This is a genomic window from Salegentibacter mishustinae (genome assembly GCF_002900095.1).
Lineage (GTDB): Bacteria > Bacteroidota > Bacteroidia > Flavobacteriales > Flavobacteriaceae > Salegentibacter > Salegentibacter mishustinae.
In genome coordinates, this window is record NZ_LLKN01000002.1 from 403,700 (window position 1) to 461,370 (window position 57,671).

A 57,671-nucleotide genomic window follows, 5' to 3' on the forward strand; every position below is an offset into this window, starting at 1 on the left:
TGGAAGAGATGGAAGCACTTGCAGGAAGTTATGAAGCTTTATTTAGTCGAAGAGCACGCCTCTATCGCGAAAGGGAACTGAATAAAAAAGAGCTTTCTGAGGCTGATTATAAAGAGCTTATTCTGGATCATTATACTTTTCTAAAAAGACCGGTAATTATCAATAATGATGAAATTTTTATAGGAAATTCTAAGAAAACCGTCGCGGCGGCCAAAGCAGCCGTGCATGGATAACCAACGTATTTTGGCAATTTTCGCAGCCATTGGCGCAAGTGCGATCTACGGACTCAACCACACGATTGCCAAGGGCGTGATGCCTACTTATATTGAACCTTTTGGATTTATCTTTTTAAGAGTTTTTGGCGCAGCTGTACTATTTTGGGGAATTAGCTGGTTAGGGCCCAAAGAAAAGATCGCTACTTCTGACTGGCCAAGAATTTTAGGCTGTGCCGTTTTTGGAATGGCAATTAATATGTTGTTTTTCTTTAAAGGCCTAAGCCTCTCTACTCCAATTAACAGTTCGGTAATTGTAACGCTGTCACCGGTTATGGTGCTTATCCTGGCTTCTATTCTAATAAAGGAGCGCATAACTTTACTCAAAACCCTTGGAATAATTGTTGGTTTAGCGGGGGCTTTGGTATTGGTGCTTTTTAGTACCGATAGTACCGGCAATGCCCCAAACATTCCTTTAGGAAATATTCTTTTTATAGTAAACGCTTTTAGCTACGGACTTTACCTCATTTTAGTAAAACCACTTACCAAAAAATATCATGCGCTTACTTTAATGAAATGGTTATTTTTTATAGGAGTTCTTATCAATTTCCCGATCACCATTAGTGAATTCACCGAAGTAAACTGGACAAGTTTGCCGTTTGATGCTATTTGGAAGATGGCTTTTGTGGTAGCAGGAACCACTTTTTCTACTTATTTACTTAATATTTATGCTTTAAAACAACTTTCGGCCTCCACTATAAGTGTATTTATTTATCTCCAACCACTAATCGCGATTACGTATGCGATTTTGACCGGTGCCGATGAGCTTAATATGGTAAAAGCAGTAGCGGCAATTTTGGTATTCGTAGGCGTTTATATGGTGACCAAAAAGAAAACCGAAGTTAGGGCGTAGTTTTAATCTTCTAGTTTTTCCGCTAGTTTATATAGGTAATTTTTGTTGGCTTTTATTACTGAAAGTGGCGCCGTAAAAGTGCTAACCCTGCCTATTGTTGGAAAACTTAATTTCCCCTTTGCTATTGAATTTGCAAGGAGTATTTGCAGATAATTATAAGTAAGAATAAATCGCTGTAATAAATTAGTTTCTTTTCTACGGAAACCCAGTTTTTCTGCAGTCCTGTCGTTAAGAATATAACTTGTACCTTCCAGGGTGATTTTTTCCGCCTCTTTTTCGCTGAAGGATTCACTAAGCTTCACCAATCCTAAAATATATTGACTTAAAATAAATCTTATACGTTGCTTTCCCTTCCAATTTCTATCAATCATATAGTAATAGTCAAACAAAGTTCCCCCGTGAATTATTATTCTTCCATCTTTCTCTTTTTCAGTGATAAAAAGTGGAGTGTAGTAGATCAGGTTTCCTTTTTTTCGACCTTGAGGCATATCAATAAAAGGTGCCAGGACTGTAAGAATTACGGGAGCTATAAACAGCGGTAAATAATACCATTCAAAGAATAAAGCGGCTAATACAATAGCTAGAAATACTAAAAAAGCAATCCCGGAAAATTTAAGGATCTCCCGGGTTTGTTCTTTATCTGATTTTATGTAAAAACTATGTTTTTTGATACGGAAATTTAAGTATTTCTAAAGAAGGAAGCATTAAAATCCTATTTTTTCCGGATTTAAATGTTTTGGTTTTTTTCCAAACTTCCGGGTATCTTCTTTGGTTAAAATTTTAAAATCATCGGTATGGCTCAAGCTGTCTAAATTATCGCGCAGCGCTTTTGGAAGTTTTGTGAGTTTTCTTTCTTTTAGATCTATCCAGGCACCCATCATCTCACAGCTAGCAAAATTTTGACCATTTTCATCATAAAAATTATGCAAAAATTCAAAGTACATACCGTCTTCGGCAAGGCCTTTTAATTGCAATGTCACCTTTATAGGTTTACCGGCAAAAACTTCTTTAAAGTAATAGATATGTTCATAAAAGACCACCGGGCCAATATTTTCTCTGGCAAGATCTTCCTGGCCAAAACCGTTTTCCATTAAGAAAGCCATCCTGGTATGGCTCATAAAATTCACATAAGCCGTATTCGCCAAATGTCTATTTGCATCTATATCACTCCAGCGTATTTCAAATTCTTTGGTATACATTTTCTTCCTATTTTTTAATAAAACTAAGCATAAATATTATGCACGCATAATTATTTTAAAATTTTTAAGGGACCAAATTAAGGTTTAACGCGGTCTTTAGAAGCAAATTCTTTCAAAGCCAATTTGTAACAGATTTAATATCTCACAGAATTATCAACAAGATTATTCACTTAGCATAATACTACTTAACTTTGCCCGCTATGCCTATACTCAAAACCGAATATAAAGCTCCCGGGATTTTTAGAAATCCTCACGTATCCAGCATTTATGCTGCAACGTTGCGAAAAGTAGACTTTAGTTTTCACACTACAGATCGTATAGAATTAAGCGATGGTGATTTCTTAGATTTAGAACGTGGTTTTTATTCTCCAAAAAATGATAAAATCATTATCCTGCTTCACGGTCTTGCGGGCAATGCAAACCGACCTTATATGTTGGGAATGGCAAAACAATTTCAGCATAATGGCTGGGATGTGGCTTCTATGAATTTTAGGAGTTGTAGTGGAGAAATGAACCGGCTTTATCGCAGTTATCACGGCGGTGCTACCGAAGATCTACAAGCGGTAATTAAACATTTGCAGCAGGAAAATCAGTATAAAGAAATCGGTTTGATTGGCTTCAGTCTTGGAGGCAATTTACTGCTAAAATATTTAGGCGAGCAAAAAGATATTCCATCAGAAATTAAATCGGCAGTTGCAGTTTCTACGCCCTGTGATCTTGGTGCGTCCCTGGAAGAACTTAACAAAACACATAATTTTCTATATTCAAAACGCTTTTTAAAAAATTTAAAAAAGGAATTGCAGCTTAGGCAAACCCATTTTCCTGAAAAAATTAGCAAAGAAGAAATCACACAATGTAATTCGCTACTGGCCATAGACGAACTATACACCAGCAAAGCACACGGGTTTAAAAACGCTTCAGATTATTATAAAAAATGCAGCTGTATAGGTTTTCTACCAAACATCACTATTCCTACACTTCTGTTAAATGCGAAAAATGATTCTTTTCTTTCCCCAAATTCTTACCCAACAGAAATAGCAAAAAATTCGGAATTTCTTCATTTAGAAACTCCTAAACACGGTGGGCACGTAGGTTATATTCAGCATAATAAAGCCTATTACCACGAAGAAAGAGCCCTAAAATTTATCACGCAGGTTAAACCAACATAAGCCCGTGGCAAAAGGCAATTTTCAAAATCAATAACTTCAGAATCTGCAAAATACCCTTTTCCCGGCTTTGCCCTGCTATAGAATTGATTATCTTTGCACAAGCTTAAAAATCACTCATGATTCAGTCAATGACAGGTTTTGGGAAAAGCATAACGCAGCTCCCATCCAAAAAAGTAACCGTTGAAATCAAGTCGCTAAATAGCAAAAACCTTGATGTAAACGCCCGAATTCCTTCGCAGTATCGCGAAAAAGAACTCCTGCTAAGAAATACAATTTCAAAATCACTTACTCGCGGAAAAGTAGACTTTTCCCTTTATGTAGAGGTAACTGGCGAAGAAACTACGGCTTCTGTAAATCGTGGGGTGGTTAAAAATTATATGCAACAATTAAAAAGTATTGTTGACGGCGATGAGACCGAATTGCTGAAAATGGCGGTAAGAATGCCTGATGCTGTTACCACCGAACGTGAGGAAATAGACGAATCTGAATTTAAAGCGATTGAAGACGCGATGATTGAAGCGCTGGAAGAGATCAATCAATTTAGAAAAGACGAAGGCGAAGCATTAGAAAAAGACCTGAAACTTAGAGTGAATAATATTGAAGCTTTGTTACAGGAAGTTCTAAGAATTGATCCAGAAAGGGTTGTTGCTGTAAAAGAACGTCTAAGAAAAGGAATTGCCGATCTTAAGGAGAATGTAGATGAAAATCGCTTTGAACAGGAATTGGTTTACTACATTGAAAAATTTGACATTACCGAAGAAAAGGTAAGGTTAGAAAACCACCTTGCTTATTTTAACGAAAGCATAAATTCACCGGATTCTAACGGTAGAAAACTGGGTTTTATTTCCCAGGAAATGGGACGTGAAATCAACACGATTGGAAGCAAATCTAACTACGCCCCTATGCAACAATTGGTGGTGCAAATGAAAGATGAGCTTGAAAAGATTAAAGAACAACTTTTAAACGTACTCTAAATGAGCGATGGTAAACTTATCGTCTTCTCGGCACCTTCAGGATCGGGAAAAACCACGATAGTCCAACATTTGTTGAAACATAAAGAGCTAAACCTGGAATTTTCGACCTCGGCTACTTCACGTGCTCCAAGGGGCGAAGAAAAAGACGGACAGCATTATTACTTTTTATCTTTAGAGGACTTTAAAAAGAAGATTAAAAACGATGAATTCCTGGAATGGGAAGAGGTATACCGCGATAATTTTTACGGCACCCTAAAAAGCGAAGTAGAACGCATTTGGGCAGAAGGTAAAAACGTGATTTTTGATATTGATGTTGTTGGCGGATTGGATATAAAAAACATCTATCCAGAGAAAACCCTCGCGGTTTTTGTAAAGCCACCTAGCATCGAAGAATTAAAAATAAGGCTGAAAAAGCGCAAAACCGAAACCGATGATAAAATAAGCATGCGTGTAGCTAAAGCCTCTATTGAATTGGCTACGGCGCCGCAATTTGATTTTATCATAGAAAATCATCATTTAGGCACAGCGCTTAAGGAAGCTTACGATCTTGTTGCAAGTTATGTAGGCGTAAAAAATGAAAATAAGGATGAATAGGAAAGTAGGTTTATTTTTTGGGACCTTCAATCCTATTCATATTGGTCACCTTATAATTGCCAACCACATGGCCGAATTTTCAGATTTAGACGAGGTTTGGCTGGTGGTCACACCCCATAATCCGCATAAAAAGAAAAATACGCTTTTAGAAAATCATCACCGCCTGGAGATGGTTTATAAAGCCTGCGAAGGTTATGAGCATTTAAAGCCTTCTAATGCTGAATTTAGCCTGCCACAACCCAATTATACCAGTACCACCCTGGCACACCTTCAGGAGAAATATCCCACCAATGAGTTTTGCCCAATTATGGGAGAAGACAACCTGAAAACTTTCCATAAATGGAAGAATTACGAGGTGATCTTAGAAAACCATGAAATTTATGTGTATCCTAGAATTTCTGGCGGAAAGGTTGAAAATGAATTTAAAGATCACCCTAAAATTAAACGGATAGCAGCTCCTGTAGTAGAGATTTCTTCTACTTTCATTAGAAAATCGGTAAAGGAAGGGAAATTCATTAAACCCATGTTACCAGATTCGGTTTGGGATTATATTAAACTGATGAATTTCTTTAAATAGTCTTTAAGGCTTAAAAAACAAAAGACTGTTTAAAAATCTCATTTTAGCTGTTCGGGTTAGCTGATTGAACCTACTTTTTTCATTGTGGAACTACAAGCTATAGGACGTCGACTGCCCTCAATGTAACAACCTCAAAAACTTTAAACAGTCTTTAATCTTTATTTCTGCTCCAGGCGTGGAATTCGCAAAACCTGCCCTGGATATATCTTATTAGGATCTTTAAGCATTGGCTTATTAGCCTCAAAGATCATCGTATATTTATTAGCATCACCGTAATGCTCTTTTGCTATTTTACTTAAATTTTCGCCTCGTTCTACGGTATGAAAACTAGCTTCGGGCGCTTCAATTTTTACAGCTAACCTGTCGTCTACCTTCGCGATACCTTCAGAATTACCGATTACAAGCACTATTTTTTCACGAATAGCCTGGGAATCTGCCAGTCCATAAACTGTAGCGGTATTTCCTTCAATATTAATTACAGGATTTTCTACGGTTAAATCAAGACCTTTTATCGTTTCCAGAAGTTTCTCTGCCGCTTTCGCATTCTCCCTTCTTACTATTTCCTTTTTTGCTTCTGTTATTTCTATATGTTCTTCTTCTTTCTCCTTTTCTTTTCCAAAGATTTTCTCTCCGGCATCTTTTATAAATGAAAATATTCCCATAAGTCTGATTACTAAGTTAGTAAAAAGAAAAGTACGAAAGAATATTTGTGTTCCGCATATATGAAAGCCTAAATTTTTGTTAGATTTTCTTACGAACAAGTATAGAAAACAAAAACCGCAAACCACAACTAAATTGTGAGTTTGCGGTTTTCAAACTAAATAACCAACCAAAAAAACTAAGAAAATCCGTCTTTTTTTAAAAGAAGGACTCGTCGTCTATAAGACAACGCTCAAAAACCTTTAGAATTGCCGTAGACATAATTTATATATGTTAAATTTTTATCGGTATTTCTTAGATATTCCGCAAGAAATAGGTTTATAAACCCTGTCTCTTTAGATATACTTAGAAATTTGTTTATTTTTGAATTACAGAAAACCAACCTATGGATAAATCTCCAAAGTTTGCCGTGATTGGCGGAGGTAGCTGGGCTACCGCGATTGTAAAGATGCTGAGTGAAAATGTAGATACCATTTACTGGTATATGCGTAGTAATTATGCCATTGAGCATATTAGAAAACAGGAACACAACCCAAATTACCTTAGCTCGGTTGAGTTTGATATTAACCAGTTAGAACTGAGCAGTGATATCAATAAAACAGTAGCTGCAGCAGACTTTCTTATTTTCGCTATCCCATCGGCATTTGTAAAGCGAGAGTTAGATGCTTTAACGGTTTCCCTGGAAGATAAGATCATATTTTCGGCTATTAAAGGAATTGTTCCTGAAAGCAGCCTCATAGTAGGTGAGCATTTTGAAGAATATCATCACGTGCCGGCCGATAATATCGGGGTGATCACAGGGCCTTGTCACGCTGAAGAAGTAGCCCTGGAAAGGCTTTCTTACCTTACCATTGCCTGTACCGATGAGAAAAAGGCAAAGATCCTGGCCGATAATCTAAGCAGCGAATACATTAAGTGCAAATTAAGCGATGATGTAACCGGAACCGAATATGCAGCAATGCTGAAGAATATCTACGCCATTGCCGCCGGTATAGCGCACGGATTGGGCTATGGAGACAACTTCCAGAGTGTATTGATGAGTAATGCCATAAAAGAGATGAAACGCTTTATCAAGAAAGTACATAGTATGAAGCGTAACATAAACGATTCTGCTTACCTGGGAGATCTTCTTGTAACAGGATATTCCGTATTTAGCCGAAACCGTATGTTCGGGAATATGATTGGGAAAGGCTACACCGTAAAGAGCGCCCAAATGGAAATGAGTATGATTGCAGAAGGTTATTATGCTACCGAAAGTGCTTATAAAATTAATAAAGATAAAGGCGCGAAAACGCCCATAATAAACGCGGTATATGGGATTCTTTATGAAGGGAAAAACCCTAAAAAAGTAATTAAGAAACTGGCAGAAAAGCTTACTTAAGCCTATTATTCGGCTAAAACTCCTTTATTTGGGATAATAGGAATTTCACGTAAAGCTTTTTCGTTTACGCTATTTTTTCTGAATAAATATTTCTTTTCAAACATTTTACCATCAGCAAAAAAAGTAACCTGGAATTGGTTATTAAGGGCGAGCACTTCTTCCTGGATAAATTCAATTTTAGCAAAAGACTTAGAGGGAAGTTTTTCCAGCTTATGGCGTATAACAGAGGTTTCTTTCTTATTATCATAGCCTTTACTTACAATTAAAGCCATCTCAATAGCTTCGTCCCTATCGTTTATAAGATAAGCGTTCCACTCCTCTACTTTAAAAGACTCATTATAGACCTTTACGGCCGCCACATATACGTTTTCTACTTCAGGTATGTCAATATCTTTCTTCACTAATCTTCTATCTTATTTTTAGCCCATCTGTACAATCCCCATAAAATTATTGCAGCTACCCCTAATAAAATCGCACCTAATGCAAATTCAATTATTTTTACAGCTACCAAAATAATAATAACTGCAAGCGCAAGAATACCAATAATAATTAATCCAGTTCTATTCATAATTCACTTGTATTAAGCTCTGGATTTTGCGCCAGAATTTTTTAGTTAAAATGAGGATTTGAACTGCTCAAGAAATCTAATATCGTTTTCATAGAACATTCTAATATCACCAATTTGATAAAGCAACATGGCTATACGTTCTATTCCCATCCCAAAAGCAAAACCCGAATATTCTGTTGGATCTATATCACAGTTTCTAAGCACATTTGGGTCTACCATTCCGCAGCCCATAATCTCTAACCAACCGGTTCCCTTTGTAATTCGGTAATCGGTTTCGGTTTCCAGCCCCCAGTAAATATCTACCTCAGCACTTGGCTCGGTAAATGGAAAATAAGAAGGTCTTAATCTAATTTTAGACTTGCCAAAGAGTTGTTCTGTAAAATAAAGCAGGGTTTGTTTTAGATCGGCAAAACTTACGTTCTTGTCAATATAAAGTCCTTCCACCTGATGAAAAATACAGTGGGAACGTGAAGAAATCGCTTCGTTTCTAAAAACCCTTCCCGGAGAAATTGTTCTAATTGGTGGTTTGTTATTTTCCATATATCGCACCTGTACCGAAGAGGTATGGGTACGCAATAAAATATCTGGATCTGTCTGAATAAAAAAGGTATCCTGCATATCGCGTGCCGGGTGATATTCTGGCAAATTAAGCGCGGTAAAGTTATGCCAGTCATCTTCCATTTCGGGTCCTTCAGAAACATTGAAACCAATGTTAGAAAAGATCTCTATAATCTGGTTTTTAACGATAGAAATAGGATGTCTTGAGCCAATTTCAATAGGTTCTCCCGGTCTTGAAAGATCACCGTAAACTCCCTTTTCTTCCTGTTTGCTTTCCAGGTTTTCTTTCAACTCAGCAACTTTGGCCTCAGAGGCCTTTTTAAGCGAGTTTACCGCCTGGCCAAATTCCTTTTTTTGCTCGTTAGGTACTTCTTTGAAAGAAGCGAAGAAATCGTTTAAAATTCCCTTTTTTCCCAGGTATTTAATTCTGAATGCTTCTACTTCTTTAGCCGATTCGGTTTTAAAAGCTTCTACTTCAGCTATATGTTGCTTAATTTTATCTATCATGAGATCCTTTTCTTTTCAGAAGGGCAAATTTAGTAAAAATGTAGTTTTAGGCAGCACGTGGCGCCTTTAATCTATGTACTCGTTATTGATAAAATAATTTACAATTGCTTCCTTCATTAAAACCGATTGCTCACCGGCCTTAAGCGTAGGTAATTGTTCCAAAATCTTATAATGTGGCCAGCCATCTTCATCAAAATAATCAAATTCATAATAACCGTATGGTTCCAGCAAACGGCAAATAGCAATATGCATTAGATCTATTTTATGATCTTTTTTAAATTTTCTATGAGGCTGCCCCAATTCCTGAACACCAATTACATAAATTATCGCATCCAGATCCATTGATTCTCCATCGGCAAACTGGTTAGAAAGCTTTTTTTGCAAACCATCCCATCTACCTTTCAAATTTTCGTCTCGTGTCATGCCCACAAAGATAATATCTTACTTTTTGAATTAACCCTCTGGAGACACTTAAAATGTTAGTCCACCTTCTATACAAAATCATAGTTTTATTCACTATAAGATATAGGAAGCTTACCACTGGTATTTTACTATATTTGAAACATGAATACAGTAGACATCGTCCTGGCCTTACTTCTGCTTTATGGGCTCGTTAGAGGATTTTTTAGAGGGCTTTTGGCCGAGATCGCTTCCCTGGTGGGCATAGTAGCCGGAATTTACGGCGCTATTCATTTCTCATATATTTTAAGCGATTTCTTTTCTGAAAATATGAATTGGGATTCAGAATATGTAAACCTAATCGCATTTGCCATCACTTTTGTTCTTATTGTTTTTCTAATCTCGCTGGCAGGAAAGATTTTAACTAAAATGGCCGGTTTTGCCGCGCTGGGCATCGTAAATAAATTACTAGGCGCCGGTTTCGGATTATTAAAAATGGCTTTTATAGCCAGTGTAATAATTATGTTTTTTGCAGCTACCAATGAAGAGATAGAACTGGTTAGCAAAGAAAAACTTGAAGACTCTAAACTGTATGCTCCGGTTAGAGTTATTGCGCCAGCAGTGCTTCCTTCAATCTTAAGAGAAGCCAGGGAAAGAGACCTGCTGGATGATGAAAGTGAACTTTTTGAAAATAAAAAAGAGGAAGTCTAAAGTATAGACTTCCTCTTTGCAAAATTAGCTTTTGGCTTAAAGTTCTAAAGCGGAACGTCCAGGCCAAAATATCTTCTAAAGCTATCGGGATTGGTAACTTCTCCTCTACCGGAAACCAGTTTAATGGTAATATCCTTACGTTTTGCTTTTACAGCAAATTCATCCAGAATTTCTAAAACATCATAATCCAGCACTTTGGTCTTCCTAACATCAATCAATACGGTAGAACCATCGGGTATATCGTTCAATTCTCTTAAAATAGCACCTTTGTTCAGGAAAGAAAGCTCCTCTGCAAGGGTAATTTTATAGTTACCATCATTATTTTCATAACCTTCTTTATGCAAGAAGTGAGAGTTTTTATAGCTATTAATTAAAATAACACCTATACCAACTGCCAAACCAAGCCCTATTCCCATTAGAAGGTCTAAAAATACCACCCCAAGAATAGTAACTATAAAAGGAAGAAATTGTCCCTTCCCTAATTTAAACATTTGCTTAAATAAAGCCGGTTTAGCCAACTTATAGCCCACCAGTAGAAGAACTGCGGCAAGTACAGCCAAAGGAATCATATTCAATACGGTTGGAATAGCAATAATGGAGAAAAGAATAAGAAAACCGTGTAAAATGGCAGACATTTTTGTTCTACCTCCAGATTGAGCATTGGTAGAACTTCTTACAATTACCTGGGTAACCGGTAAACCACCAATAAGTCCGGAAATCATATTACCGGCTCCCTGTGCATATAGCTCACGGTTAGTGTTGGTTGTTCTTTTTAACGGGTCTATTTTATCTATAGCTTCAACACTTAATAAAGTTTCCAAACTGGCTACAATAGCAATGGTTACTGCAACAACCCATACTTCAGAATTTGCGATCTCAGCAAAGTTAGGCATAGAGAATTGCCCAAAGAAAGAGGCGGCACTATCTGGCACCGGTACGGTTACCAATTGAAAATCCTGGATCCCAAAAACTGGACCATCTACTACAATATAGTAAACTACCCCCATAGCAACGGCTACTAGAGGTCCCGGAACAATGCTAAATATTTTACTCTTTTTAGTAAGAACTTTTTCCCATAATAGTAAGATTGCCAGGGCAACAAGAGTGATTAATATACTACCGTAATGAAGGTTATCAGCAATTTTACTTAACGCAGAACCAATTCCGCCATCAATGGAAAAAATTTCCAGATCACTGGAAAAGCCTAAAACGTTTGGAATTTGTGAAATTGCAATGGTAATACCTATACCGGCGAGCATACCTTTAATTACCGAAGAAGGGAAATAATACCCAATAATCCCGGCTTTTAAAGCTCCCATTACTATTTGAAGAAGTCCTGCTATTACCACAGCAACCAAAAATATTTCATAGCTGCCAAGTGATTGAATGGCGCTTAAAACAATTACTGCAAGGCCTGCTGCGGGACCACTTACCCCAAGTTGAGAATTTGAAATACTACCTACCACGATACCTCCAACCATACCGGCAATTAAACCGGCAAACAATGGAGCTCCACTGGCAAGTGCAATTCCTAAACACAACGGAATAGCTACAAAAAATACTACAATACTTGCTGGGAAATCTTTATTAAGATGTTTAAACATATAAAACGCTTTATGAAGTTGAGATCAATTATTCAGGAATTAATATACCTGAAGTTGGTTTTAAACGAATTGTATTGATCTCAGTAATCTAATTTTTAAATAATCGAATAGAATTTTTGACACAAAAAGACTTTAATATCAAGGTGTGTTCTCTACAAAAAATTGCAGAAAGCTTATAAAAATTCAGTAAAAGTTAAATTAGATTATGCGCTTTTGGGCGGTGGGCAAATAACATCCAGGAACACTATTGGATAGCTTTCTGTATAAATGTCTTCGGTATGTGTATGTTCCTGTAGATACTGTATACTAATATAATTTGAATGATGTTCCTCCAGATTAAATTCCAGATTGATCTCATTTTTTGAAGAACTTTCTTCTTCATTTACATTAAATGCAAAAGAAACATCTACAGAATTATCAATATAGGCTACAATACTTGGAGTTGCGATAAACGCCATAAATACGAAGGTTAGTATGTAAGCCATTCTTTTCATAACGGCAAAAATACTAAGAAATGCTTCTAACTAAAAAGAAAACTCATACTTTAATGTAAAACTAGCATCAATATTCCTTATAGTCGCTTCAAATAATTATTTTCTATCCATCCCTGTGTCCCGTTAGGAAGCTCTATTTTCACCCATTCCTGGTAATCTTCAAGAACCCTGGTTTTAGTACCCGCGTGAAGACTAAATGCAGCCTCTCCCCGTGGTGATGGCTCATTTTTTACCGGAGCTTCTTCTGCAAAAATTATAGCAAATTGATTATTAAACTGAATTTCCTGTTGCTGAAATGCGAAAAACACTGAAATGCCACCTAAGAGAAAAACAAATATCGCTACTCCAAAAAAGATGCGCTTTTGCAAAGAATTTCGGCTGAAATAATAAAGTAAAAATAAAATCACAAAAGTTATTGACAGGGCGATAGCCAGGTAAGCCCAGGTATTATAGGAAAAAGTAGAAATTAAACTATTAAATTTCTTCTGAAAACCAGTTTCTTCGTTCACCGGAATATCATCAACAGTCGTACTTCGTGCAAATTCTATATTGTTTTGCACATCTTCATCTGTAGGATCTAACTGAAGCGCTTTTTCAAAATAATAAATACTGGAGGCTACATTATTTAGTTTATAATGTGCATTCCCAAGGTTATAATAAATCGCCACCGAAGTCTCCCCGTTCTCAAGAATCTTCTCATATTTGGTTATGGCAGTTTCAAAATCCTCGTTTGCATAGGCATTATTAGCCTCTTCAAAAAGCTCTGGGTTTTGAGCCTGCGCCAAAGTCGATAAAAATAGGAGTAATATAAATACCTGTTTTTTCATATTACAAATCTTTGTCAAGTTTGGAAATTACTTTCACTGCCTTCTCGTAATCTTCGTGCTGTGCAGTATTTGATGCCGGGGTGTAGCGTGCGAATTCACAACTTTTTAATACCTCGATAAATTCGGTTGAAGTTTCATCAGCAACATTTTTTTCTCTTAATATTTCTGAAATCCTTTCCTTACTCATTTCGGCAGTTTGGATATGCAGTTTGGCTTTCAAATAATTATGCATTGCCCTTTCCAGCGATTCATAAAAGCTTTGCTGGTTACCAAGGTTCTTCTTCGCTTCAGAAAGGTATTTTCTTGCCAGTCTATCGGCTTTCTTTCTCCTGTTTCCGGTAACATCAGCTGCTTTTGCATCTCTTCTTTTTCCGAATAGAATAAATAATGGAATTGCTGCAAAAGGTAAAAACAAAGAACCCCAAAAAGTCCAGGATCTAAAAAATGCCTGCTGATCTAAAGGTTTTAAATTGGTATTTGTTTTTATAAATCTGAATTGCTCTGAAGGAAGGTTAACAGATTGCCTGTTATTACCTGCAACAACATTTCCTCCAGTGGCCGGGCCTTCTTCCACTTCTATTACGATTTCTTGCGAAGAAAGGCTTTTATAAGTTTCGCTCTGGGGATCAAAATAAGAGAAATTAAGCGGTTTAATTGGATATTGGCCCTTACGGGTTGGCACAATAGTGTAATTGTCTATAATGCTTCCCTGTTTCCCATTAAGCGTTGTGGTAACGTTCTCTATTCGTTCAGGACTATACATTTCTAAAGAAGATGGCACTTCTAAAGCCGGTAACTCAAATAAATTTAAATTTCCGTTTCCTCTAATTTCCACTTTAGCCTCCAAAGATTCTGAAGCTTTCAGCTTCTCCTTGGTGGTACTCACATCCATACTAAATTTCCCAACCGCACCGGTAAATCCTGCGGGTTTCCCATCGGGCAATGGTTTTACATCTATGGTCCTCGTACCGGCAGCCACTGTTTTATTGATGGTTTTGTAAATTCTGCTTCCAAAAATATCTCTCCTGTCACTAGGCACATCTACTGAAACCGACAAGGTAAGCGGTTCAAGTTCCAGTTCTCCGGTTTTTTGCGGATAAAGCACCGCTTTTTTAAGCACTACATAGCGATAAGGCTCTCCCTGATATTCCCCATTTTCCGGTCTTAATTCTCTTATTTCGATATTCTGACTCCAGAAATCTGAAAATTTAGGACTGTCTACTTCCCTAAAATTACTCACGCTAATTCGCGGACTCACATATAATTTATATACTACCGTAATACCTTCATTTAAATAAGGGGAGGCATCAGAAACCTCTGCCACCAAATGAAGATTATCTGAAGCTATTAATTCTGAATCATCGCCATCGGTAGGTTTTTCTACTGCGGCAGTAACTTCCACATCTACCGGTGTAGTTTTATAGACCTTATCATCTACGGTTATTTCTGCCTGGGCAATGGTTTTTCTGCCTCGTGAATTTGGTTGTAGGTAATATGAATAGGTTTTGGAATACGTACGGTCGCCATTAATCCAACGGTTACTTACCGCCTGGTTAGGGCCGCCCACTACGGTAAATCCATCAAAAGAAGGTGGACGAAAATTATCACCATCCTGGTTCATTTCAAAATCTACCCTTAGACGTTCGTTCACCCCAAGCTTATTCTTGCTTACTTTGGCCTCGAACCTCACCTGGGCCTGCAAACTAAGGCCGGTAAAAAATAAAATGCTAAGTATTAAAAATTTCAACTTCATCTATAAAATTCCTTTCTTTAAGATAAGTATGATTTTGGAAAGAAATGTATCAAAAATTTTACCAATCTTTTTCAGATTTCACTTTGGCACCTTTTTGTTTCTCTGCATTTATTTTATCCTGTACTTTTCTCTCTTCGTTATTCATAGCTTCTAGCAAACTCTGTATTTGCTCTGGAGACAATTGTCCTTGCGTTGGTTGCGGCTGACCCTGTTGTGGTTGTTTTTCCTTTTCTTCCTGGTCACCCTGGCCATCTGGTTGCTCTTTCTCGTCCTGATCGCCTTCCTTTTCTTCCTGATCTTTCTCTTGCTGATCCTGATCTCCTTCATTATCCCCTTCACCACTTTGATCTTGTTGATCCTGGTTCTCTTTATTTTCCTGGTCCTGATTTTGATCCTGATTCTCCTGATCTTTGTTTTCCTGATCCTGGTTTTCATTATCGCCACCATCCTGATTCTCATCTTGCTGTTGTTCTTCCAGCATTTTCTTGGCTAGCGCCAGGTTGTAACGGGTTTCATCATCGGTAGGATTATTCCTTAAAGCATCTTTATAAGCATCTACGGCTTCCTGATACTTTTTTTGCTTCATATAGGCATTCCCAAGATTATGATTGGCCTGGTGCTTTGCCTCTTTTGTATCGGCAACCTCAGCAGCCTGCTTAAAACGTTGTGCGGCTTGCGGCGAGTTTTCTCGGGTGTAATACATATTACCCATATTATATCGCGCAGCACTACTTTCTGGATCTTTGGCAATCGCTTTTCTATAAGCGGCTTCTGCTTCGGGGAAATTATTATCTCCCATCGCTTCTTCAGCTTCTTGCATAAGTTGCAGTGCCTCTTTCTGGGCCTTTTCTCTTTCCTTATCATTTTGTTGCTGAGCACCAACTTGAAATGAAAATAACAAGCCGAAAATCACAAATAAACCAACTCGAAGAATGCCCATGAGGTCTTTAGAGAAAAAGGAATATTTACATTTCGAAGCGAGCCCCGAAGCATTTAAATCTCGATTATCGAGTAATATGTTTGCTGAAAAACCTCTCATGCTATCACTCCTCTGTTTTTCTTTTTTCGTTGAATAAATTAAGCCTTCTTATCCAGCCTGTTTTTCGTTCCAGCATAAATACGTCTAGCAACAGCAATAAAATTGCCAGACCAACAAACCACTGAAACTGCGATTTATAATCGGCAAATTGTTTGGCTTCAAATTCTGTTTTTTCAATGGTAAGTAACTCTTCCTGTACTTTCTCGGTTACCTCTGCGGTTACATTTCCATCAATATACTCGCCATTAGCTTCTTCAGCAATTTCCTGAAGCGTACTTGGGTCTAGTTTGGTAATAACCGTTTCTCCCTGGTTGTCTTTTTTATAATTCTGAATTACCCCATTTCTTTTAATAGGAATTGGCCCTCCTTTGGTTGTTCCTACTCCAATGGTATAAATTCTAATCCCAGCCTCGGCAGCCTGCCTGGCCATATCTTCAATATTCCCACCGTGATCTTCGCCATCACTAATAATAAACATCACCCGATTGGTTTGCTGGTTATCGTCAAAAAAGCCGGTTGCAAGGTCTATGGCATCTCCAATTGCCGTTCCTTGTGAGGAGATCACATCGGTATTTAAGCTTTCCAGGAACATTTCTGCTGAGCCGTAATCTGTGGTAATTGGTAACTGCGGAAAAGCACTGCCGGCATAGGCGATAATCCCTACACGGTCACTTCCTAAATTGCCAATAATTTGCCGAACCAATTGCTTCGATTTTTCCAAACGACTTGGCGCAATATCTTCGGCCTCCATACTTTTAGAAACATCTACAGCAAAAACAATATCTACCCCTTCACGTTTTACAGTTTCTAATTGTGATCCAATTTTAGGATTTACAAGGCCAACTACTAAAGCGGCCAGTGCAAATACGATTAATAGCACTTTTAAAAGTGGTTTAAATGAAGACCTGTTTGGTGATAAGTAACCTAGAAGTTCTGGCTTGGCAAATTTAGAACGAGCGCGCTTTTGCCATATCCTAAAAATAAGATACACAAGAAGTACCACTGGAATAAGCAGTAAAAGCCATAAGTATATTTTCTCTTCTAAGATCATTAAACTTCCTTTCAGATTTAAATAAAACCTTTAAATACAGTATATCTCAAAACCATTTCAAAAAGCAGCAAACCTAGCGCCAATAAAACATAAGGTCTAAATTTTTCGGTATAATTATAATATCTGAATTCTTCAATTTCAGATTTTTCGAGGCTGTCTATTTCTTCATAGATTTCCTCCAGTTTTTCGTTATTGGTAGCCCTAAAATATTTCCCGCCGGTATCTGCAGCAATTTGCTGTAATAGCGCTTCGTCAATTTCTACTTTTTGTACGCCATATTGAAATCTTCCGTTTGGCAAAATTCCTACGGGGGTTAATGCATTACCATTACTTCCCACCCCAATAGTATAGGTTTTAATCCCGAATTCCACTGCGAGTTCGCTGGCAATTTTAGGGTCTATAAACCCTGAATTATTCACCCCGTCGGTCAATAAAATAATTACCTTGCTTTTGGCATCGCTATCTTTTAACCTGTTAACAGAAGTTGCCAAACCTGAACCAATTGCCGTACCATTTTGTAGAACGTCGCTATACTCAATCTCTTCTATGGCTCTTAAGGCAATACTTTTATCGCTGGTAATTGGTGTTTTAGTAAAACTTTCCCCGGCAAATAGCACCAGGCCAATCCTGTCGTTAGGCCGATTTTCAATAAATTCTGCGCCAACTTCTTTTACAGATTCCAGCCGATTAGGTTCAAAATCACGAGCCAGCATACTTGCTGAAACATCTATAGCCATCACAATATCTATCCCTCGAATATTGCTGCTTTGGGTAGTAACATCTACCGTTCTTGGCCTGGCCATAGCAGTAATTAAAAGCGCCAAAGCCAGTAAGCGCAGTACAAAAAGCACGGGTTTTAATTTTGAAAGCAGCGATTGCTTTACTTTAAAACCTTTTACGCTAGACATTTTAAGCTCCGGAGTTTGCTGCTTACGTTTCCAGAAATACCAGGCCGTTGCCGGCAGAAGCAGCAATAACAGCCAGAAAAACTCCGGATTTTCGAATGTATAATTAGCAAACATTAATTAGCCTGATTTTTTAATTGAACCGAACTCTCTATACGTTGAGAAATCTCTTCGGCATATTCATCATCTTCATTAAATACTACCATAATTTGCTGAAAACCGCCGTTTGCACCAAAATTCAGAATTGCATATTCCTTTTTAATTGGCCCGCCGGTTACCGGATTTTCAAGATTAAAAGTTCCAAAAACCTTTATTCCTTCGGTATTATTTATAGTAGAAAAATCTTCCTGTTTCATAATGATATTTCGGGCGCCCTGGGCTTCCAAAGACTCATAAATACCATCCACAGCTTTTTGTAAATCAAAATCACCTTGCGGGTTTACCGGGCCGGTAATTAGTAAAGTATATAAATTCCCTTCCAGGGTTCCGGCATCAAAAGTCTCGCTACCCAACAACATTTCCTGGAGTTCGTCATCACGATCTACCGTTTTTCTTACCAGCACTTCGGGCGTAGTGATGGTCACTTGCGGCGTACCATATTCACTTCTAATCCAGTCGCCTTCCAGCAATTCTTTGGTTTCATTCCCTAAAACAGAATCCTGTACATAGTCAAAACCTTTAGTATTTACCAGTACCGTAATAACTATAATAGCCAGGACCACAATTCCGCCAAGTATGGCAATAATCTTATTTCTTCTTTTTTTCTTTAATTTTTCTTTTCGGTAATTTTCATCCTGCATCAATTCCTCCTCTGTCGGTTCGGGAACCACCTGCCTAATGTCTTTTATGAGATGCTCTACTTTGGTACGATCGCTTTTTGCGGTGATCACATCGGGCCTTGAATTGGCAAATTTGGCCAAATCGGCACGTTTTAATAACTGCTGAAGATTATCTATAGATTTATCCTTCAAACTTAATTCGCCCGCTTGTTTTCTTAATTCTAAATAAGCGATAAGTTCTGAAGTGGTGCTTTCCAGCGCCCGGTCATAAATCTTTCTATCAAGGTATTTTCTAACACTAAAAGTAAGCTGAGAATAATATTCTTTAATCTCTCTATTTGGCAGTAAGGATGAATTATCTAATTGCTTAAGTTCAAGCATAGCCTGCTCGTAAGGCGGCAGTTCCTTTTGCTCTTCTTTCTTTTTCTTCTTTTTTCTGAAGAAATAAAAGGCAATCGCAAGAACAACTAATGCAGCAAGCAGCCACCAAACCCAGTTTGGTACCTCAAAAGGCTTTGGCACATCTACAGCCGGTTTTATAGGATACATTTTCTGGCGAGTAGTATCTACTTTTACATCGGCCACTTCAACTCTAAAAGAATCAGTTAAATATTCCCTATTTTGTATTATAATTTTCTGCTGCGGAATAGTATAAGAACCGGAATCAAATTGGGTAAGCGAGTACTTCTTTAGAAGTTTAAACCGATCTTTAACCGTGGTGGTATCAGCTCCTAAAGACTCCACCATTTCCATAGGATCAAAAGTTTGTCCTTCCGGGAAAACCACCAAATTGGTAGAATCGGTCTCCACTTCAATGCTATAAATAATTTGCTCTCCAATTTTGATCGAAGTAGAATCTATTTCGGCATTTACTTTTGGTTGCTGGGCAAAAGACTGAAAAGATAACAATAGAAAAAGCAGCAAGCTTGCCACTTTAGAAATAGTAATTGTTGTTAAAGACCTATTTTTCATTCCTTTTAACCTCTTCTTTTAAAATAACCCAGTAATTTTTTTACGTAGCTTTCATCAACGCGATTATTGATAACGCCGGCTCCACTTAGGGTGAAACTTTCATTAAAATAAGCGGCACGACCACGATAATATTCAGCGTAATTTTTTCTAACCGATTTTGAACCGGTGTTTACAGTAACAAACTCCCCGGTTTCCTCATCCAACATTTGTACCAATCCTAAATTTGGAATTTCCTCCTCGGCGGGATCAAAAACTCTAATGCCGGTAACATCGTGTTTGTTGCCTGCAATTTTTAAAGTTTGCTGGTAGTCGTCGTCCATAAAGTCTGAAAGCATAAAGACGATCGCCTTTTTCTTCATCACGTTAGAGAGATATTTTATGGCTGCCGCGATATCGGTTTTTTTAGACTGCGGCTTAAATTCTATTAATTCCCTGATAATTCGCAGCACGTGATAGCGTCCTTTTTTAGGCGGAATATAAAGCTCTATTTTATCTGAAAAAAGCATCAGCCCAATCTTATCGTTGTTTTGGGTAGCCGAAAATGCCAAAGTTGCCGCAATTTCGGTAATCACATCTTTTTTTAGCTGATCTCTTGTTCCGAAGAATTCTGAACCCGAAACATCTACCATAAGCATCATGGTAAGTTCGCGTTCTTCTTCAAAAACCTTTACAAATGGTTCGCTGTAACGCGCGGTAACGTTCCAGTCTATATTTCTAACATCGTCTCCAAACTGGTATTGCCTAACTTCACTAAAAGTCATTCCGCGGCCTTTAAAAGTGGAATGATATTCCCCGCCAAAAACGTGATCGCTCAAACGCCGGGTTTTTATTTCAATCTTTCTTACTTTTTTTAAAAGCTCTTTAGTATCCATGAGGAAACGATTGTGTTTTTACACAAATTATTGGGAAATGCGAAAATTAGTGGAAAATTATAGCTTAAGGCACCTCTATCTCGTTCACTATCTTATGTACAATATCTTCTGAAGTCACATTTTCTGCCTCGGCTTCGTAGGTAATTCCAATTCTATGGCGAAGTACATCAAGAACCACTGCCCTAACATCTTCCGGAATTACATAACCGCGGCGTTTTATAAAAGCATAGCATTTTGAAGCCCGCGCAAGATTAATACTTCCCCTTGGTGAAGCACCAAAACTAATAAGTGGTTTTAGATCCTTTAAATTATATTTTTCAGGATTACGGGTTGCAAAAATAATATCCAGAATATATTTTTCGATTTTTTCATCCATATAAACTTCCCTGGCCACTTGCTGAGCACGTAAAATCTGCTCTATGCTTACCACAGGATTTACTTTTGGAAATTCTCCCTTTAAATTGGCGCGCATAATTAACTGCTCGTCGTTAATTTCGGGGTAATCTATAACTGTTTTTAGCATAAAACGGTCTACCTGAGCTTCGGGCAAAGGATAAGTTCCTTCCTGCTCTACCGGGTTTTGAGTAGCCATTACCAAAAACGGCTTATCTAAAATAAAAGTTTCTTCGCCAATGGTTACCTGCTTTTCCTGCATAGCTTCCAGCAAAGCCGACTGCACTTTTGCCGGGGCACGGTTAATCTCATCTGCAAGTACAAAATTCGCGAAAATGGGACCTTTTTTAATGCTGAAATCATTCAGCTTCATATTATAAATCAAGGTTCCAACAACGTCTGCCGGTAAAAGATCTGGCGTAAACTGGATCCTGCTAAAACTACCGTGAACGGCCTGGGAAAGTGTATTAATAGCCAGGGTTTTTGCCAAACCGGGAACACCCTCTAGCAAAATGTGACCCTGCCCTAACAAACCAATAAGCAAACGCTCCATCATATGCTTTTGTCCAACTATTACCTTATTCACTTCGGTGTTTAGTAAATCTACAAAAGCACTTTCCCTCTCAATTTTCTCGTTTAAACTTGCAATGTCTACAGAGGCGTTGTTATCTATCATTTTATAAGTATTAAAGACCTTAAATTCGTGGCCGCAAATTGGAAAATTATTAGCGTATTGGCTGTTAATGTATGGTTAAAAAACAAAAAAGCGGCCTTTTAAAGCCGCTCTTTTTTTATAAGGGAATTATTTTAATTATTCCAAATAAATTGTTTCAATATCTACATCAGCATCTTCTTCCACCTCAATATTATCTTTATTTATTACATCTAGGCCGGCTGCAGCCTCTGGAGTAACAGTTACCTGGTAAGTCCCTGCCGGAACCCCATGCAAAACAAAATTTCCAGATTCATCGGTATACGCAGAAATGGTATGACTCGCATTTTGTGCTTTTACCAAGCTTTGGAAATCTGTTGGATGCACTTTTCCCATAATAGAACCTGTATTGGCCATAGCCGACACTCTAATAACCGGTTTTAAAATATAGCCTGCATTACCGGTAATTACCACAGATTCGTCTACATCAAAATCCAAAAGGTACTCATAATGCTCTCCTGCCTCAAGTTCCTGTTTTACATTTAGTTTTAAGCCAGATTGTTGCGCACTTGGAGTAGCAAGGGCAATTTCCTCACCCGCAATGTCAACTACATTATCAGGGCCTATCACCAATCTTATTTGATCAAGATAACCTGCAGGAATTTCTGCATCTACCAATAATTGAGAAACTCCTCCGGTTAATTGTAAAAGATCATAACGGCCGGTTTCAACATTATCAAGGCTTTCCCACTCAGCCTCTTCCTGTCCAACGGCGGCTTCGGTTTTAATCATCACATCCTGTACATCTACCCAAACGTGATCAAAATCACCGGGAGCATCTGTCATTCTCACGGTTAATTGGGCGTTACCCTCTGCAACGTTATTCTCATCGTCATCACTACAACTTGTAAATCCAAAAGCGATTACTGTAGCAAGCAGTAAGCTTTTTAACTTTAGGTGCTTCATCGTTCTTTTCATAAATAGGTTTATTAATTATTTAGACAGGAAAACGCAGCATAGCCGATTAAATTTTATGAAAGACCCCAGATTAATTAAATTTAACAAGACTTTAAATTGCATATGTAAGCCTAAGCTACTTACTTGTAGATACTTTAGTACTTAGAAAAATAATTTATGAAAACTGCATTAATTACAGGAGCAACCAGTGGAATAGGAAAAGCTACGGCGAGTGCGTTCGCACGAGAAGGGATTAATCTTATTCTCTGCGGAAGAAGAGAAGAGCGATTAGCTGAATTAAAAAAAGAATTATCAAAAAGAGTCGCGGTGCATACGCTTAGTTTTGATGTTCGTGATAAGGAAGTGGTTTTTCAAAAGATCAATAGCCTTCCTGAAAAATTTCAAAAAATAGATATTCTTATCAATAATGCCGGAAATGCGCACGGTTTAAATCCAATCCAGGATGGGAATATAGACGACTGGGATGCGATGCTGGATATTAACGTAAAAGGCCTGCTATATGTTAGCAAAGCGATTTTTCCGAAAATGATAAGCCAGGGAACCGGGCATATTATTAATATTGGTTCTACCGCCGGGAAAGAAGTTTATCCCAACGGCAATGTTTATTGTGCCAGCAAATATGCCGTAGATGCCTTAAACCAGGCCATGCGAATAGATTTCAACAAGCAAGGAATTCGAGTTGGTGCCGTGAACCCCGGCCTTACGCAAACCGAATTCAGCGAAGTAAGATTTAAAGGAGACACAGAAAAAGCTAAAAGTGTTTACGAAGGTTTTCAAGCTTTACGCCCGGAAGATATCGCAGATATTATCAGGTTTGTAGTCACCAGGCCATATCACGTAAATATCGCAGATTTAGTGGTGATGCCAACAGCGCAGGCGAATAGCACTACGGTGAATAAAGAATGATATGATTAACAAACGGCTTTTAATTAAAAACCTGCTCGCTCATAACGATGAGAACAGCTTTTACGACAAAAAGCTAAAGCTCAATATTGGCGAAAGAGAAGGGAAAGCCAAGTTTTTAAAGCACGTTTGTGCACTTTCTAATTCCAATCCCGAAAACAATTCCTATATCGTAATTGGGGTCCAGGATGAAGATAACAGCATTGTGGGCACCGATTTTTTTGATGACAGTAAAATTCAAAACCTCGTGAATGCTTATTTGAGCAATCCGCCATTAATTTCTTATGAAAATATCCCTTTTCCACATTTACCGGGAAACCTGGTGGTGGGTTTAGTGAGTATCAGACCTAATCACGGGAAAATTTGCTCGCTTAAAAAGAACATTTGGAAGTATTACGGAGGTTCGGTTTTTCTTAGGGATGGCAGCATTAGCATGCCTAAGGTTTTTGGTGTGGAGATCACCGATGTGAATTCAGAAATAGTGAATTCTATAGAAAAACACTCGCATAACAATATTGAATTGACGCTGGATGGTGTATTCGATTTTCTTCAGAAAAGAAAAGATTACAACGCCACTTATAAGGTTTTTAAAGAATATTTTGTGGTTTGCTGGGCCGGGAAAAAGATTCAGGCAAAACACGAAACTTTTTATTCCCGGGTAGATATAGAGCTCATCAACGAACAGGTGAAATTGTTCTATTCAGATTTAGACCAGGTGAGCATTAGCCTGACCGATGAAGAGTTCAAAATTCTGGAATACGTTCAATTGGGATTACATGATAAATACCAGTTTTACCCTTTGGAGGAGGTCACCATCAGTTTTAAAGATAGCGTGAGTTACGATATTGAAAGTAAGTTGTTATTTGAGCCACCGGAATTCGACAAAAAAACGCTGTATCATATTTACAACACAAACAGTAAACTGGTAGAAAGGTTAAAAAAGAGGCTTCCGTTAAATAAACAACAAAAAAAAGACCTAAAAAATTTGCCTTCAACTTATTTACTTTGCTATTTAAATAACTTTGAACAGGCAATAGACAAACTGGAAGAAGCAAAACCGTATTTAAAAGACTACAGCCAGGAAGTTTATAATTATTATAAAGAAAGTATGCGAATTTTAAGAAAAGTAAAATACAATTAATATGAGCCGAAGCATTGCTATTGGAGACATTCACGGCGGATTAAAAGCTTTAATACAGCTCCTTGAAAAAATAGAGGTAACTCCAGAAGATGAACTTATTTTCCTGGGAGATTATGTAGATGGTTGGAGCGACTCAGCCAATGTGGTTACATACCTAATAGATCTAGCAAAACAAAATACTTGTATTTTTCTAAGAGGAAATCACGACGATCTCACCCATCGTTGGCTGGCAACCGGGGAGCTTAATGAAAAATGGTTGGAACATGGCGGGCAATCCAGTATTGACGCCTATAGAAATTTTTCTTCGGAAGAAATAGAAGCGCATATCGAGTTTTATAACCAGATGCTAAATTACTACGTAGATAAAAAGAACAGGCTTTTTGTACACGCCGGGTTTACAAGTCAACACGGCCCGGAACAGGAGTATCATGAAACCGGCTTTTATTGGGATAGAACTTTATGGGAAATGGCGCTTTCATTAGATAAGAATATTGAACCAGGCGACACAAACTACCCGAAACGCCTTCAAATTTTTGATGAAATTTTTATTGGGCATACGCCGGTAACCCGAATTAATGAAGAAGCTCCCGTAAAACGTGCAAACATTTGGAATGTAGACACCGGCGCTGCTTTTAAGGGAAAATTATCGGCTTTAGAGGTAAACACAAAGGAAATTTGGCAAAGTGATCCTGTATTTAAATTGTATCCAGAAGAAGAAGGTAGAAATTAAGACGATTTTACCACAAAACGCATTTTCTCTTTATATCTTTGTAATTCAGGGATTTTGCCTTTTATTTAGGCACTAAATTCCCAAATAGAATATTTTTAGCACAATTCTTTCTTAAGAGTTGATTAATATCGGCAGATTTTTTAGATTTCTGCTCCAAAAAAAACTAGAATGGCCCTCGACAATATTAGATTAGAAGTGATGAATACCGTTGAAAAACAGGTAGACGGTTTCATTAAAGAATACCTTATTCCCGTAGAAGATATTTGGCAACCCACCGACCTTCTTCCTAATTTACAGGGAGAAAATTATATGGATGAAATCAACCAAATTAGGGAAGAAGCCAAAGAGCTTGAATACGATTTTTGGGTAGTTTTAGTTGCAGATATGGTTACTGAGGAAGCTCTGCCAACTTACGAATCCTGGTTAATGGATATGGAAGGTGTGGAGCAACACGGTAAAAGTCGCGGCGAGGAAAACGCCTGGTCTAAATGGGTTCGCCACTGGACGGGAGAAGAAAACCGCCATGGAGATACCCTTAACAAATATCTTTATTTATCTGGTAGAGTAAATATGCGCGAGATTGAAAAAACAACGCAATATTTAATCAACGATGGTTTTGATATTGGTACCGGTCGTGATCCTTACAAAAACTTTGTATATACCAGTTTTCAGGAATTAGCGACTAATATTTCACACAAACGTGTAGGGCAATTAGCTAAGAAAAAAGGAAACAAAATGCTTGGGAAGATGTGTAACATCATTGCCGGCGACGAGATGAGGCATTATATGGCTTATCGTGAATTCGTGAAAACTATTTTTGAACACGATCCCAGCGAAATGATGCTGGCTTTTCACGATATGATGAAGAAAAAAATTGTAATGCCTGCTCAGTTCTTACGTGAAAGCGGACAGGGAATTGCTGAAGCTTTTGAAAATTTCTCAAATGCAGCACAGCGACTTGGCGTTTACACCACCTACGATTATATAGAAATCCTGGAGAAACTTAATGGCTACTGGGAAATAGACAAAATGCGCTCTTTAACAGATGAGGCCGAAAAAGCAAGGGATTATTTAATGAAATTACCAGACAGAATGCGAAGAATAGCAGGAAGAATGGCTATCCCGGAAGATCAACACACCTTTAAATGGGTTGAGGCTAACGGAAGACTATAATTACCTATAATATTATAAAACAAAACCCGCTTTAATTGAAGCGGGTTTTTTATTGAGCTATAATTAGTGATCAAGAGCTTAAGCGGTATTTCTCTTCCAGACCTTATAAGAGATCAGGTCCTTTTCAATTAGGTTAAGACAAAAAGCAATTACAGCCGCATCGTCTAAATAACCAACTATCGGAATAAAATCTGGGATTAGATCTAATGGCGAAAGCACATATAATAATGCTCCTCCAATAGCCGCAACTACATTAAAAGGAACTTCCCTATAATTACCATTTGCATAATCTCTAAGCAAATTAAAAAGTAGTTGTGCATCGTCTACATAACGTTGCAGCTTTCCTTTATTTTCAAACTTCGATTTTATCTCTTCTTCATCTTCCAGCACATTATGCACGTCTTCCTCTTCAAAATCTTCCTGGCGCTTTTTATGCTCTTTCTTAATAGTTTCGTTATCGATTTTACTCATTGTCTATTTTTTTGATGACCACAAAATATAAAATTATTATTGAAGGTCTAATTAGGGAAATGCTAAAATCTGAGAAAAAATAAACCTCACAGCTTTTTAATGCTGTGAGGTTTAAGATTTTAGAATTATATATATGTTTAATCAAGCTTTAATAGCCTTTAAACACTACAAATCAAATTTGATTCCCTGCGCCAACGGCAGTTCAGTAGTATAATTAATAGTGTTTGTTTGTCTGCGCATATAGATCTTCCAGGCATCAGACCCAGATTCTCTTCCGCCTCCGGTTTCTTTTTCACCGCCAAAAGCACCGCCAATTTCAGCACCAGAGGTTCCAATATTCACGTTTGCAATCCCACAATCTGAACCTTCTACCGAAAGAAAACGTTCGGCTTCCCTTAAGTTGTTGGTCATTATCGCTGAAGAAAGTCCCTGCACGACGCCGTTCTGTAATTCCAGGGCGTTAGAAACATCTCCTGAATATTTCATAATATAAAGCACCGGTGCAAAAGTTTCGTGCTGTACGATCTTAAATTCATTTTTTGCTTCGGCAATAGCTGGTTTTACGTAGCATCCGCTTTCATAACCTTCGCCTTCCAAAACTCCACCTTCAACTAAGATCTTACCGCCTTCTTCTACTACTTTATCTAAAGCGTTTTGATAATTTTTTACCGCATCTTTATCGATAAGTGGCCCCACGTGATTATTTTCATCTAATGGGTTTCCAATACGCAGTTGCTTATAAGCTTTTACAATAGCATCTTTTACTTTATCGTAAATAGATTCGTGAATAATCAATCTTCGAGTAGAAGTACAACGCTGTCCGCAAGTTCCCACAGCTCCAAACACAGCACCGATTACCGTATTTTTAATATCGGCATCTGGCGTTACGATTATGGCGTTATTTCCACCTAATTCAAGAAGCGATTTTCCTAATCTTGCGGCAACTGCCTGGGCAACTATTTTTCCCATTCTAATAGAACCGGTAGCCGAAATTAACGGCACTCTTTTATCGTTGGTCATCATTTCACCCACTTTATAATCACCGGTGATCAATGAAGAAATTCCTGCCGGAACATTGTTTTCAGCAAAAACTCGAGCGGCAATATTTTGACATGCAACAGAAGTTAACGGAGTCTTCTCTGATCCTTTCCAAACGCAAGCATCTCCACAAACCCACGCCAAAGCCGTATTCCACGACCAAACAGCAACCGGAAAGTTAAATGCCGAGATAATTCCAACTACTCCAAGCGGGTGGTATTGCTCGTACATTCTATGACCCGGGCGTTCAGAATGCATGGTTAAACCATGTAACTGGCGGGAAAGTCCCACTGCGAAATCACAGATATCTATCATTTCCTGAACTTCGCCCAAACCTTCCTGGTAAGATTTTCCCATTTCGTAAGAAACTAATTTCCCCAAAGGTTCTTTTAATCTTCTCAATTCATCATTAAACTGGCGAACCACTTCACCGCGCTGAGGTGCCGGCCAGGTGCGCCATTCTTTAAAACCTGCATTGGCAGTAGTAATTACTTTTTCGTAATCTTCTTTAGTAGTGGCTTTTACTTTTCCAATTAAAGCACCGTCTACAGGAGAATACGATTCAATTACTTCACCATTACTAAAAAAATCTTTTCCAGTAGAAGTTCCATTATTGGTTTCCTGTAAGCCAAGATCGTTTAAAGCTTGTTTAATTCCGAATTTCTCTGCTATTTCACTCATTAATTTGTAAATTTTATCTGTTCTTTTGTGTGTTTCCTGCTAAAATACTAAATTTTTAACGCTAATCTGTCCCAGCAACATAACGTTCGTCTACCGGCATCACTTCCCCGCAATTATCGCAGGTTCGTAAGTCTTTGCTTCCGTAGAAATGCTTAAAATGTTTTAGAAAGTCTTTCTCAATATCGGTTAACGGAAAATAGACTTCATACAATTTATGGTTACAATTATCACAGAACCATAAAAGCCCATCTTTGGCATCAATCTGCACGCGTTTTCGTTCTACAACGAGACCAATAGAACCTTCTTTTCTCACCGGTGAATGTGGTACTTTTCCTGGATGCAAGTACATATCTCCAGGGCCCAATTGCATCGTCTTTTTTTCGCCATCTTCCTGGATATGCACTTCTATTTCACCTTCTAACTGGTAGAAAAGCTCTTCTGTCTCGTTATAATGATAATCTTTACGGGCATTGGGCCCGGCCACCACCATCACTATATAATCTTCAGATTCTTTATAAAGATTTCGGTTACCAACCGGCGGCTTAAGCGATTCGCGGTTTTGCTCAATCCATTTATTAAGGTTAAAAGGTTTATTTACTGCCATGATTTCAAAATTATATTGCTTAAAATTACAACTTAAAGCTCGAAAAAAAGGACGATTTTCTTATCTTTTTGGGCGCCTTAACGGGCTATTCGCTGCAATTCCTCGTCGCCTGCTGGCGCCTGTGGGATTTACGCTGCTATCCCTGGCGCAAACTCAATAATTTGTACAAATGCTTATCTTCGACTGAAAATCACACCATTTATGAAAAAAATATTCCTTTTATTCAGTTTATCAATCTTTTTAGCCTGTAATACTTCCGCTGAAAAAGAAACCCAAACAAATCAAATCGCTGAAACCGAAAAAGCTCAGGATTCCGTAGAAAACTTCGGCATTGTAATTCACGGCGGTGCGGGAACTATTTTAAAGGAAAACATGAGCGATTCCCTTGAACAAGCCTATAAAGCGAAATTGGAAGAGGCTATAAGAACAGGGCACGAAATTCTCGCCAATGGCGGAACTGCAATTGAAGCTGTACAGCGAACTATAAATATCATGGAGAATTCCCCACTTTTCAATGCCGGGAAAGGAGCTGTATTTACCAACGAAGGTAAAAATGAACTCGATGCTTCTATCATGGAGGGAAAAACTTTAAATGCCGGTGCAGTGTCTGGAGTAACTACCATAAAAAACCCTATAAACCTAGCCTGGGAAGTGATGGAAAATTCAGAACACGTAATGCTTTCAGGAAAAGGAGCTGAACAATTTGCTAAAGAACGAAACCTGGAAATTGTAAACCCTGAATATTTCTATACCGAAAACCGATTTAAAAGTTTAGAACGCTTAAAAGAAAGAAATTCAGAAAAAACAGAGCTTGACCACGATGGGAAGACTGCTTTTGTAGATCCGTTTATTAAAGATTCTAAATTTGGTACGGTTGGTTGTGCTGCTTTAGATAAAAATGGAAATCTGGCCGCAGGAACCTCAACCGGTGGAATGACCAATAAAAAATGGGGCCGCATAGGCGATGCTCCCATAATTGGCGCCGGAACTTATGCTAATAATAAAACGGCAGCGATATCTGCAACCGGCTGGGGAGAATTTTTTATTCGTGGAGTGGTAGCCTATGATATTTCAGCATTAATGGAATATAAAGAAATGAGTCTGGCGGAAGCTGCAAAAGAAGTGATCCAGAATAAAAACCCGGAACTTGGCGGTAGTGGCGGGATCATCGCAATAGATCACCAGGGAAATGTTTCTATGGAATTTAATACCGCTGGGATGTACCGTGCAAAAATGAACCAAGACGGCGACCTGGAAATAGGAATCTATAGCGAATAACCTTTGAAATAAGATCTTTACAAGCCCAACCTAAACGGTTGGGCTTTTTTTTAACTCAATTTTAGAATTCGTTAGTTCGGAGAATTCCGAACTAATTATAATTTTGCAAACTTCTAAATAATTTACAAATGAGAAATAAGTACGGTGTAATTCTAATATTGGTCTTTATATTCTGTTATGGAGAGGTTTTTTCACAACGTTTATCACGTGAAAAAATAAACGATACCATAGAAAATATGCCCACTTTTTCTATTCATAAGGATAATTATTTTATCACGGGAATTTCTACAAATAAAGATCTCAATTCTAAATCTGCAGATGCAAAATATCAAATTAGTTTTAAAGCATTAATTACGCGTAATACCCTACCGCTTGATACCTACTTGTTTCTCACTTATACCCAAAAAGCTTTTTGGAATATTTATGAGTTTTCAAGCCCCTTTCGCGAACTTAATTTTAATCCGGGGGTAGGCTTGGGAAAACCAGTATATAATAAAAATGATGATTTGGCCGGAATGGCCTATTTACAGTTGGAACACGAATCTAACGGGCGGGATAGTATTTATTCCCGAAGCTGGAACTCTCTTTCTTTAAGTTATCACACCGCGATAAATAAAAACCTTTTAATTAGTGTAAAAGGCTGGTTGCCATTTAAATATAAAAAGGATAATCCCGAGCTTATTGATTATGTTGGCTACGGAAAAATAAGCCTTACTTACAATTTAATTCCAGAAAAATTACTGGTAGATCTTATGCTTAGAAAGGGAATTAAAAACTGGAATGGAACGGTGCGCACCAGGTTTCTTTATAAACCTTTTAATTCTTCTAATTTCCAGGTAATGCTGGAGTGGTATAAAGGAAATGCAGAAAGCCTTATTAATTTTGAAGAAAACCGAAGTATGATTCGCGCAGGCTTCGTTCTAAAATCAGACGAATTAAACTTCCTGAAATCGCTTCCCGATGCAATTTAACAAACCTTTTAGAAATTTGGTTCGGGTTATTCGGAACTAAATATTAATTTCGCGCCTTCAATTTATTAAAATGAACAATACGGACTTACAAGCACAAAAAACACGTTTAATTGAAAAATTGGGCGTTCAGTTTGAAAAAGAGCATCAGTTAGCTCCGGTTGCAGCCAGGATTTTTGCCACGCTTATTGTTACCGGTAAAAAAGGAATCACTTTTGAGCAATTGGTAAAAGATTTAAATGCCGGAAAAAGTACGGTTTCTACTCATTTAGAACATCTTCAAACAACAAACCGTATTGAATACTACACAAAATCTGGAGACAGAAAGCGGTATTTTATTGTAAAACCCGACCTGATGGAAAACCATATTGATGAGCTCACCGCGAAGTGGGAAGCTCAAAAATGTATTCATAAAGAGGTTCTGGAATACAAGCAAAAGAGCAACGAATTGAATAAAGAAGATCCGCCTTTTGATATGGAATTTCAAAAAAGCCTGTTAGACTTTTTAGATGAAGCAACGGCAGCGCTTAATAAATTAAAGAAGAACATCAACAACCATTAATTACAATAAAAAGCAATGAAAAAGATAATTTATTTCAGTCTGTTTATAGGTGCTGCCGTTTTCACTTCCTGTTCTAACGGGAAAGAAGAACAGCAAGCAGCACAGGGCCAGGGTGCACAACCACTCCCGGTATTAGAAGTACAAACAAAGACAGTTACCGGTTTCACTTCCTATCCTACCAGTATAGAGGGTGTGGTAAACAGTCAGGTTAGAGCAAAAGTTTCTGGTTATATCACAGATGTTTTAGTAGATGCAGGAGAAAAAGTAACAAAAGGACAAAGGCTTTTTAAGCTTGAAACAGAATCTTTATCGGGTGATGCTGAAGCTGCCCAGGCAAATGTAAATGCCGCCCGGGTTGAAGTTGAAAAACTAAAACCCTTAGTTGAAAAAGATATTATTAGTGGAGTACAACTACAAACCGCAAAAGCACAGCTCTCCCAGGCCCAGGCTAACTACAACAGTATAGCTGCAAATATTGATTATGCAAATATTAAAAGCCCGGTAGATGGTTATGTAGGTAATATTAATTTTCGAAATGGAGCACTTGTATCTCCCGGAGACCCTACACCGCTTACTACGGTTTCCCAAACCGATGAGGTTTATGCGTTCTTTTCTATGAACGAGAAAGATTATATGAGTTTTCTTCAGGAAACTTCGGGCAGCAGTATAGAAGAAAAGATATCTAATTTCCCAGATGTAAGTTTAATTCTGGCCAATGGTAAAGAATATGAACAAAAAGGGAAAATTCAAACAATTTCTGGACAAATTGATCCTTCAACAGGTACAGTAACCTTCAGGGCCAAATTTCCTAATCCAAATCAACTATTATCTAACGGTAATAGTGGTAAGATTCGAGTGCCACAAACTTTTGAAGACGTAATTGTAGTACCCGAAATCTCAAGTTATGAGCAACAGGGAAGAACTTACGTTTACAAAGTTCAGGGTGATAGTTTGGCCGTTTCTACACCAATCACAGAAACTTCAAGAGTAAATAATCTTATTGTTGTTGCTTCCGGCCTTAAAAAAGGCGATAAAATTGTTGCTCAGGGCGTGGCAAAACTAAGAAACAACACTCCAATAAAACCGCAAGAAATTCCTTTTGATAGTATTGCGAATTCTATTAATACAGTATTTAAATAAGACTTTAAGATGCTAAAGAAATTTATAGAAAGACCGGTATTATCTACGGTCGTTTCCATTATAATTGTGGTATTGGGTGTGTTGGGAATTTCAACACTGCCTGTAACGCAGTATCCAGATATTGCCCCTCCAACGGTTCAGGTTTCGGCTAATTTCCCGGGGGCAAATGCTCAAACAGTACTGGAGAGTGTAATTATTCCCATTGAAGAGCAAATAAACGGGGTTGAGGGAATGGATTATATTACCTCTACTGCCAGTAACAACGGTAGTGCCAGTATACAGGTATTTTTTGACCAGGGAGTAGATCCAGATATTGCCGCGGTAAACGTTCAAAACCGTGTGGCACGTGCTACACCTTTACTGCCGCAGGAAGTAACCCAATCTGGGGTAACCACGCAAAAAGAACAAACCAGTGCATTGATGTTCTTTACCGTGGTTTCAGACAACGAAGAATATGACGCAACTTTTATTCAGAATTACCTGAATATTAACGTGATTCCAGAATTACAGCGTATTAACGGGGTTGGGAACGTAAATGTATTTGGCGCCAAGAAATATGCGATGCGAATCTGGCTTCAGCCTGAAAAATTAGCGGCTTATAATTTAATCCCTTCAGATGTTATTGGAGCTATTAATGAGCAAAGTCAGGAAGCTGCTGCGGGATCTTTAGGTCAAAATAATGCTGAAGCTTTTGAATATGTACTGCGTTATAGCGGAAGATACCAGGACGAAGATCAATACCGAAATATTATTATTAAAGCCCTTGATAATGGGCAATACCTAAGGTTAGACGATGTTGCAGAAGTTGAACTGGATGCCGAAGGTTATAATGTTATTGGATATACCAATGGTAAGCCAGGAGTGAATATGGCTGTTTACCAAACGCCAGGTTCTAATGCCCAGGAAATTATTGAAAATATTCACCAGAAGCTGGACGAAATGGAAGAAGATTTTCCAACCGGGCTTTCGGTATATATAAATTTTGATACCAACGAATTTCTTACCGCTTCTATAGATAAAGTGATTTTAACGCTTATTGAAGCGTTTATACTGGTATTTATTGTAGTTTTTATATTTCTTCAGGATTTTAGGTCTACCCTTATTCCTGCTATTGCGGTACCGGTTTCCATAATTGGTACATTCTTTTTCTTAAACCTGTTTGGGTACTCTATAAACTTACTAACGCTATTTGCGCTGGTACTGGCTATTGGTATTGTAGTAGATGATGCTATTGTAGTAGTAGAAGCCGTACATGCAAAAATGGAAGAAGGAGCTAAAGATGCCATAAGCGGTACAAGAAAAGCGATGGACGAAATTACCGGGGCGATTATTTCTATTACGCTGGTAATGGGAGCGGTATTTATTCCCGTAACTTTTATCACGGGACCCACAGGAGTTTTCTATGAACAATTTGGGGTGACTTTAATTGTAGCTATTGCAATATCTGCAGTTAATGCTTTAACTTTAAGTCCTGCGCTTTGTGCCATTTTCTTAAAACCACATCGTGAAGACGAAGAACATAAGAAAAAGAATTTTTTACAGCGCTTCTTTAGTTCGTTTAATACCGCTTTTAAAGTAACTACTGACAAGTATGTGAATTCCCTTTCATTTTTAAGTAAACATAAGTGGATTACAGGGCTAATCCTTGTAGCTGCGGTACTTGCTATATTTTGGGGAGCTAAGACTACTCCAACCGGTTTTGTACCAGATGAAGACCGCGGAATATTATTTGTAAATGTTGAATTACCTGCCGGTGCTTCTTTAGACAGAACCGTGGGAATTACTTCAGAATTAGAGAAAAAAGCACAACAAATAGAAGGTGTACAGGGTGTTTCTTTAGTAAATGGTTATAGTTTAATTGGTGGAGCAGGTAGTAACTATGCACTTGGTTTTATTAAATTAGACGACTGGAGTGAACGTGAAGAAGATCACCTATCGGTAGAATCTATCCAGGGACAATTATTTCAAATTGGCGCTTCATTTTCTGATGCTGAAATGCTATTCTTTTCTCCTCCCAGTATTCCAGGTTTTGGAGTTTCAGGGGGATTTGAAGCTAAATTGTTAGATAGATCAGGTGGTAGTTTCCAGGAACTGGATACCCAAACCCAAAATTATATTGCAGCGCTTTCCCAAAGACCGGAAATTCAGTATGCACAAAGTTCTTTCAACACAAATTATCCGCAGTATGAAATGGATTTAAATATTCCGAAAGCTAAAGAAGCAGGCGTGGATATTTCTACCATCTTCTCAACATTACAAGGGTATATTGGAAGTATTTACGCAGCAGATTTCTCTAGATTTGGTAAACAATATCGTGTGTATGTTCAGGCTTTACCTGAAGATCGCGCCGGCACCGACGATTTAAATTCTCTATTTGTAAGAAATTCCCAGGGAGAAATGGCGCCTTTAAGTGAATTTGTAAGCTTAAAACGGGTTTATGGTCCGCAATCGGTAACCAGGTTTAACCTGTTTAACTCGGCAACTATAAACGGTGCCCCGGCTCCGGGATATTCTTCTGGAGATGCTATTGCAGCAGTACAAGAAGTAAGTGCAGAATCACTACCCTCTAATTTTAGCGTAGATTATAGCGGACTTACCAGGGAAGAAGTTTCAGCAGGTTCACAGACTACTTTTATCTTGATTTTAAGTATTCTGTTTGTTTACTTCATTCTTTCAGCTCAATATGAAAGTTACCTTATTCCTTTCGCAGTGCTACTTTCATTGCCGGTTGGGGTAATGGGCTCTTACCTGGTAACTAAATTCACAGGGCTTCAGGCAAATATTTATTTCCAAATTGCTTTAATAATGCTGCTGGGGCTGCTGGCTAAGAACGCAATTCTTATTGTAGAGTTTGCCATGCAACGAAGGCAGGCAGGCCTTTCTATTGTAGATGCTGCCTTAGAGGGTGCAAGAGTGCGGTTAAGACCTATTTTAATGACCTCTTTTGCCTTTATTATTGGTTTACTTCCTTTGGTTTTTGCCGGTGGTACAGGTGCTGCAGGTAACCGCTCTATAGGTACGGGAGCTGTTGGAGGTTTATTAGTTGGTACCATATTGGGAGTTTTTATTATTCCAATTCTTTATATCATTTTCCAACATTTACAGGAAAAAATAACCGGGATACCAGAAGCAGCTAAAACAGAAAACAAATCAATTTCTGAAAAAGAATAACAATGAGAAAGAACAGTATATATAAACTTTTGCTTGGGGGAGCCTTACCATTTTTATTGGTTTCCTGTTTTGCAGCCAAAGATTACGAACGTCCTGAACTGGAAGAAATTTCAGAAGAACTTTATAGAACAGATAATCTTCCGCAGGATTCCCTGAGTATGGCGGTGATTTCCTGGAAGGAAATTTTCACCGATCCTATTCTGAAAAATCATATTGAAGAAGGGCTGGAGAATAATATTGATATTCGAATTGCCATACAGCAAATGTTGGCAGCAGAAGCTTACGTAAAACAGGGGAAAGCAAGCTATTTTCCTACTTTAAATGCGGGACCGGCTGTGAGCCATCAAATCTTATCTCCAAATAGCCAGTTCGGGTCTTTCTTTGATGGAAGTATTACCCAATACGATGTAACCGGAAATCTTTCCTGGGAAGCCGATATTTGGGGAAAAATAAGAAGTAACGATCGTGCTTTTACCGCGGCTTATTTACAAAGTGAAGCGGCTCACAAAGCGGTAAAAACTCAGCTTATTGCGAATATTGCCAGTAATTACTACCAATTGCTGAGCCTGGATGAACAACTTAGAATTGCTGAACAAACTCTCGAAAACAGGGAAAGCAGCCTGGAAACTACCGAAGCTTTAAAAACAGCCGGGAATGTTACCGAAGTTGGGGTCCAGCAAACCAAAGCACAATTGCATACGGCCGAAGCTTTAGTGGTACAGCTTAAAAATCAAATTCGTTTACTGGAAAATTCACTTTCTATACTCCTGGGCGAAGGTCCGCAGGAAATAGAAAGAACCGAGCTTTCTAAACAGAATATTATCACGCCACTTAATACCGGTGTGCCTTCTCAACTACTTAGAAACCGGCCAGATGTGATCGCCGCAGAGTACGGACTTATAAATGCTTTTGAACTCACAAATGCTGCAAGGGCAAATTTCTATCCTTCCCTTACACTAACCGCATCGGGAGGTTTTCAGAGTTTGGAATTAGATAAATTATTAAATGCAAACTCTCTCTTTGCTAATTTAGGTGCATCTTTATTGCAGCCAATAATTAACAAAAGGCAAATAAGAACGCAGTATGAAGTTTCACAGGCGCAACAGCAACAAGCTCTGCTAAACTTTAAACAAGCGATTCTGGTAGCCGGCAGAGAAGTTTCTGATGCGCTTTCTAATTATAAAGCAAGTACAGAACGCAAGAATATTCTGGAAAACGAATATGAAGCCTATAGTAAAGCATCAGATTTTTCTGAAGAATTGCTTAATAACGGACTCGTAAACTATCTGGAAGTTTTAACTGCCAGGGAGAATGCATTAAACTCAAGACTTAATTTGATTAGTGCCGAATACAATAAATTGAATTCCATCGTAAACCTTTATAAAGCCCTTGGTGGAGGCTGGCAATAATTTTTGTTGAATTTGTTTTATTAATTGTTGAAGAGGCAGCCACGGAATTTTATTTCGTGGCTGTTTTTTGTTGGAAGAGCAATTTATTTTCGACTAAAGCAGGAAATTCAGTAACTTTAAGAAAGCTTAATTTAATTATTATGAAAAGCAATTTTAGCGAAATTATAAAAGATGAAAAAGCCGTTTTAGTAGACTTTCATGCCGATTGGTGTGGGCCTTGTAAAACATTGGCTCCAATTCTAAAAGAGGTAAAAGCCGAATTAGGCGATGCAGTAAAAATCGTAAAGATAGATGTAGATAAAAACCAGGAGTTGGCAGGAAAATATCAGGTGCGTGGTGTGCCTACAATGATTTTATTTAAAAACGGGCAACAACTTTGGAGACAATCTGGAGTTTTACAAAAGGCAGAAATTATTCAAGTGATCAATTCTAAATCCTAAGCAAAAAACTTCGGAATATTTAATCACGATTATCGAGTAAAGAAGTTCGTTATTGCGAAGCCGGCTCTAAGGCAATCTACTGTTTTATTAAATTTATTTCAGAAAATATTATCTTACTGAAAACAGATTGCTTTACCGGGTTCGCAATGATGTATTATAATTAGTTCATCTACTACAGTTTATCAAAATCTGGCACTTTTAAATCCTCAGATGACCTTCCTTTAAAGTTCAGCATCAGTCTTGCTATGCACTTCCTGAAATTCAGGCGTTTTTTCTATCAGGCTTTTAGCAAAAGGACATAGCGGAATCACTTTTAGTTTATTTTCTTTTGCAAAATCTACGGTCGCTTTCACCATTTTCTTTCCAAGGCCTTTACCTTTAAAATCAGGATCAACTTCTGTATGATCTATAATAAACTTACTTTTCCCTGCCCAGGTATATTCAATTTTCCCGGCTTGTGTTTCATCTTCTAAAACCTGGAAAAATCCTTTGGTTACCTCATCAATTTGCTCAATCTTCATATTCAAATATTTAAAATTTCTGTTTGCTTAGCTCTAGTTCAACTTTCCTCCTTTTGCAGTCCACCAGGGGTTAACTTCCACTTCCAGCCTACCGGCTTTTACCATAGGATCTTGCCTGGCCAAACTGTCGGCTTCTTCCAGGGTGGCGGTATTATAAACCGCAATTCCACGAATATCGCCGTCACCACCAAAGGGTCCAATTAAACTGGCATAACCTTCTTCGGCCATCCTGCTCAAATAAGCCAGGTGCTCCTTTTGCAAGCGCGCAGCTTCAGTAGAATCCTGACTTCTATTTGCACCACTCTTTAGAAATACCATATAATATTGTTGCATTAAGTAAGTAGTATCGCCGTCTTCGTATTTAAAGGTTTGATAGCCCTTTTCCTTTAAATCATTTTCTATAGAATCAATATTCATTTTAGATTTTTCTACCGCAATTTTTTCGGGTCCAGGGATACCTCGTTCCTGTTCGGGAATATCCTTACACGAAATTAACAATAGAGGAAAAGCCAGTGTATAAATTAGTTTCTTCATTCGTAGCGTTACCAGTTTTTATAGGGTTTTTTACTTAATTGTGAATTATAATATTTTATTTCCCCGGTTACTTCTCTTCCGAGCCACTGAGGCTTTTCAAAGGTATCGGTTTCTTTATTAAGTTCTATTTCTGCCACCTTCAAGCCTTCGTTCTCACCATAAAATTCGTCAATTTCAAACACGAAATCTCCTGCTTTTACCAAATACCGGGTTTTCTCTATAATTCCCGGTTCACAAAGTTCAAATAGTGCTTCGGCTTCGTCTATATCAATTTCCTTTTCCCACTCAAAACGGGATAATCCGTTTTTAGAAGATTTTCCTTTAATAGTTAGAAACGCCTTATCACCTGTAATCCTTAAACGAACAGTTCGCTCTGGATGGGTATTTAAAAATCCTTGTTTTATCCTGAAATTCTTAAAAGCTTCATTTTTAAAATCCTCTGAAACTACAAGGAATTTACGTTCAATTTCCTGCATTTAGTTATTATGTGCTATGTTTTTAATTTCGTCTGAAGGGATTCTTTGCACGTCCAACTCGGGTGAATTAGCAATTGCTACCATCGCTTTGGCAATACTTTCAGCTGAAATAGATTTATATTTTCTTAAAGTTCCAAGGAAAAATGGATTGACGAAATTCAGCATTATTTTCCCTATTTTTTCAAAACTCCTGCTTTCTTTCCGCTCACCGGTAATAAGAGAAGGTTGTAGAATATAAGTATGTTTAATTTCCTGCTCTAAAACCTCCTGTTCCATTTTCCCCTTGGTACGATTATAAAATACCCGGCTCTTAGGATTGGCGCCCAGTGCAGAAACTACAAGGAAAGTATCTACTTTATTCTCTTTACAAAGTTTTGCGGCAGCAATTGGGATTCCACGGTCTATCCTGGTATAGGTTTCATGATCTGGAGTTTTACTTTTTGTAGTACCTACGCAACAAAAAACCTCATCGGCAGTAAACTTATCTTTATGCTCTTCAAGTTTAAAAAGGTCTATTAAATGTTCCTCGATCTTAGGATTTTCGATTTCCACCGAACTCCTTGAGAAGAGTTTGATCTTTTCATACCTATCGTCTTCCAGTAATTGTTGAAGTAACATCCCGCCGGTAAGGCCGGTAGCTCCTAAAATTATAGCTGTTTTTGGCATTATCTTTTATTTTTTTGATCGGTTAATAATTGTTTGTGCCAACAATATTAGCTTTCAGTAAAGAATATAAACAAAATAAGCCGCCCCACTATGAACCGTAACTAAATTTTAAGAAAGCAAGTTTGATCAAAGTGTTTAGAACAACATTCTGTTTCTTTATTTTTGTAAAGTGAATCAAGAACTTCCACTTCGCAAAATCATTCATATAGATATGGATGCTTTCTATGCCTCGGTAGAACAGTTGGACAATCCCGAATTACGCGGTAAAGCCATCGCTGTGGGCGGAAGTTCAGAAAGAGGTGTTGTTAGCGCCGCAAGCTACGAAGCGCGTAAATATGGCGTAAAAAGCGCTATGAGCAGCGTGATTGCCAAACGCAATTGCCCGCATCTAATATTTGTAAAAACCCGATTTGACCGTTACCGCGAAATCTCGCAACGAATCAGGGAAATATTCTATGAATATACCGACCTGGTGGAGCCGCTTTCTTTAGATGAAGCTTACCTGGACGTTACCGAAAATAAAAAGGGGAATCCCAGTGCAAGTCTTATTGCCAAAGAAATTCGAGAAAAAATTAAAGAAAAAACGGGTTTGAATGCTTCAGCCGGGATTTCTATCAACAAGTTTATTGCAAAAATTGCCAGTGATTTTAATAAGCCCAACGGACAAAAAACGGTAAATCCCGAAGAAGTTGAAGAGTTTTTAGAGGTTTTAGATATCCGAAAATTTCACGGCGTTGGAAAAGTCACTGCAGAAAAAATGTATATGCTGGGTATTTTCACCGGAAAAGACCTTAAAACCAAAAGCCTGGATTATCTAACCGAAAAATTCGGGAAAAGCGGTTCGCATTATTACAACGTGGTTCGTGGCATTCATTTAAGTGAGGTAAAACCAAACCGAATTCGTAAATCGCTTGGTGCAGAACGCACTTTTAATGAAAATATCTCTTCGGAAATTTTTATGCTGGAAAGGCTTGAAAACATTGCCGAAGAAATAGAACGCCGACTCAAAAAAAGCAAAGTTGCCGGGAAGACCATTACCCTTAAAATTAAGTACAGCGATTTTACACAGCAAACCCGTAGCAAAACGGTTTCATTCTATATTTCCAGCAAAGAATTGATCCTCGAAAATGCGAAGGAATTATTATACCAGGAAAAAATGAAAGATTCGGTTCGACTGTTAGGAATTTCACTTTCAAATTTAAACACCGACAAAAGCGAAAAGAAACCAAAAGAAGAGAAGGAAATAGAAGTACAACTGAAGTTTGAATTTTAAATAGGATTCAATTTCAACCCTATAAAAATTCAACATAATACTTTTGAAACAAAAAAAGCCACGAATTCACTAATTGTGAATTCGTAGCCTACTCTTTATAAAAATATAATTTATTCTATTTCAGAAACTCTTAAAGTATTCACCATACCTTTTTCACCAATTGGCATTGCTGCAAGATTTATGATAAAATCACCTACCTCTACAAAGGTTTTTTCTTTTGCAATTCGGTTAATATCATCAATAGTTTCATCGGTACTTACAAACTTGTCATAATGAAAAGCTTTAACACCCCAAAGCAAGCTAAGCTGCGATAAAATTCTATTATTAGAAGTAAATACTAAAATATGTGCTTCCGGTCTCCAGGCTGAGATCTGGAATGCGGTATACCCACTATTGGTTAAAGTACAAATAGCTTTGGCCTTAATTTCATTAGCCATATGCGCCGCGTGGTAACAAACCGCTTTTGTAATGTAACGTTTGGTGCGAACATGTGGCGGATCGTGAGGAACTTTAATCAAAGGCGAGTTCTCTACGCTCTCTAAAATCTGGGCCATTTTTTGAATAACCTGAACCGGATACTGCCCTACCGAAGTTTCTCCACTAAGCATCACCGCATCTGCTCCGTCCATTACAGAGTTTGCCACATCATTTACCTCTGCCCTGGTTGGGGTAAGGCTAGTGATCATGGTTTCCATCATTTGCGTAGCGATAATTACCGGAATTCTGGCTTTTTTAGCCGTAAGAACCAATTTCTTCTGAATAAGTGGAACTTCCTGAGCGGGAATCTCTACTCCTAAATCTCCACGTGCCACCATCAAACCATCACAGTAAGCCACGATCTTATCGATATTGGCTACACCTTCCGGCTTTTCAATTTTGGCTATGATCGGAATTTTATATTCGCTGTGCTTCTTAATTAGATCCTGAAGTTCTTTTAAATCTTCGGCGTGACGCACAAAAGAAAGAGCCATCCAGTCTACCTGCATCTCACAAGCAAAAATCGCATCTTTCACATCCTTTTCAGTTAAAGCAGGAAGTGAAATATTAGTATTTGGAAGGTTTACACCCTTCTTGGATTTTAAAGGTCCGCCCTGTATTACACGGGTTTTAACTTCATCTTTTTTATTAGAACTTATTACCTCAAAAATAAGTTTTCCGTCATCTAAAAGAATACGCTCTCCCGCCGATACATCTTGCGGAAAAGTCTCGTAATTCATATAAACGCGTTCTGCAGTTCCTTTAAATTCCTTTCCGGTAGCAAAAACGATCTCGTCTCCTTCTGCAACAACCACTTCATCTTTCATTACTCCTACACGAAGCTTTGGGCCTTGTAAATCTCCGAGAATCGCAGCATTATAGCCTTTTTCCTTATTCAGGTCTCTAATCATTTGGATGCGTTCTTTTACATCGTCATAATTAGCGTGGGAAAAGTTTATTCTAAAAACGTTTACCCCGGCCTGGAGCATTTTATCTAAAGTTTCTTTGGAACTAGTTGCCGGTCCTAGGGTTGCAACTATTTTAGTCTTCTTATTTGTTGGCATTATTCAAAAATTAAATTTTGTTTGGATTTTAATAAATCTGTATCAATTTTATAAACTGCTCTAACCTGCGGTATCTGGCTTATGGCGTTAACGAGCAAATTGAGGTCTTTTTGATTAAGTTCCTCATCTATTTTAAGAAAGAAATCTACCTTTTTATATTCAGGCACCAGGTTTACCTGTAGCGGTCTAACTTCTTCTTCTTCAAATAAAGAACCCGCACTTAATATTTTTTGGGATTCTCCTTTAAATTTATTGGCTACCAGGTGATACGATCTAAAATTTTTCAGATCCTTAAAGGAATAATGAGCGTAGTAAGCTTTTACCGATTTATGGTTGAAGTCTAAATCCCTACGTTCTCTTTTTAATTGAAGTTTTAGATACTTATTTAGCAAATAAGCCATCTTAAATCCTTCTAAATCACCATAAAGCGCTATGAGCCCGAATTCATCTTCCTCAACATCTTCCAGCAGCGTTTTATGCAATTGCATAGCTTTCAATTTAAGGTTAAAGATAAGATAAGATTGAGAAAAATGAAGCTTTATACCTTCAAAAGTTCATATTTATCTACGAAAACGTTATAGCTTGCGTTAATTTCACAATTTTACGTGATTTTATTTTGAAGTGCGTAATAAGCTCTTTTTGCAGTTTTCTCTTCAGCTTTCTTTTTTGAGGTAGCTCTTGCTTTTGCAACAACCTTATCATCTAACCGCAATTTTACAGCGAAATGTTTTACCTCATCATTTCCGGTGTCTTCGTACACCTCAAACTCAAATTCTTTCTTCTCTTTCTGGCACCACTCAATAAAAAGGCTTTTGTAACTTATTACCCGCCCTTCTAATTGCTCAATATCTACGTAAGGTTCAATTACCCTCTCGTGAATAAAACGTTTACAGTATTTATAACCCCTATCAAGATAGATCGCGCCTATTAAGGCTTCAAATAAATTCCCGTGAATATTAGACCCAAATTGATCTTTTGGAATATTAGTTTGCACGTGATCTATAAGTTTAAGATCCTTGCCCAGTTCATTTAAATGCTTCCGGCTAACAACTTTAGATCGCATTTTGGTAAGATAACCTTCATTACCGCCGGGAACAGCTTTAAAAAGATGGGAAGCGATAACTGCACTTAACATAGCATCGCCTAAGAATTCCAGGCGCTCAAAACTTATAGCATTTCCCTTTTCATCTTTAATATTAAGAGAACGATGGGTAAATGCTTTTTGATAGTGAAGCAGGTTTTTAGGCTTAAAGCCCAGTATTTTGTATAAAACCGAAAAAAAATTCCCGCCTTTACCAGAACGGGAATTTAATATATTTCGAATAACGCCCATATTACATTTGGTTATTCATCATACTTTTTAAATAATACACAGGCATTATGCCCTCCAAATCCAAAAGTGTTACTCATAACAACTTTCACATCACGTTTTTGAGCCTTATTTAAAGTAAGATTCAATTCAGGATCAATATTTTCATCCTTGTGTTCGTGATTAATGGTAGGTGGTACAATACCATGTTGCATAGATAGAATTGCTGAAATCGCTTCTACCGCACCGGCAGCACCAAGTAAGTGCCCGGTCATAGACTTTGTTGAATTGATATTTATGGTCTTGGCGTGTTCACCAAAAACCTTGCTTATCGCTTTCAACTCGGCTACATCACCTAGTGGTGTAGAAGTTCCGTGCGTGTTAATGGCGTCTACATCTTCGGGCTTCATTTCTGCATTCCTAAGACAGTTTTCCATAACCGCAACAACTCCATTTCCTTCAGGGTGAGGTGCTGTCATGTGGTAAGCATCAGAAGATAAACCTCCTCCAAGAACTTCAGCATAAATTTTGGCTCCTCTGGCTTTTGCGTGCTCGTATTCTTCAAGAATAAGTGCTCCACTACCTTCTCCTAACACAAAACCATCTCGCGTAGCATCAAATGGTCTTGAAGCTGTTTGAGGGTTATCGTTTTGTGTCGATAAGGCATGCATGGCATTAAAGCCGCCCATTCCAGCCATAGTTACCGCTGCTTCTGAACCTCCGGAAACAATAATATCACTATGTCCCAGCCTAATATTATTTAGCGCATCTATCATGGCGTTAGCCGCAGATGCACAAGCTGAAACAGTAGTATAATTTGCTCCCATAAACCCGTGACGAATAGAGATATTACCCGGGGCAATATCAGCAATCATCTTAGGGATAAAGAAGGGGTTAAACCTTGGTGTACCATCGCCGTTAGCGAAGTTTAGCACTTCATTCTGAAATGTTTCCAATCCGCCAATTCCGGCCCCCCATATTACACCAACCCGATACTTATCTACGGTATCCAGATTGATGCCGGAATCTTTTATGGCTTCATCTGAAGCTACAATGGCATATTGGGCAAACCTGTCCAGCCTTCTTACTTCCTTGCGGTCAAAGAAGTCCAGCGGGTCAAAATTTTTGAGTTCACAAGCGAATTTGGTTTTGAATTTTTCAGTATCGAAATAGGTAATAGGTGCACCACCACTTTTTCCGGCTACCAAAGCCTCCCAATATTCTTCAATATTGTTACCAATGGGGGTTAGGGCTCCCAGGCCCGTTACTACAACTCGCTTTAACTCCATATGGTCTATACTCTTTTTATTTTTTTGCGTCTTCAATATAAGAAATTGCCTGACCTACTGTGGCAATGTTCTCAGCCTGGTCATCAGGAATCTGGATGTCGAATTCTTTTTCGAATTCCATGATCAATTCCACAGTGTCCAATGAATCAGCACCCAGGTCGTTTGTGAAGCTTGCTTCGTTAACTACCTCGTTCTCGTCAACACCTAACTTGTCAACGATAATCGCTTTTACTCTTGATGCAATGTCTGACATAATACTTTTATTTAAATTTTGATTAGGTGGCAAAAATAAAAAACTTTATTTTAAAACCGATTTTTACTTTAAAAATGTGCTCGTAATTTACATAAATTTCGTTGAAAGGACTTAATTTTACATTCTAATAATTGTTAACAAGCTTATTTTGAGCACTCCAGCACATATTGATCAAAAAAAAATAGTTGTCTTTGCTTCCGGCTCCGGAACCAATGCTGAAAATATCATTAAATTTTTTCAAAAATCACCCAATGCCAGTGTTGTAGCGGTTTTCTCGAACAAAAGGTCGGCAAAAGTGCTAAAAAGAGCTCACGATCTAAATGTTAAAGCCCTTCATTTTGATAAGGATGCACTCTATAATAGTTACGATGTTCTGCATGTTTTAGAGGATATAAATCCAGATTTAATTGTTTTAGCCGGATTTATGTGGATTTTCCCCGAAGACATTCTAAAAAAATTCCCTGGTAAGATTGTAAATATTCATCCTGCGCTACTTCCAAAATACGGCGGCAAAGGAATGTACGGTATGAGAGTGCACGAAACCATTATTCAGAATAAAGAAAAAGAAAGCGGGATCAGCATTCATTTTGTAAATGAAAATTATGATGAAGGCGAAATAATCTTTCAGGCAAAAACAGATGTTTCAGAAGAAGATACGCCAGAAAGTCTCGCAGAAAAAATTCATAAGCTGGAATACAAACATTTCCCAGAAATCATTCAGCAATTGCTTCAAAAGAAATCCCAATAGTGCAAACAGCCCAGGTACACATTTATACCGATGGCGCCGCGAGAGGAAATCCCGGCCCCGGCGGTTACGGCATTGTAATGGAATGGGTAGGCAAATCCTACCGTAAAGAATTCGCAAAAGGTTTTAAACACACTACCAATAACCGGATGGAGTTGCTGGCGGTAATCGATGCGCTAAAAAAATTAAAAAAGCCAGGTGTTTCTGCCATTGTTTTTACCGATTCAAAATATGTAGCCGATGCGGTAAATAAAAAGTGGGTTTTCGGCTGGGAAAAGAAAAATTTTAAAGATCGAAAAAATGCCGATCTCTGGATCGAGTTTTTAAAGGAAATTAGGAAACACGATGTAAGCTTTAGGTGGATAAAGGGACATAACGACCATCCGCAAAACGAACGCTGCGACGCTTTAGCGGTGGCTGCCTCAAAAGAAAAAAGGTTATTGATAGACGAAGGTTTTCAGCAAAGCTAGATCCAACTTTCTATTAAAATAAACTCTTTGAAAGCAACCAAGGGTATTTTTGTAAAATAAATCTTGATTTCGGGAAAAGACTTATAACATTTAAATCTCGATTATCAAGTAATTTTGATTGAGCCCTTGAAAAACAAACTGTATATTTGCAGCACATTTTTTAAACCAAATTATGAGTAAATTACTGATTGTAGGCACTGTAGCCTTTGATGCTATTGAAACCCCATTTGGAAAAACAGATAAAATTCTTGGAGGTGCAGGAACCTATATTGGGCTTTCGGCCTCGCAGTTTAATGTAGATAGCGCAGTGGTATCTGTTGTAGGAGACGATTTTCCTCAGGAATATCTTGACCTACTTACCAAAAACAATATAAATATAGAAGGAATTGAAGTGGTTCCCGGCGGAAAAACCTTCTTTTGGAGTGGCCGTTACCATAACGACCTTAACTCGAGGGATACTTTAGACACGCAGCTAAATGTACTGGCCGATTTTAAGCCGGTAGTACCAATTGAATATAAAGGCGCTGAAATTGTGATGTTGGGGAACCTGCATCCTTTGGTTCAACTTAGCGTTTTAGAGCAACTTGAATCTCCAAAACTTGCCATCCTTGATACCATGAACTTCTGGATGGATAATGCCCTGGAAGATTTAATGAAGGTAATTAATAAAGTAGATGTGATCACTATTAATGATGAAGAGGCCCGCCAACTTTCTGGCGAATACTCTTTAGCAAAAGCTGCAAAAAAGATCGCAACGATGGGGCCAAAATATGTGGTGATTAAAAAAGGTGAACACGGCGCATTACTATTCCACGAAGAGCAGGTATTCTTTGCCCCCGCCCTTCCATTAGAAGAAGTTTTTGACCCAACCGGAGCCGGAGACACTTTTGCAGGTGGTTTTGCAGGATATATTGCAAAAACCGGCGACATAAGCTTTGAGAATATGAAAAACGCCATTATTTATGGTTCTAATCTCGCCTCCTTCTGCGTAGAGAAATTTGGCACCGAGAGGATGGTAGAACTTTCAGGCGAGGAAGTGGATTCGCGCCTCGAGGAGTTTAAGAAATTAACTCAGTTTGAAATAGCATTAACCTAAACCTATGCCCTGAATTTTCAGGGCATTTTTTATATAAAACAGGATTGAAATCCTTTTATTATGAGTGACGCCTTAAAACACGAATGTGGGATTGCCCAAATACGATTGTTAAAACCCCTGGAATACTATAAAGAAAAATATGGTACAGCCTTTTACGGGATTAACAAAATGTATTTAATGATGGAAAAACAGCATAACCGCGGCCAGGATGGCGCCGGTTTTGCTAACATCAAATTAAATACCGCCCCTGGAGATCGCTATATAAGCCGAATTAGATCTAATGCGGCACAACCAATTCAGGATATTTTTGAGCAGATAAACGGAAGAATTAACGACGAAATTAAAGCCAACCCTGAGTATGCTGATAATGTTGATCTTCAAAAAAAGAACCTTCCTTATGTAGGGGAAGTTTATCTTGGGCACGTTCGCTACGGGACTTTTGGAAAGAATAGTATAGAAAGTGTACACCCGTTTCTTAGACAGAATAACTGGATGCATCGTAACCTGATTGTTGCGGGGAATTTTAATATGACCAATGTAAACCAGCTTTTTAATAACCTTGTAGAACTTGGGCAGCATCCAAAAGAAAAAGCCGATACCGTTACGGTAATGGAAAAAATTGGTCATTTCCTGGATTCTGAAGTAGAGAAACTCTATAAAAAATTAAAGAAACAGGGATTCTCTAAAGTTACTGCTTCTCCTTTAATTGCTGAGAAATTAAACGTGGCAAAAATTCTTAGAAAATCTTCTAAAAACTGGGATGGCGGTTATGCTATGGCAGGTATGTTAGGCCACGGAGATTCATTTGTTTTACGTGATCCTGCAGGAATTCGTCCCGCGTATTATTACAAAGACGACGAGGTGGTGGTAGTGGCATCAGAAAGGCCGGTAATTCAAACTGCCTTTAATGTAGACTTTAATGATGTTCACGAATTGCCGCCGGGACACGCTATTATTACCAAAAAAAGCGGAGAGGTAAATATTAAAGAAATCCTTGAGCCTTTAGAGCGAAAAGCCTGTTCTTTTGAGCGTATTTATTTTTCCCGCGGAAGCGATGCCGAGATCTATAAAGAACGTAAAATGCTTGGGCGTTTATTGATGCCTGAAGTACTAAAATCTATAAACCACGACACGATCAATACGGTCTTCTCTTTTATTCCAAATACTGCGGAAACAAGTTTCTACGGGATGGTAGAAGCCGCACAGGATGAATTAAACAAGCAGAAGAACGATGCAATTCTAGCTGAAAAAGATACGTTAACCGATGCGCGACTTCAGGAAATACTTGCGCACAGGTTACGTACCGAAAAAATTGCGATTAAAGACGTAAAGCTTAGAACTTTTATTACTGAAGATAGCAGCCGGGACGACCTTGTGGCCCACGTGTATGACGTGACCTACGGGGTGGTTAAACCAGAAGACAGTCTTGTAATTATAGATGATAGTATTGTTAGGGGAACCACTTTAAAGAAAAGCATCATAAAAATGATGGATAGGTTAAATCCCCGTCAGATTGTAGTAGTTTCTTCGGCACCACAAATTCGCTATCCAGATTGCTACGGTATAGATATGGCTCGCCTGGAAGGTCTTGTTGCTTTTAGAGCAGCCCTGGAGCTTCTAAAGGATAATAATCAGTACGATATTGTAGAAAAGGTTTACGAGAAGTGTAAACTTCAGGTAGATCTTGCCGATGAAGAAGTGAAGAATTTCGTTAAGGAAATCTACGAACCTTTTACCGATGAGCAGATCTCAGATAAAATTTCAGAATTGCTTTGCGACACCGATGTAAAGGCAGATGTAAAAGTGATATACCAAACGGTAGATAATTTGCATAAAGCCTGCCCTAAAAACCTGGGTGACTGGTATTTTACGGGTAACTATCCAACAAATGGTGGTAATCGCGTGGTAAATAGAGCTTTTATTAATTTCTATGAAGGAAACGAAGGAAGAGCCTATTAAGTGCATTTAAACAAATTTTTCTACCTTTCATCTAAAATGATTTTTAGCAGGGCTAAGTTTATATACTTTAGCAGAACCATAAACATAAGTAGGTTAAGTTCATGGTAGATTTGGGGCAAAAAAAGGTGGATCTAACGATCTGCCTTTTTTTATTTTTATCTGAATCTGAAAAATTCTTCAAAGGAAATTACACAGACGAATTGAAAGAAAGCAACTGAGGATCAATCTCATAAAGTATTATCATAAGAAATTTGATTTAGAAGTGAGTATTAAATCAATTATTCTCGATTCTGGAATGAAATAAAAATTATCCTACATTAATTTTTGATTATCAATACTTTAAACAAATAAATATGCCTTTGGTCTAAAATAATTGCGAGCAAGGTTTATTCGTTATACTTTAGAGTCACCATAACATAAGTAGGTTAAGTTCATGGTAGATTTGGGGCAAAGAAAGGTGGATCTTACGATCTGCCTTTTTTTATGACCTTAGAAAAGCGCTAACTTATCTCCATACACCACTCTGCAATTTTTTCCAGTTAAGAAACTCGATAAAAAAGTATTTTTCCTACATTATTTTATGATTTTCAATGCTTTAACAAATAATTATGCCTTTGGTCTAAAAAAGTTGCGAGCAAGGTTTATTCAGTATACTTTAGAATCACCATAACATAAGTAGGTTAAGTTCATGGTAGATTTGGGGCAAAGAAAGGTGGATCAATGATCCGCCTTTTTTTATTTTAAACATTCTGATAAAAAAAAGACCGCTCTATGGCGGTCTTTTAATTTATTTAGAAATAACTAATTATTACTTCTGCTTAGCATATCTGCTTCCTACTTCTTTCCAGTCGATAACATTAAAGAATGCATCAATATAATCTGGACGACGGTTTTGGTAGTTTAGGTAGTATGCGTGCTCCCAAACATCAATTCCTAAAATTGGAGTTCCTCCGCAGCCAATTCCTGGCATTAATGGATTATCCTGATTTGCAGTAGAGCAAATTTCTACCTTTCCACCTTCGTGAACACAAAGCCAAGCCCATCCAGAACCAAACTGTCCTGCGGCTGCTTTAGAAAATTCATCTTTAAAAGCTTCAAAAGAACCAAATGCGTTATCTATCGCTTTCGCAAGATCGCCTTCTGGTTTCCCGCCACCATCTGGAGACATGATTTCCCAAAATAATCTGTGGTTATAAAATCCGCCACCGTTGTTTCTCACAGCAGTATTAGATTTATCAAGATTTTCAAGGATATTCTCTATGGTTTTTCCTTCAAGGTCGGTGCCTTCAATTGCAGCGTTTAATTTCTTAGTATAACCTGCGTGGTGCTTGCCGTGGTGAATTTCCATGGTTTTCGCATCTATATGTGGTTCTAATGCATCAAAAGCATATTTTAACTTTGGTAACTCAAAAGCCATTTGTATATATTTTTTTAGTGATTAGTATTAAATTCACTCAAATTTAGGTATTAAGCTATTTAATAAAAATATTTTAGTGTTATAAAATACTTAAAAGCCTATACAGAACACCAAACAATTTTATTTTACCTTTAAAATTCATAATCTCCTTAAAATATAAGCGTTTTTGACTAACAATTTTACCATTTACAATGCTTCCGCAGGATCGGGAAAAACTTTTACCCTGGTTAAAGAATATTTGCTTCTATTATTTAAAAGCGAAAAAAACGATGCTTATAAAAACATTTTAGCAATTACGTTTACCAATAAGGCGGTAGACGAGATGAAATCCAGGATTATAAGTAGTTTGAGAGGTTTTACTGCTGAAAAAACTTCGGCTAAAAACAATCCGCTTTTTAAAATTATTGCTGAAGAAACCAATTTACCTGAAGCAGCGCTTAAAACTAAAGCCGCAAAGATCCTAAAAAGCATTATCCACAATTACGCAACCTTTGAAGTTTCTACTATTGACGGATTTACCCACAGGGTTCTTAGAACTTTTGCTAAAGACCTGGGATTACCCGTAAATTTTGAGATTGCTCTAAATACGCGGCAAATTCTAATGGAAGCTGTAGATAGGCTTATAAGTAAAGCCGGCACAGATAAAGATCTCACCAAAGTACTTGTTGCCTTTGCCATAAGTAAAACCGATGATGATAAAAGCTGGGATATCGCAAAAGACCTTTTTGAAATCTCTGAATTACTTATTGGCGAAAACCATCAGGAAGCATTAAAGCAACTCAAAGGAAAAACTACTGAAGATTTCCGGAAATTTAAGGAGAAGATAAGTTCAGAAATTAAAAAGACCGAAGCTATAATTGCGGAAACCAGTACCGAATTTTTTGACCTTGTTGAAAGTAATAATATTGAAGAAAAAGACTTTAGCGGCGGATACGTTTATAAACATTTTGTAAAGTTAAGAGATAAAAAGCCTATTGATGGCTTTGAAAAAGCCTGGATGCTAAAGCTGGAAAGCGCTCCACTTTACACAAAGTCGAATAAAAACCAGGCAGTAAAAGATGCGCTCGATAGCATCCAATCTTTAATAGTTAGTCTTTTTGAAATTTCGAAAAGAGCCTATCTAAACCTTGATTTTCTTGAGGCCATTAGAAAAAACCTCACCCAGCTTTCACTTCTTAACGCGATAAACCAGGAAGTGGAACTTATCAAAAAGGAACGCAACCTAATTCTAATTTCAGAATTTAACCCAAAAATTAGCGCCCAGGTTAAAGACCAGCCCGCACCATTTATTTACGAAAGGCTCGGCGAACGCTATCAGAATTATTTTATTGATGAGTTTCAGGACACCTCGCAGATGCAGTGGGAAAACTTAATCCCGCTAATCGATAATAAACTTTCTTCTGAAAATCCAGGAGATCCGGCAAGTGCTATGCTGGTTGGTGACGCCAAACAATCTATTTACAGGTGGCGCGGTGGAAAAGCCGAGCAATTTATAGACCTATGTTTAGAAACCAATCCGTTTAGTATTGAAAAACGAGTAGAAAACCTTCCCAATAATTACCGTAGCGGAAGCCAGATTGTAAACTTCAACAATAGTTTATTCAATTATGCAGCGGGCACTTTACAACATCCCTCCTATTCCAGTTTATTTCAGGAAAGCAAGCAAAATCCGCAGGCTGGTGACTTTGGCTATGTAAATATCGATTTTATTGAAGCTGAAAATGCTACCGAAGAACATGAGATTTATCCTGAGAAAATCCTCGAAATAATTCAAAACCTGGATCGGAAAAACTTCAGGAAGGGAGATATCTGCATTTTAACCCGCAAAAAGAAGGAAGGTGTCACTATCGCAAATTATTTAAGTGAGCATAATATTCCGGTAGTATCTTCAGAAACTTTATTGGTGGCCAATTCACCAGAAGTGAATTTTATCGCTCATTTACTGGAATTTTCAATAAATCCTAAAGACAATAATTTAAAACTTGAACTATTTGATTTCCTGGCCGAGTTTTTACAAATAGAAAACCGCTATCCTATCATTTCAGCAAATTTAAAGAAAGACGGCAGGGCATTTTTTCACTGGTTAAAAGATTATGATATCGATTTCGACCTTGATAAAATAAGACAACTTTCGGTTTATGAAGCCGCAGAATATATTATTCGAAGTTTTTCTTTAGTAGAAACTTCCAATGCTTATGTGCAGTTTTTCCTCGATTTTATCTTTGAAAGCACTCAAAAAGCAACCGCCGGTATAGCCGATTTTATCGATTTATGGAAACAAGAAATAGAAAGTCTAAGCATTGTAGTTCCAAAGGCTGAAGATGCTGTTCAAATAATGACCATTCATAAATCTAAAGGCCTGGAATTTCCGGTGGTGATCTATCCTTATGCTAATTCCGATTCTAAAAGCACGCGTATGGATTCACTTTGGTTACCCATGGAGGCGCCATTAGATGAAATTCCTATGAATTACCTGAGCGCATCAGATAAAATGCTGAATTGGGGCCCAAAAGCTTCAGATATTTATTCGGAGTTGATTCATCAAAAAGAACTCGATACTTTAAATGTACTTTATGTAGCCTGCACCCGAGCTTCGCAACAGTTGTATTTGCTAAGCAAAAAAGAAATAGATGCAAAAGGAAATGAAAAAGCTTATAAGACTTCAGGCTTGCTAATAGGCTTTTTAAAAGAAATTGGAAGATGGGATGCCAATATCAATACTTATGAATTTGGTGAAATTGGAAGCCCGGAAATTTCAGAAGAAAGTCATTCAGAAAATATTATTTCAGAAACATTCTATTCTTCAGCCACGCAAAATAAAGCGGTAAATATCGTGACAAAATCGGGAATGCTATGGGACAGTAAACAGGAAGAAGCCATAGAAAAAGGAGAAATTCTGCACGAATTATTGGCGCAAATAAATTATAAGGCCCAGGTAAAACCTGTGGTTGCTCAAGCTATAAACGATGGGATCATCACTAAAGATTCTGCAGAAAAAATAGAAAAATTGCTTCTTGAAATAACTGATCATCCACAGCTTTCAGCATTTTACACCGAAGAAGCTAAAAATTATAATGAGCGTGACATTTTAACCCCCGAAGGCAAAAGATTAAGGCCAGACCGCATTAATTTTTTAGGAAACACGGTGAATATTATAGATTATAAAACCGGGAAATTTGATACCGCTCACGAAACACAAATTAATACGTATGCCGCGGTTTTAGAAGACGTGGGCTACAGCATAGGAAGCAAAAACCTTGTTTATACAAATAAAGCGCTTAAAGTGCACCTTGTTTAAAAGAAATGTAAGTTTGTAAAAAATAGAATTATGTACGGATCAATAAAACAACATTTAGAAAAAGAGCTGGAACAAATTAAAGACGACGGCCTTTTCAAAAAAGAACGAATAATTACCGGCCCACAGGATGCGGTGATCAAAATTTCTACCGGGCAGGAAGTGATTAACTTTTGTGCCAATAATTATTTAGGATTATCCTCCCACCCAGAAGTTATAAAAGCCGCAAAAGACACTATGGACACCCACGGTTTCGGAATGTCTAGTGTTCGATTTATTTGTGGAACCCAGGATATTCATAAAGAACTGGAGCAAAAAATAGCCGATTTCTACGGAACAGAAGACACCATTCTGTATGCTGCGTGCTTTGATGCGAACGGTGGAATTTTTGAACCCCTTTTAACCAAAGAAGATGCGATAATTTCAGATTCACTAAACCACGCGTCTATTATTGATGGGGTGCGCTTATGTAAAGCAGCAAGATACCGCTACCAAAACGGCGATATGGCCGATTTGGAAAAACAACTTAAAGACGCCAATGAAAAAGGAGCGAGATTTAAGCTTATTGTAACCGATGGTGTTTTCTCTATGGATGGGCTTGTAGCTCCTCTTGATGAAATTTGTGATCTAGCCGATAAATATGACGCACTGGTAATGATAGACGAATGCCACGCTACCGGATTTATTGGAGAAAAAGGAATTGGTACCCTGGAAGAAAAAGGAGTGATGGACAGAGTAGATATCATTACAGGAACTCTGGGTAAAGCACTTGGTGGCGCTATGGGCGGTTACACAACGGCTAAAAAAGAAATTATAGAGTTACTACGACAGCGTTCAAGACCATATTTGTTTTCTAATTCGCTAGCGCCTTCTATTGTAGGGGCTTCGATAAAGGTCTTTGATATGTTAGAGAACGACAACAGTTTACGCGAGAAACTAAAAAGCAATACTCAATATTTTAAACAGGGAATTAAAGATGCCGGTTTTGATATTATAGATGGAGAATCAGCAATAGTTCCGGTAATGTTATATGACGCTAAATTATCTCAAAAAATGGCCGACAGGTTACTGGAAGAAGGAATTTACGTAATTGGATTCTTTTATCCTGTGGTTCCTAAAGAAAAGGCGAGAATTAGAGTACAACTCTCCGCAGCTCATGAGCAGGAACATTTAGATAAAGCTATTGAAGCATTTACAAGGGTTGGCAAAGAATTAGGAGTAATTTAAACCCAGGACGTTAAAATGGTGTTAGCATAAAAAATTCACTAAAAATAAAGCTTTACAGTTCTTAAAATGCTCTCAAAAACGAGACTATTCAAGGGTTTATTAAGAAAACTTTATTATTTTATGCTTTGCCAATAAGCATTAACAGTCTACTTTTGTTAACAATTAACACTTAAAACTAAACTATTGAATATGAAACATCTTAGCAAAATTTTATTCGCTACAATGTTGGTTCTGGGCATTACTTCTATGAATGCACAGGATGCTAACAATCCCTGGTCTATTGGGATTCAAACCAATGCGGTAGATTTCTATCCAACTGGTGAGGATGCTCCATTAGGAGGGACTTTTGATGAGTACTTTAACACTGGAGATCACTGGAATATCCTGCCTTCTGTCTCAAGATTAACAGTAGGTCGTTATATTGGTAGTGGTTTTGTATTTGAACTTGCTGGTTCTTTAAACCAAATTGAAGATTATGGCGATATGGGAGTTCCGCAAATGGCATATTATGCTATAGACGGTTCTTTTAATTACAGCTTAAGAGCTTTACTAAATGACGGGTGGATTGACCCTGTAGTTGGTATTGGTGGTGGTTACACTAGCATTGCTGATAACGGTGACGCTCCTATCTCAGATCTTAATGCAGCAACGCTAAACGGTAAGGTTGGACTAAACTTCTGGTTTAGCGACAATATTGCTTTAACATTAGAATCTAACTATAAGCATGTTTTTGATGTTGATGGTGCAACACACTTTCAACACGCCGGTGGTGTAAAATTCATGTTTGGAGGAACTGACTCTGATGGTGACGGAATCTACGATAAAGATGACGAATGTCCTGAAACTCCTGGTTTACCAGAATTTAACGGATGTCCTGATTCTGACGGTGATGGAATCCAGGACCGTATGGATAACTGTCCAGACGAAGCTGGTTTAGCTGAATTTGACGGATGTCCTGATTCTGATGGTGACGGAGTTCCAGATCCAGAAGATGAATGTCCAGAAGAAGCTGGTTCTGTTGAAATGAATGGATGTCCTGATGCTGACGGCGACGGAGTTGCTGATAACGAAGACGAATGTCCAAACGAAGCAGGTCCTGCTGAGAACGATGGTTGTCCTTACGAAGATATGGATGATGACGGTGTTCTAG

58 protein-coding genes (2 of these 58 running past the window's edge) are annotated in these 57,671 nt (G+C 37.9%); 27 read left to right on the forward strand and 31 right to left on the reverse strand.

Features of this window, described 5'->3' with window-relative positions:
- Positions 1 to 233: the 3' portion of an arsenate reductase family protein gene (locus APB85_RS04755; protein ID WP_057481021.1), read on the forward strand. The gene continues 121 nt to the left of window position 1, outside the view; the window shows 233 of its 354 coding nt (coding positions 122-354); its start codon lies beyond the left edge, outside the window; it ends in the stop codon at positions 231 to 233.
- A complete protein-coding gene (locus APB85_RS04760; RefSeq protein ID WP_057481020.1) occupies positions 226 to 1,125 on the forward strand; it encodes a DMT family transporter in 900 nt (299 codons plus the stop codon). Before APB85_RS04755 ends, APB85_RS04760 begins: the two co-directional genes overlap by 8 nt.
- Positions 1,126 to 1,127: 2 nt before the next feature.
- On the opposite strand, the gene APB85_RS04765 is transcribed toward APB85_RS04760, so the two are convergent.
- Positions 1,128 to 1,613 (reverse strand): hypothetical protein, encoded by a 486-nt coding sequence (locus APB85_RS04765; protein ID WP_083482172.1) that lies wholly within the window; start codon positions 1,611 to 1,613, stop codon positions 1,128 to 1,130.
- A gap of 216 nt (positions 1,614 to 1,829) precedes the next feature.
- Complete coding sequence (locus APB85_RS04770) at positions 1,830 to 2,324, reverse strand: acyl-CoA thioesterase (protein WP_057481018.1); 495 nt, start codon at positions 2,322 to 2,324, stop codon at positions 1,830 to 1,832.
- 200 nt (positions 2,325 to 2,524) lie between these two features.
- Here APB85_RS04770 and APB85_RS04775 point away from each other — a divergent pair, with 200 nt between their 5' ends.
- The 4 genes from APB85_RS04775 (at position 2,525) to nadD (ending at position 5,638) form a co-directional block, all read left to right on the forward strand.
- The gene (locus tag APB85_RS04775; protein ID WP_057481017.1) at positions 2,525 to 3,493 is read left to right on the forward strand and encodes a YheT family hydrolase; all 969 of its coding nucleotides are present in this window, start codon (positions 2,525 to 2,527) and stop codon (positions 3,491 to 3,493) included.
- A gap of 116 nt (positions 3,494 to 3,609) precedes the next feature.
- Entirely contained in the window at positions 3,610 to 4,467 is an 858-nt protein-coding gene (locus APB85_RS04780; protein ID WP_057481016.1) for a YicC/YloC family endoribonuclease, read from the forward strand.
- A complete protein-coding gene (gene gmk / locus APB85_RS04785; RefSeq protein ID WP_057481015.1) occupies positions 4,468 to 5,061 on the forward strand; it encodes a guanylate kinase in 594 nt (197 codons plus the stop codon). It begins immediately after the preceding gene.
- Positions 5,054 to 5,638 carry a nicotinate (nicotinamide) nucleotide adenylyltransferase gene (gene nadD, locus APB85_RS04790; RefSeq protein ID WP_057481070.1) on the forward strand — a complete coding sequence of 195 codons (585 nt, stop codon included), beginning with the start codon at positions 5,054 to 5,056 and terminating at the stop codon, positions 5,636 to 5,638. The genes gmk and nadD overlap by 8 nt, the downstream gene beginning before the upstream one ends.
- A 158-nt stretch (positions 5,639 to 5,796) precedes the next feature.
- On the opposite strand, the gene lysM is transcribed toward nadD, so the two are convergent.
- Entirely contained in the window at positions 5,797 to 6,300 is a 504-nt protein-coding gene (lysM, locus tag APB85_RS04795) for a peptidoglycan-binding protein LysM (RefSeq protein ID WP_057481014.1), read from the reverse strand.
- A 383-nt stretch (positions 6,301 to 6,683) separates the two neighbouring features.
- Between lysM and APB85_RS04800 the strand changes: the two genes are divergently transcribed.
- Positions 6,684 to 7,679: an NAD(P)H-dependent glycerol-3-phosphate dehydrogenase gene (locus APB85_RS04800; RefSeq protein ID WP_057481013.1), complete on the forward strand. Its 996-nt coding sequence runs from the start codon at positions 6,684 to 6,686 to the stop codon at positions 7,677 to 7,679.
- Positions 7,680 to 7,684: 5 nt separating this feature from the next.
- Here the strand turns inward: APB85_RS04800 and APB85_RS04805 are convergent, their stop codons facing one another.
- From APB85_RS04805 to APB85_RS04815, 4 genes are all read right to left on the reverse strand, one after another.
- The gene (locus APB85_RS04805; RefSeq protein ID WP_057481012.1) at positions 7,685 to 8,080 is read right to left on the reverse strand and encodes a hypothetical protein; all 396 of its coding nucleotides are present in this window, start codon (positions 8,078 to 8,080) and stop codon (positions 7,685 to 7,687) included.
- The gene (locus APB85_RS17270) at positions 8,080 to 8,247 is read right to left on the reverse strand and encodes a hypothetical protein (RefSeq protein WP_160319233.1); all 168 of its coding nucleotides are present in this window, start codon (positions 8,245 to 8,247) and stop codon (positions 8,080 to 8,082) included. Before APB85_RS17270 ends, APB85_RS04805 begins: the two co-directional genes overlap by 1 nt.
- Before the next feature lie 45 nt (positions 8,248 to 8,292).
- Complete coding sequence (pheS, locus tag APB85_RS04810; RefSeq protein WP_057481011.1) at positions 8,293 to 9,312, reverse strand: phenylalanine--tRNA ligase subunit alpha; 1,020 nt, start codon at positions 9,310 to 9,312, stop codon at positions 8,293 to 8,295.
- Positions 9,313 to 9,378: 66 nt separating this feature from the next.
- Positions 9,379 to 9,735, reverse strand: coding sequence for a hypothetical protein (locus APB85_RS04815; RefSeq protein ID WP_057481010.1), 357 nt, complete (start codon positions 9,733 to 9,735; stop codon positions 9,379 to 9,381).
- Positions 9,736 to 9,876: 141 nt separating this feature from the next.
- Here APB85_RS04815 and APB85_RS04820 point away from each other — a divergent pair, with 141 nt between their 5' ends.
- Positions 9,877 to 10,422, forward strand: coding sequence for a CvpA family protein (locus tag APB85_RS04820; RefSeq protein ID WP_057481009.1), 546 nt, complete (start codon positions 9,877 to 9,879; stop codon positions 10,420 to 10,422).
- Between the two features lie 44 nt (positions 10,423 to 10,466).
- Here APB85_RS04820 and APB85_RS04825 read toward each other — a convergent pair whose 3' ends face one another.
- The 11 genes from APB85_RS04825 to APB85_RS04875 all read right to left on the reverse strand — a co-directional run bounded on the left by APB85_RS04825 (position 10,467) and on the right by APB85_RS04875 (position 22,741).
- Positions 10,467 to 12,026, reverse strand: coding sequence for a SulP family inorganic anion transporter (locus APB85_RS04825; RefSeq protein ID WP_057481008.1), 1,560 nt, complete (start codon positions 12,024 to 12,026; stop codon positions 10,467 to 10,469).
- Between the two features lie 203 nt (positions 12,027 to 12,229).
- Positions 12,230 to 12,511, reverse strand: a complete 282-nt coding sequence (locus APB85_RS04830; RefSeq protein WP_146035371.1) for a hypothetical protein — start codon at positions 12,509 to 12,511, stop codon at positions 12,230 to 12,232.
- 86 nt (positions 12,512 to 12,597) lie between these two features.
- Positions 12,598 to 13,347 carry an SH3 domain-containing protein gene (locus APB85_RS04835; RefSeq protein ID WP_057481006.1) on the reverse strand — a complete coding sequence of 250 codons (750 nt, stop codon included), beginning with the start codon at positions 13,345 to 13,347 and terminating at the stop codon, positions 12,598 to 12,600.
- A 1-nt stretch (position 13,348) separates the two neighbouring features.
- Complete coding sequence (locus tag APB85_RS04840) at positions 13,349 to 15,100, reverse strand: BatD family protein (protein WP_057481005.1); 1,752 nt, start codon at positions 15,098 to 15,100, stop codon at positions 13,349 to 13,351.
- 58 nt (positions 15,101 to 15,158) lie between these two features.
- Positions 15,159 to 16,139, reverse strand: a complete 981-nt coding sequence (locus APB85_RS04845; RefSeq protein ID WP_229792225.1) for a tetratricopeptide repeat protein — start codon at positions 16,137 to 16,139, stop codon at positions 15,159 to 15,161.
- A gap of 4 nt (positions 16,140 to 16,143) precedes the next feature.
- Positions 16,144 to 17,190 (reverse strand): VWA domain-containing protein, encoded by a 1,047-nt coding sequence (locus tag APB85_RS04850; protein WP_057481004.1) that lies wholly within the window; start codon positions 17,188 to 17,190, stop codon positions 16,144 to 16,146.
- A gap of 17 nt (positions 17,191 to 17,207) precedes the next feature.
- Positions 17,208 to 18,212, reverse strand: a complete 1,005-nt coding sequence (locus tag APB85_RS04855) for a vWA domain-containing protein (RefSeq protein ID WP_057481003.1) — start codon at positions 18,210 to 18,212, stop codon at positions 17,208 to 17,210.
- Entirely contained in the window at positions 18,212 to 19,846 is a 1,635-nt protein-coding gene (locus APB85_RS04860; protein ID WP_057481002.1) for an LPXTG cell wall anchor domain-containing protein, read from the reverse strand. The genes APB85_RS04855 and APB85_RS04860 overlap by 1 nt, the downstream gene beginning before the upstream one ends.
- A gap of 5 nt (positions 19,847 to 19,851) precedes the next feature.
- Entirely contained in the window at positions 19,852 to 20,718 is an 867-nt protein-coding gene (locus tag APB85_RS04865; RefSeq protein ID WP_057481001.1) for a DUF58 domain-containing protein, read from the reverse strand.
- Between the two features lie 64 nt (positions 20,719 to 20,782).
- Positions 20,783 to 21,787 (reverse strand): AAA family ATPase, encoded by a 1,005-nt coding sequence (locus APB85_RS04870; RefSeq protein WP_057481000.1) that lies wholly within the window; start codon positions 21,785 to 21,787, stop codon positions 20,783 to 20,785.
- Between the two features lie 135 nt (positions 21,788 to 21,922).
- Positions 21,923 to 22,741 carry a DUF4382 domain-containing protein gene (locus tag APB85_RS04875; protein WP_057480999.1) on the reverse strand — a complete coding sequence of 273 codons (819 nt, stop codon included), beginning with the start codon at positions 22,739 to 22,741 and terminating at the stop codon, positions 21,923 to 21,925.
- A gap of 156 nt (positions 22,742 to 22,897) precedes the next feature.
- Here APB85_RS04875 and APB85_RS04880 point away from each other — a divergent pair, with 156 nt between their 5' ends.
- The 4 genes from APB85_RS04880 (at position 22,898) to APB85_RS04895 (ending at position 26,688) form a co-directional block, all read left to right on the forward strand.
- Positions 22,898 to 23,647, forward strand: coding sequence for an SDR family NAD(P)-dependent oxidoreductase (locus APB85_RS04880; protein WP_057480998.1), 750 nt, complete (start codon positions 22,898 to 22,900; stop codon positions 23,645 to 23,647).
- Between the two features lies 1 nt (position 23,648).
- Complete coding sequence (locus APB85_RS04885) at positions 23,649 to 24,785, forward strand: ATP-binding protein (RefSeq protein ID WP_057480997.1); 1,137 nt, start codon at positions 23,649 to 23,651, stop codon at positions 24,783 to 24,785.
- Position 24,786: 1 nt separating this feature from the next.
- Positions 24,787 to 25,515, forward strand: coding sequence for a metallophosphoesterase family protein (locus APB85_RS04890; RefSeq protein WP_057480996.1), 729 nt, complete (start codon positions 24,787 to 24,789; stop codon positions 25,513 to 25,515).
- A gap of 168 nt (positions 25,516 to 25,683) precedes the next feature.
- Positions 25,684 to 26,688: an acyl-ACP desaturase gene (locus APB85_RS04895; RefSeq protein ID WP_057480995.1), complete on the forward strand. Its 1,005-nt coding sequence runs from the start codon at positions 25,684 to 25,686 to the stop codon at positions 26,686 to 26,688.
- A 78-nt stretch (positions 26,689 to 26,766) separates the two neighbouring features.
- Here APB85_RS04895 and APB85_RS04900 read toward each other — a convergent pair whose 3' ends face one another.
- The 3 genes from APB85_RS04900 to APB85_RS04910 form a co-directional block, all read right to left on the reverse strand.
- Entirely contained in the window at positions 26,767 to 27,159 is a 393-nt protein-coding gene (locus APB85_RS04900; protein ID WP_057480994.1) for a YkvA family protein, read from the reverse strand.
- A 165-nt stretch (positions 27,160 to 27,324) separates the two neighbouring features.
- Positions 27,325 to 28,878, reverse strand: a complete 1,554-nt coding sequence (amaB, locus tag APB85_RS04905) for an L-piperidine-6-carboxylate dehydrogenase (protein ID WP_057480993.1) — start codon at positions 28,876 to 28,878, stop codon at positions 27,325 to 27,327.
- Positions 28,879 to 28,939: 61 nt separating this feature from the next.
- Positions 28,940 to 29,482 carry a 3-hydroxyanthranilate 3,4-dioxygenase gene (locus APB85_RS04910; protein WP_057480992.1) on the reverse strand — a complete coding sequence of 181 codons (543 nt, stop codon included), beginning with the start codon at positions 29,480 to 29,482 and terminating at the stop codon, positions 28,940 to 28,942.
- A 201-nt stretch (positions 29,483 to 29,683) separates the two neighbouring features.
- Here APB85_RS04910 and APB85_RS04915 point away from each other — a divergent pair, with 201 nt between their 5' ends.
- The 7 genes from APB85_RS04915 (at position 29,684) to trxA (ending at position 38,450) form a co-directional block, all read left to right on the forward strand.
- Positions 29,684 to 30,760 (forward strand): isoaspartyl peptidase/L-asparaginase family protein, encoded by a 1,077-nt coding sequence (locus APB85_RS04915; RefSeq protein WP_057480991.1) that lies wholly within the window; start codon positions 29,684 to 29,686, stop codon positions 30,758 to 30,760.
- Positions 30,761 to 30,888: 128 nt separating this feature from the next.
- The gene (locus APB85_RS04920; RefSeq protein WP_057480990.1) at positions 30,889 to 31,731 is read left to right on the forward strand and encodes a phospholipase A; all 843 of its coding nucleotides are present in this window, start codon (positions 30,889 to 30,891) and stop codon (positions 31,729 to 31,731) included.
- A 70-nt stretch (positions 31,732 to 31,801) separates the two neighbouring features.
- Positions 31,802 to 32,290: a GbsR/MarR family transcriptional regulator gene (locus APB85_RS04925; protein WP_057480989.1), complete on the forward strand. Its 489-nt coding sequence runs from the start codon at positions 31,802 to 31,804 to the stop codon at positions 32,288 to 32,290.
- Positions 32,291 to 32,305: 15 nt separating this feature from the next.
- On the forward strand, positions 32,306 to 33,430 hold the full coding sequence (locus APB85_RS04930; protein WP_057480988.1) for an efflux RND transporter periplasmic adaptor subunit: 1,125 nt from the start codon (positions 32,306 to 32,308) through the stop codon (positions 33,428 to 33,430).
- A 9-nt stretch (positions 33,431 to 33,439) separates the two neighbouring features.
- Positions 33,440 to 36,601: an efflux RND transporter permease subunit gene (locus APB85_RS04935; RefSeq protein WP_057480987.1), complete on the forward strand. Its 3,162-nt coding sequence runs from the start codon at positions 33,440 to 33,442 to the stop codon at positions 36,599 to 36,601.
- Positions 36,602 to 36,603: 2 nt separating this feature from the next.
- Positions 36,604 to 38,010, forward strand: coding sequence for an efflux transporter outer membrane subunit (locus APB85_RS04940; RefSeq protein ID WP_057480986.1), 1,407 nt, complete (start codon positions 36,604 to 36,606; stop codon positions 38,008 to 38,010).
- 140 nt (positions 38,011 to 38,150) lie between these two features.
- On the forward strand, positions 38,151 to 38,450 hold the full coding sequence (gene trxA, locus APB85_RS04945) for a thioredoxin (protein ID WP_057481068.1): 300 nt from the start codon (positions 38,151 to 38,153) through the stop codon (positions 38,448 to 38,450).
- Between the two features lie 221 nt (positions 38,451 to 38,671).
- Here the strand turns inward: trxA and APB85_RS04950 are convergent, their stop codons facing one another.
- From APB85_RS04950 to APB85_RS04965, 4 genes are read right to left on the reverse strand one after another with little or no spacing between them, the layout of a single operon-like run.
- Entirely contained in the window at positions 38,672 to 38,971 is a 300-nt protein-coding gene (locus APB85_RS04950; protein WP_057480985.1) for a GNAT family N-acetyltransferase, read from the reverse strand.
- A 33-nt stretch (positions 38,972 to 39,004) separates the two neighbouring features.
- The gene (locus tag APB85_RS04955; RefSeq protein ID WP_057480984.1) at positions 39,005 to 39,505 is read right to left on the reverse strand and encodes a YciI family protein; all 501 of its coding nucleotides are present in this window, start codon (positions 39,503 to 39,505) and stop codon (positions 39,005 to 39,007) included.
- A gap of 8 nt (positions 39,506 to 39,513) precedes the next feature.
- A complete protein-coding gene (locus APB85_RS04960; RefSeq protein WP_057480983.1) occupies positions 39,514 to 39,981 on the reverse strand; it encodes a CYTH domain-containing protein in 468 nt (155 codons plus the stop codon).
- Positions 39,982 to 40,647, reverse strand: a complete 666-nt coding sequence (locus tag APB85_RS04965; RefSeq protein ID WP_057480982.1) for an NAD(P)H-binding protein — start codon at positions 40,645 to 40,647, stop codon at positions 39,982 to 39,984. It lies immediately after the preceding gene.
- A gap of 169 nt (positions 40,648 to 40,816) precedes the next feature.
- Between APB85_RS04965 and dinB the strand changes: the two genes are divergently transcribed.
- Positions 40,817 to 41,920, forward strand: coding sequence for a DNA polymerase IV (dinB, locus tag APB85_RS04970; protein ID WP_083482171.1), 1,104 nt, complete (start codon positions 40,817 to 40,819; stop codon positions 41,918 to 41,920).
- Positions 41,921 to 42,030: 110 nt separating this feature from the next.
- Here dinB and pyk read toward each other — a convergent pair whose 3' ends face one another.
- From pyk to APB85_RS04995, 5 genes are all read right to left on the reverse strand, one after another.
- Positions 42,031 to 43,461, reverse strand: a complete 1,431-nt coding sequence (pyk, locus tag APB85_RS04975; RefSeq protein ID WP_057480980.1) for a pyruvate kinase — start codon at positions 43,459 to 43,461, stop codon at positions 42,031 to 42,033.
- On the reverse strand, positions 43,461 to 43,949 hold the full coding sequence (locus APB85_RS04980) for an IPExxxVDY family protein (RefSeq protein WP_057480979.1): 489 nt from the start codon (positions 43,947 to 43,949) through the stop codon (positions 43,461 to 43,463). Before APB85_RS04980 ends, pyk begins: the two co-directional genes overlap by 1 nt.
- A gap of 113 nt (positions 43,950 to 44,062) precedes the next feature.
- Entirely contained in the window at positions 44,063 to 44,794 is a 732-nt protein-coding gene (gene rnc / locus APB85_RS04985) for a ribonuclease III (protein WP_057480977.1), read from the reverse strand.
- A gap of 11 nt (positions 44,795 to 44,805) precedes the next feature.
- Positions 44,806 to 46,059, reverse strand: a complete 1,254-nt coding sequence (gene fabF, locus APB85_RS04990) for a beta-ketoacyl-ACP synthase II (protein ID WP_057481067.1) — start codon at positions 46,057 to 46,059, stop codon at positions 44,806 to 44,808.
- A 16-nt stretch (positions 46,060 to 46,075) separates the two neighbouring features.
- Positions 46,076 to 46,312: an acyl carrier protein gene (locus APB85_RS04995; RefSeq protein ID WP_013069791.1), complete on the reverse strand. Its 237-nt coding sequence runs from the start codon at positions 46,310 to 46,312 to the stop codon at positions 46,076 to 46,078.
- A 148-nt stretch (positions 46,313 to 46,460) separates the two neighbouring features.
- On the opposite strand from APB85_RS04995, the gene purN reads away from it, so the two are divergent.
- From purN to APB85_RS05015, 4 genes are all read left to right on the forward strand, one after another.
- Entirely contained in the window at positions 46,461 to 47,060 is a 600-nt protein-coding gene (purN, locus tag APB85_RS05000) for a phosphoribosylglycinamide formyltransferase (RefSeq protein WP_057480976.1), read from the forward strand.
- A complete protein-coding gene (rnhA, locus tag APB85_RS05005) occupies positions 47,060 to 47,527 on the forward strand; it encodes a ribonuclease HI (RefSeq protein ID WP_057480974.1) in 468 nt (155 codons plus the stop codon). Before purN ends, rnhA begins: the two co-directional genes overlap by 1 nt.
- A gap of 172 nt (positions 47,528 to 47,699) precedes the next feature.
- The gene (locus tag APB85_RS05010) at positions 47,700 to 48,623 is read left to right on the forward strand and encodes a PfkB family carbohydrate kinase (RefSeq protein ID WP_057480973.1); all 924 of its coding nucleotides are present in this window, start codon (positions 47,700 to 47,702) and stop codon (positions 48,621 to 48,623) included.
- A gap of 60 nt (positions 48,624 to 48,683) precedes the next feature.
- On the forward strand, positions 48,684 to 50,582 hold the full coding sequence (locus APB85_RS05015) for an amidophosphoribosyltransferase (RefSeq protein ID WP_057480972.1): 1,899 nt from the start codon (positions 48,684 to 48,686) through the stop codon (positions 50,580 to 50,582).
- A gap of 808 nt (positions 50,583 to 51,390) precedes the next feature.
- Here APB85_RS05015 and APB85_RS05020 read toward each other — a convergent pair.
- Positions 51,391 to 51,999, reverse strand: coding sequence for a superoxide dismutase (locus APB85_RS05020; RefSeq protein WP_057480971.1), 609 nt, complete (start codon positions 51,997 to 51,999; stop codon positions 51,391 to 51,393).
- A 166-nt stretch (positions 52,000 to 52,165) separates the two neighbouring features.
- Between APB85_RS05020 and APB85_RS05025 the strand changes: the two genes are divergently transcribed.
- From APB85_RS05025 to APB85_RS05035, 3 genes are all read left to right on the forward strand, one after another.
- Complete coding sequence (locus APB85_RS05025; RefSeq protein WP_057480970.1) at positions 52,166 to 55,297, forward strand: UvrD-helicase domain-containing protein; 3,132 nt, start codon at positions 52,166 to 52,168, stop codon at positions 55,295 to 55,297.
- 30 nt (positions 55,298 to 55,327) lie between these two features.
- Positions 55,328 to 56,521, forward strand: a complete 1,194-nt coding sequence (gene kbl, locus APB85_RS05030; RefSeq protein WP_057480969.1) for a glycine C-acetyltransferase — start codon at positions 55,328 to 55,330, stop codon at positions 56,519 to 56,521.
- A gap of 189 nt (positions 56,522 to 56,710) precedes the next feature.
- Positions 56,711 to 57,671, forward strand: partial view of an OmpA family protein gene (locus APB85_RS05035; protein WP_057480968.1) — the 5' portion only. 458 nt of this gene lie beyond the right edge of the window; 961 of the gene's 1,419 nt are visible here — the first part of the coding sequence; its start codon is at positions 56,711 to 56,713; its stop codon lies beyond the right edge, outside the window.

Excerpts from the sequence above, each read along its gene's own strand:
- APB85_RS04760 (WP_057481020.1), top strand. The coding sequence starts at position 226 with ATGGATAACCAACGTATTTTGGCAATTTTCGCAGCCATTGGCGCAAGT.
- APB85_RS04765 (WP_083482172.1), bottom strand. The coding sequence starts at position 1,613 with ATGCCTCAAGGTCGAAAAAAAGGAAACCTGATCTACTACACTCCACTT.
- APB85_RS04770 (WP_057481018.1), bottom strand. The coding sequence starts at position 2,324 with ATGTATACCAAAGAATTTGAAATACGCTGGAGTGATATAGATGCAAAT.
- APB85_RS04775 (WP_057481017.1), top strand. The coding sequence starts at position 2,525 with ATGCCTATACTCAAAACCGAATATAAAGCTCCCGGGATTTTTAGAAAT.
- APB85_RS04780 (WP_057481016.1), top strand. The coding sequence starts at position 3,610 with ATGATTCAGTCAATGACAGGTTTTGGGAAAAGCATAACGCAGCTCCCA.
- gmk (WP_057481015.1), top strand. The coding sequence starts at position 4,468 with ATGAGCGATGGTAAACTTATCGTCTTCTCGGCACCTTCAGGATCGGGA.
- nadD (WP_057481070.1), top strand. The coding sequence starts at position 5,054 with ATGAATAGGAAAGTAGGTTTATTTTTTGGGACCTTCAATCCTATTCAT.
- lysM (WP_057481014.1), bottom strand. The coding sequence starts at position 6,300 with ATGGGAATATTTTCATTTATAAAAGATGCCGGAGAGAAAATCTTTGGA.
- APB85_RS04800 (WP_057481013.1), top strand. The coding sequence starts at position 6,684 with ATGGATAAATCTCCAAAGTTTGCCGTGATTGGCGGAGGTAGCTGGGCT.
- APB85_RS17270 (WP_160319233.1), bottom strand. The coding sequence starts at position 8,247 with ATGAATAGAACTGGATTAATTATTATTGGTATTCTTGCGCTTGCAGTT.
- pheS (WP_057481011.1), bottom strand. The coding sequence starts at position 9,312 with ATGATAGATAAAATTAAGCAACATATAGCTGAAGTAGAAGCTTTTAAA.
- APB85_RS04815 (WP_057481010.1), bottom strand. The coding sequence starts at position 9,735 with ATGACACGAGACGAAAATTTGAAAGGTAGATGGGATGGTTTGCAAAAA.
- APB85_RS04820 (WP_057481009.1), top strand. The coding sequence starts at position 9,877 with ATGAATACAGTAGACATCGTCCTGGCCTTACTTCTGCTTTATGGGCTC.
- APB85_RS04825 (WP_057481008.1), bottom strand. The coding sequence starts at position 12,026 with ATGTTTAAACATCTTAATAAAGATTTCCCAGCAAGTATTGTAGTATTT.
- APB85_RS04830 (WP_146035371.1), bottom strand. The coding sequence starts at position 12,511 with ATGGCTTACATACTAACCTTCGTATTTATGGCGTTTATCGCAACTCCA.
- APB85_RS04835 (WP_057481006.1), bottom strand. The coding sequence starts at position 13,347 with ATGAAAAAACAGGTATTTATATTACTCCTATTTTTATCGACTTTGGCG.
- APB85_RS04840 (WP_057481005.1), bottom strand. The coding sequence starts at position 15,100 with ATGAAGTTGAAATTTTTAATACTTAGCATTTTATTTTTTACCGGCCTT.
- APB85_RS04845 (WP_229792225.1), bottom strand. The coding sequence starts at position 16,139 with ATGAGAGGTTTTTCAGCAAACATATTACTCGATAATCGAGATTTAAAT.
- APB85_RS04850 (WP_057481004.1), bottom strand. The coding sequence starts at position 17,190 with ATGATCTTAGAAGAGAAAATATACTTATGGCTTTTACTGCTTATTCCA.
- APB85_RS04855 (WP_057481003.1), bottom strand. The coding sequence starts at position 18,212 with ATGTTTGCTAATTATACATTCGAAAATCCGGAGTTTTTCTGGCTGTTA.
- APB85_RS04860 (WP_057481002.1), bottom strand. The coding sequence starts at position 19,846 with ATGAAAAATAGGTCTTTAACAACAATTACTATTTCTAAAGTGGCAAGC.
- APB85_RS04865 (WP_057481001.1), bottom strand. The coding sequence starts at position 20,718 with ATGGATACTAAAGAGCTTTTAAAAAAAGTAAGAAAGATTGAAATAAAA.
- APB85_RS04870 (WP_057481000.1), bottom strand. The coding sequence starts at position 21,787 with ATGATAGATAACAACGCCTCTGTAGACATTGCAAGTTTAAACGAGAAA.
- APB85_RS04875 (WP_057480999.1), bottom strand. The coding sequence starts at position 22,741 with ATGAAAAGAACGATGAAGCACCTAAAGTTAAAAAGCTTACTGCTTGCT.
- APB85_RS04880 (WP_057480998.1), top strand. The coding sequence starts at position 22,898 with ATGAAAACTGCATTAATTACAGGAGCAACCAGTGGAATAGGAAAAGCT.
- APB85_RS04885 (WP_057480997.1), top strand. The coding sequence starts at position 23,649 with ATGATTAACAAACGGCTTTTAATTAAAAACCTGCTCGCTCATAACGAT.
- APB85_RS04890 (WP_057480996.1), top strand. The coding sequence starts at position 24,787 with ATGAGCCGAAGCATTGCTATTGGAGACATTCACGGCGGATTAAAAGCT.
- APB85_RS04895 (WP_057480995.1), top strand. The coding sequence starts at position 25,684 with ATGGCCCTCGACAATATTAGATTAGAAGTGATGAATACCGTTGAAAAA.
- APB85_RS04900 (WP_057480994.1), bottom strand. The coding sequence starts at position 27,159 with ATGAGTAAAATCGATAACGAAACTATTAAGAAAGAGCATAAAAAGCGC.
- amaB (WP_057480993.1), bottom strand. The coding sequence starts at position 28,878 with ATGAGTGAAATAGCAGAGAAATTCGGAATTAAACAAGCTTTAAACGAT.
- APB85_RS04910 (WP_057480992.1), bottom strand. The coding sequence starts at position 29,482 with ATGGCAGTAAATAAACCTTTTAACCTTAATAAATGGATTGAGCAAAAC.
- APB85_RS04915 (WP_057480991.1), top strand. The coding sequence starts at position 29,684 with ATGAAAAAAATATTCCTTTTATTCAGTTTATCAATCTTTTTAGCCTGT.
- APB85_RS04920 (WP_057480990.1), top strand. The coding sequence starts at position 30,889 with ATGAGAAATAAGTACGGTGTAATTCTAATATTGGTCTTTATATTCTGT.
- APB85_RS04925 (WP_057480989.1), top strand. The coding sequence starts at position 31,802 with ATGAACAATACGGACTTACAAGCACAAAAAACACGTTTAATTGAAAAA.
- APB85_RS04930 (WP_057480988.1), top strand. The coding sequence starts at position 32,306 with ATGAAAAAGATAATTTATTTCAGTCTGTTTATAGGTGCTGCCGTTTTC.
- APB85_RS04935 (WP_057480987.1), top strand. The coding sequence starts at position 33,440 with ATGCTAAAGAAATTTATAGAAAGACCGGTATTATCTACGGTCGTTTCC.
- APB85_RS04940 (WP_057480986.1), top strand. The coding sequence starts at position 36,604 with ATGAGAAAGAACAGTATATATAAACTTTTGCTTGGGGGAGCCTTACCA.
- trxA (WP_057481068.1), top strand. The coding sequence starts at position 38,151 with ATGAAAAGCAATTTTAGCGAAATTATAAAAGATGAAAAAGCCGTTTTA.
- APB85_RS04950 (WP_057480985.1), bottom strand. The coding sequence starts at position 38,971 with ATGAAGATTGAGCAAATTGATGAGGTAACCAAAGGATTTTTCCAGGTT.
- APB85_RS04955 (WP_057480984.1), bottom strand. The coding sequence starts at position 39,505 with ATGAAGAAACTAATTTATACACTGGCTTTTCCTCTATTGTTAATTTCG.
- APB85_RS04960 (WP_057480983.1), bottom strand. The coding sequence starts at position 39,981 with ATGCAGGAAATTGAACGTAAATTCCTTGTAGTTTCAGAGGATTTTAAA.
- APB85_RS04965 (WP_057480982.1), bottom strand. The coding sequence starts at position 40,647 with ATGCCAAAAACAGCTATAATTTTAGGAGCTACCGGCCTTACCGGCGGG.
- pyk (WP_057480980.1), bottom strand. The coding sequence starts at position 43,461 with ATGCCAACAAATAAGAAGACTAAAATAGTTGCAACCCTAGGACCGGCA.
- APB85_RS04980 (WP_057480979.1), bottom strand. The coding sequence starts at position 43,949 with ATGCAATTGCATAAAACGCTGCTGGAAGATGTTGAGGAAGATGAATTC.
- rnc (WP_057480977.1), bottom strand. The coding sequence starts at position 44,794 with ATGGGCGTTATTCGAAATATATTAAATTCCCGTTCTGGTAAAGGCGGG.
- fabF (WP_057481067.1), bottom strand. The coding sequence starts at position 46,059 with ATGGAGTTAAAGCGAGTTGTAGTAACGGGCCTGGGAGCCCTAACCCCC.
- APB85_RS04995 (WP_013069791.1), bottom strand. The coding sequence starts at position 46,312 with ATGTCAGACATTGCATCAAGAGTAAAAGCGATTATCGTTGACAAGTTA.
- APB85_RS05010 (WP_057480973.1), top strand. The coding sequence starts at position 47,700 with ATGAGTAAATTACTGATTGTAGGCACTGTAGCCTTTGATGCTATTGAA.
- APB85_RS05015 (WP_057480972.1), top strand. The coding sequence starts at position 48,684 with ATGAGTGACGCCTTAAAACACGAATGTGGGATTGCCCAAATACGATTG.
- APB85_RS05020 (WP_057480971.1), bottom strand. The coding sequence starts at position 51,999 with ATGGCTTTTGAGTTACCAAAGTTAAAATATGCTTTTGATGCATTAGAA.
- kbl (WP_057480969.1), top strand. The coding sequence starts at position 55,328 with ATGTACGGATCAATAAAACAACATTTAGAAAAAGAGCTGGAACAAATT.